The organism is Bradyrhizobium sp. USDA 4449 (genome assembly GCF_054056275.1).
Map to the genome: position 1 here is coordinate 7,195,777 of NZ_JBSRYD010000001.1, position 57,671 is coordinate 7,253,447.

The 57,671-nt window shown below is 62.2% G+C and carries 47 protein-coding genes (2 of these 47 only partly in view); 25 read left to right on the forward strand and 22 right to left on the reverse strand.

Annotated features, from left to right (window positions below):
- The 5 genes from ACVIIW_RS33945 to ACVIIW_RS33965 all read left to right on the forward strand — a co-directional run.
- Positions 1–1,496: the 3' portion of a hypothetical protein gene (locus tag ACVIIW_RS33945; protein ID WP_456704689.1), read on the forward strand. Its footprint begins 310 nt before the window's first position; 1,496 of the gene's 1,806 nt are visible here — the last part of the coding sequence; its start codon lies beyond the left edge, outside the window; the stop codon is at positions 1,494–1,496.
- 119 nt (positions 1,497–1,615) lie between these two features.
- Complete coding sequence (locus ACVIIW_RS33950) at positions 1,616–2,311, forward strand: WbqC family protein (protein ID WP_456704690.1); 696 nt, start codon at positions 1,616–1,618, stop codon at positions 2,309–2,311.
- Positions 2,312–3,670: 1,359 nt separating this feature from the next.
- Positions 3,671–4,603, forward strand: coding sequence for a glycosyltransferase family 2 protein (locus tag ACVIIW_RS33955; protein ID WP_456704691.1), 933 nt, complete (start codon positions 3,671–3,673; stop codon positions 4,601–4,603).
- A gap of 21 nt (positions 4,604–4,624) precedes the next feature.
- Positions 4,625–5,266: a class I SAM-dependent methyltransferase gene (locus tag ACVIIW_RS33960; RefSeq protein ID WP_456704692.1), complete on the forward strand. Its 642-nt coding sequence runs from the start codon at positions 4,625–4,627 to the stop codon at positions 5,264–5,266.
- A gap of 284 nt (positions 5,267–5,550) precedes the next feature.
- A complete protein-coding gene (locus tag ACVIIW_RS33965; RefSeq protein ID WP_456704693.1) occupies positions 5,551–6,615 on the forward strand; it encodes an acyltransferase family protein in 1,065 nt (354 codons plus the stop codon).
- 111 nt (positions 6,616–6,726) lie between these two features.
- On the opposite strand, the gene ACVIIW_RS33970 is transcribed toward ACVIIW_RS33965, so the two are convergent.
- From ACVIIW_RS33970 to ACVIIW_RS33980, 3 genes are all read right to left on the reverse strand, one after another.
- The gene (locus tag ACVIIW_RS33970; RefSeq protein ID WP_456704694.1) at positions 6,727–7,632 is read right to left on the reverse strand and encodes a hypothetical protein; all 906 of its coding nucleotides are present in this window, start codon (positions 7,630–7,632) and stop codon (positions 6,727–6,729) included.
- A gap of 29 nt (positions 7,633–7,661) precedes the next feature.
- A complete protein-coding gene (locus ACVIIW_RS33975) occupies positions 7,662–8,330 on the reverse strand; it encodes an acetyltransferase (protein WP_456704695.1) in 669 nt (222 codons plus the stop codon).
- A 239-nt stretch (positions 8,331–8,569) separates the two neighbouring features.
- Complete coding sequence (locus tag ACVIIW_RS33980) at positions 8,570–10,768, reverse strand: NF038122 family metalloprotease (protein ID WP_456704696.1); 2,199 nt, start codon at positions 10,766–10,768, stop codon at positions 8,570–8,572.
- 325 nt (positions 10,769–11,093) lie between these two features.
- Here ACVIIW_RS33980 and ACVIIW_RS33985 point away from each other — a divergent pair, with 325 nt between their 5' ends.
- The 3 genes from ACVIIW_RS33985 to ACVIIW_RS33995 all read left to right on the forward strand — a co-directional run bounded on the left by ACVIIW_RS33985 (position 11,094) and on the right by ACVIIW_RS33995 (position 14,193).
- Entirely contained in the window at positions 11,094–12,287 is a 1,194-nt protein-coding gene (locus ACVIIW_RS33985; RefSeq protein ID WP_456704697.1) for a CaiB/BaiF CoA transferase family protein, read from the forward strand.
- 214 nt (positions 12,288–12,501) lie between these two features.
- Positions 12,502–13,503: a glycosyltransferase family 2 protein gene (locus tag ACVIIW_RS33990; RefSeq protein ID WP_456704698.1), complete on the forward strand. Its 1,002-nt coding sequence runs from the start codon at positions 12,502–12,504 to the stop codon at positions 13,501–13,503.
- 6 nt (positions 13,504–13,509) lie between these two features.
- Positions 13,510–14,193, forward strand: a complete 684-nt coding sequence (locus ACVIIW_RS33995) for a class I SAM-dependent methyltransferase (RefSeq protein ID WP_456704699.1) — start codon at positions 13,510–13,512, stop codon at positions 14,191–14,193.
- Between the two features lie 476 nt (positions 14,194–14,669).
- Here the strand turns inward: ACVIIW_RS33995 and ACVIIW_RS34000 are convergent, their stop codons facing one another.
- On the reverse strand, positions 14,670–14,873 hold the full coding sequence (locus tag ACVIIW_RS34000; RefSeq protein ID WP_092228929.1) for a cold-shock protein: 204 nt from the start codon (positions 14,871–14,873) through the stop codon (positions 14,670–14,672).
- 221 nt (positions 14,874–15,094) lie between these two features.
- Between ACVIIW_RS34000 and ACVIIW_RS34005 the strand changes: the two genes are divergently transcribed.
- Both ACVIIW_RS34005 and ACVIIW_RS34010 read left to right on the forward strand, forming a co-directional pair.
- Positions 15,095–15,307 carry a hypothetical protein gene (locus ACVIIW_RS34005; protein ID WP_456704700.1) on the forward strand — a complete coding sequence of 71 codons (213 nt, stop codon included), beginning with the start codon at positions 15,095–15,097 and terminating at the stop codon, positions 15,305–15,307.
- 549 nt (positions 15,308–15,856) lie between these two features.
- Complete coding sequence (locus ACVIIW_RS34010) at positions 15,857–16,069, forward strand: hypothetical protein (protein WP_456704701.1); 213 nt, start codon at positions 15,857–15,859, stop codon at positions 16,067–16,069.
- 773 nt (positions 16,070–16,842) lie between these two features.
- Here ACVIIW_RS34010 and ACVIIW_RS34015 read toward each other — a convergent pair.
- The 5 genes from ACVIIW_RS34015 to ACVIIW_RS34035 form a co-directional block, all read right to left on the reverse strand.
- Complete coding sequence (locus ACVIIW_RS34015) at positions 16,843–18,369, reverse strand: tripartite tricarboxylate transporter permease (RefSeq protein WP_456704702.1); 1,527 nt, start codon at positions 18,367–18,369, stop codon at positions 16,843–16,845.
- Between the two features lie 11 nt (positions 18,370–18,380).
- Entirely contained in the window at positions 18,381–18,923 is a 543-nt protein-coding gene (locus ACVIIW_RS34020; protein WP_456704703.1) for a tripartite tricarboxylate transporter TctB family protein, read from the reverse strand.
- 76 nt (positions 18,924–18,999) lie between these two features.
- A complete protein-coding gene (locus ACVIIW_RS34025; protein WP_456704704.1) occupies positions 19,000–19,974 on the reverse strand; it encodes a Bug family tripartite tricarboxylate transporter substrate binding protein in 975 nt (324 codons plus the stop codon).
- A gap of 218 nt (positions 19,975–20,192) precedes the next feature.
- Positions 20,193–20,987: an enoyl-CoA hydratase/isomerase family protein gene (locus tag ACVIIW_RS34030; protein WP_456704705.1), complete on the reverse strand. Its 795-nt coding sequence runs from the start codon at positions 20,985–20,987 to the stop codon at positions 20,193–20,195.
- Between the two features lie 30 nt (positions 20,988–21,017).
- Positions 21,018–22,211 carry a pyridoxal-phosphate-dependent aminotransferase family protein gene (locus tag ACVIIW_RS34035; protein ID WP_456704706.1) on the reverse strand — a complete coding sequence of 398 codons (1,194 nt, stop codon included), beginning with the start codon at positions 22,209–22,211 and terminating at the stop codon, positions 21,018–21,020.
- A 203-nt stretch (positions 22,212–22,414) separates the two neighbouring features.
- Here ACVIIW_RS34035 and ACVIIW_RS34040 point away from each other — a divergent pair, with 203 nt between their 5' ends.
- A complete protein-coding gene (locus ACVIIW_RS34040; protein WP_456704707.1) occupies positions 22,415–25,423 on the forward strand; it encodes an FAD-binding and (Fe-S)-binding domain-containing protein in 3,009 nt (1,002 codons plus the stop codon).
- Positions 25,416–25,844 (forward strand): GlcG/HbpS family heme-binding protein, encoded by a 429-nt coding sequence (locus ACVIIW_RS34045; RefSeq protein WP_456704708.1) that lies wholly within the window; start codon positions 25,416–25,418, stop codon positions 25,842–25,844. Before ACVIIW_RS34040 ends, ACVIIW_RS34045 begins: the two co-directional genes overlap by 8 nt.
- Positions 25,845–26,681: 837 nt before the next feature.
- On the opposite strand, the gene ACVIIW_RS34050 is transcribed toward ACVIIW_RS34045, so the two are convergent.
- Both ACVIIW_RS34050 and ACVIIW_RS34055 read right to left on the reverse strand, forming a co-directional pair.
- Complete coding sequence (locus tag ACVIIW_RS34050) at positions 26,682–27,464, reverse strand: enoyl-CoA hydratase/isomerase family protein (protein WP_456704709.1); 783 nt, start codon at positions 27,462–27,464, stop codon at positions 26,682–26,684.
- A 111-nt stretch (positions 27,465–27,575) separates the two neighbouring features.
- A complete protein-coding gene (locus ACVIIW_RS34055) occupies positions 27,576–29,666 on the reverse strand; it encodes a molybdopterin-dependent oxidoreductase (protein ID WP_456704710.1) in 2,091 nt (696 codons plus the stop codon).
- Between the two features lie 234 nt (positions 29,667–29,900).
- On the opposite strand from ACVIIW_RS34055, the gene ACVIIW_RS34060 reads away from it, so the two are divergent.
- Genes ACVIIW_RS34060 through ACVIIW_RS34075 form a run of 4 tightly spaced genes read left to right on the forward strand, consistent with a single transcriptional unit; the run spans position 29,901 to position 34,179 of the window.
- Positions 29,901–30,875 (forward strand): tripartite tricarboxylate transporter substrate binding protein, encoded by a 975-nt coding sequence (locus ACVIIW_RS34060; RefSeq protein ID WP_456704711.1) that lies wholly within the window; start codon positions 29,901–29,903, stop codon positions 30,873–30,875.
- 12 nt (positions 30,876–30,887) lie between these two features.
- Entirely contained in the window at positions 30,888–31,358 is a 471-nt protein-coding gene (locus ACVIIW_RS34065) for a (2Fe-2S)-binding protein (protein WP_456705333.1), read from the forward strand.
- Entirely contained in the window at positions 31,355–33,484 is a 2,130-nt protein-coding gene (locus tag ACVIIW_RS34070) for a molybdopterin cofactor-binding domain-containing protein (protein ID WP_456704712.1), read from the forward strand. The genes ACVIIW_RS34065 and ACVIIW_RS34070 overlap by 4 nt, the downstream gene beginning before the upstream one ends.
- Complete coding sequence (locus tag ACVIIW_RS34075; protein ID WP_456704713.1) at positions 33,481–34,179, forward strand: molybdate ABC transporter substrate-binding protein; 699 nt, start codon at positions 33,481–33,483, stop codon at positions 34,177–34,179. The genes ACVIIW_RS34070 and ACVIIW_RS34075 overlap by 4 nt, the downstream gene beginning before the upstream one ends.
- Positions 34,180–34,188: 9 nt before the next feature.
- On the opposite strand, the gene ACVIIW_RS34080 is transcribed toward ACVIIW_RS34075, so the two are convergent.
- The gene (locus tag ACVIIW_RS34080; RefSeq protein WP_456704714.1) at positions 34,189–34,995 is read right to left on the reverse strand and encodes an SDR family NAD(P)-dependent oxidoreductase; all 807 of its coding nucleotides are present in this window, start codon (positions 34,993–34,995) and stop codon (positions 34,189–34,191) included.
- Positions 34,996–35,414: 419 nt separating this feature from the next.
- On the opposite strand from ACVIIW_RS34080, the gene ACVIIW_RS34085 reads away from it, so the two are divergent.
- The 4 genes from ACVIIW_RS34085 (at position 35,415) to ACVIIW_RS34100 (ending at position 39,064) form a co-directional block, all read left to right on the forward strand.
- Positions 35,415–36,110 (forward strand): GntR family transcriptional regulator, encoded by a 696-nt coding sequence (locus ACVIIW_RS34085; RefSeq protein ID WP_456704715.1) that lies wholly within the window; start codon positions 35,415–35,417, stop codon positions 36,108–36,110.
- Positions 36,111–36,161: 51 nt separating this feature from the next.
- Positions 36,162–37,154, forward strand: a complete 993-nt coding sequence (gene dctP, locus ACVIIW_RS34090; RefSeq protein WP_456704716.1) for a TRAP transporter substrate-binding protein DctP — start codon at positions 36,162–36,164, stop codon at positions 37,152–37,154.
- 88 nt (positions 37,155–37,242) lie between these two features.
- On the forward strand, positions 37,243–37,758 hold the full coding sequence (locus ACVIIW_RS34095; protein WP_456704717.1) for a TRAP transporter small permease: 516 nt from the start codon (positions 37,243–37,245) through the stop codon (positions 37,756–37,758).
- A gap of 16 nt (positions 37,759–37,774) precedes the next feature.
- On the forward strand, positions 37,775–39,064 hold the full coding sequence (locus tag ACVIIW_RS34100) for a TRAP transporter large permease (RefSeq protein WP_456704718.1): 1,290 nt from the start codon (positions 37,775–37,777) through the stop codon (positions 39,062–39,064).
- 109 nt (positions 39,065–39,173) lie between these two features.
- Here the strand turns inward: ACVIIW_RS34100 and ACVIIW_RS34105 are convergent, their stop codons facing one another.
- The 3 genes from ACVIIW_RS34105 to ACVIIW_RS34115 form a co-directional block, all read right to left on the reverse strand.
- Positions 39,174–39,902, reverse strand: coding sequence for a Crp/Fnr family transcriptional regulator (locus ACVIIW_RS34105; RefSeq protein ID WP_456704719.1), 729 nt, complete (start codon positions 39,900–39,902; stop codon positions 39,174–39,176).
- A gap of 319 nt (positions 39,903–40,221) precedes the next feature.
- Positions 40,222–42,912 carry a bifunctional acetate--CoA ligase family protein/GNAT family N-acetyltransferase gene (locus ACVIIW_RS34110; RefSeq protein ID WP_456704720.1) on the reverse strand — a complete coding sequence of 897 codons (2,691 nt, stop codon included), beginning with the start codon at positions 42,910–42,912 and terminating at the stop codon, positions 40,222–40,224.
- A 65-nt stretch (positions 42,913–42,977) separates the two neighbouring features.
- Entirely contained in the window at positions 42,978–43,817 is an 840-nt protein-coding gene (locus tag ACVIIW_RS34115) for a universal stress protein (protein WP_456704721.1), read from the reverse strand.
- 189 nt (positions 43,818–44,006) lie between these two features.
- Here ACVIIW_RS34115 and ACVIIW_RS34120 point away from each other — a divergent pair, with 189 nt between their 5' ends.
- From ACVIIW_RS34120 to ACVIIW_RS34130, 3 genes are all read left to right on the forward strand, one after another.
- On the forward strand, positions 44,007–45,530 hold the full coding sequence (locus ACVIIW_RS34120; RefSeq protein ID WP_456705334.1) for a bifunctional aminoglycoside phosphotransferase/ATP-binding protein: 1,524 nt from the start codon (positions 44,007–44,009) through the stop codon (positions 45,528–45,530).
- 25 nt (positions 45,531–45,555) lie between these two features.
- On the forward strand, positions 45,556–46,530 hold the full coding sequence (locus ACVIIW_RS34125) for a CHAD domain-containing protein (protein WP_456704722.1): 975 nt from the start codon (positions 45,556–45,558) through the stop codon (positions 46,528–46,530).
- Positions 46,531–46,627: 97 nt separating this feature from the next.
- Positions 46,628–47,356, forward strand: coding sequence for a CBS domain-containing protein (locus ACVIIW_RS34130; RefSeq protein ID WP_456704723.1), 729 nt, complete (start codon positions 46,628–46,630; stop codon positions 47,354–47,356).
- Between the two features lie 7 nt (positions 47,357–47,363).
- On the opposite strand, the gene ACVIIW_RS34135 is transcribed toward ACVIIW_RS34130, so the two are convergent.
- From ACVIIW_RS34135 to ACVIIW_RS34145, 3 genes are all read right to left on the reverse strand, one after another.
- Positions 47,364–47,822, reverse strand: a complete 459-nt coding sequence (locus ACVIIW_RS34135; protein WP_456704724.1) for a RidA family protein — start codon at positions 47,820–47,822, stop codon at positions 47,364–47,366.
- 21 nt (positions 47,823–47,843) lie between these two features.
- The gene (locus ACVIIW_RS34140) at positions 47,844–49,535 is read right to left on the reverse strand and encodes a benzoate-CoA ligase family protein (protein WP_456704725.1); all 1,692 of its coding nucleotides are present in this window, start codon (positions 49,533–49,535) and stop codon (positions 47,844–47,846) included.
- 147 nt (positions 49,536–49,682) lie between these two features.
- On the reverse strand, positions 49,683–50,201 hold the full coding sequence (locus ACVIIW_RS34145) for a MarR family winged helix-turn-helix transcriptional regulator (protein WP_456704726.1): 519 nt from the start codon (positions 50,199–50,201) through the stop codon (positions 49,683–49,685).
- 252 nt (positions 50,202–50,453) lie between these two features.
- Between ACVIIW_RS34145 and ACVIIW_RS34150 the strand changes: the two genes are divergently transcribed.
- Entirely contained in the window at positions 50,454–51,626 is a 1,173-nt protein-coding gene (locus ACVIIW_RS34150) for an ABC transporter substrate-binding protein (RefSeq protein ID WP_456704727.1), read from the forward strand.
- Positions 51,627–51,656: 30 nt separating this feature from the next.
- Positions 51,657–52,115 (forward strand): cupin domain-containing protein, encoded by a 459-nt coding sequence (locus tag ACVIIW_RS34155; RefSeq protein ID WP_194481488.1) that lies wholly within the window; start codon positions 51,657–51,659, stop codon positions 52,113–52,115.
- Here ACVIIW_RS34155 and ACVIIW_RS34160 read toward each other — a convergent pair.
- From ACVIIW_RS34160 to ACVIIW_RS34175, 4 genes are all read right to left on the reverse strand, one after another.
- Positions 52,112–53,065 (reverse strand): IS481 family transposase, encoded by a 954-nt coding sequence (locus ACVIIW_RS34160; RefSeq protein WP_456699844.1) that lies wholly within the window; start codon positions 53,063–53,065, stop codon positions 52,112–52,114. The two genes, ACVIIW_RS34155 and ACVIIW_RS34160, sit on opposite strands and share 4 nt — an antisense overlap.
- Before the next feature lie 96 nt (positions 53,066–53,161).
- The gene (locus ACVIIW_RS34165; protein ID WP_456704728.1) at positions 53,162–54,412 is read right to left on the reverse strand and encodes a flavin-dependent oxidoreductase; all 1,251 of its coding nucleotides are present in this window, start codon (positions 54,410–54,412) and stop codon (positions 53,162–53,164) included.
- 54 nt (positions 54,413–54,466) lie between these two features.
- Positions 54,467–56,818: a bifunctional salicylyl-CoA 5-hydroxylase/oxidoreductase gene (locus tag ACVIIW_RS34170; RefSeq protein ID WP_456704729.1), complete on the reverse strand. Its 2,352-nt coding sequence runs from the start codon at positions 56,816–56,818 to the stop codon at positions 54,467–54,469.
- Between the two features lie 97 nt (positions 56,819–56,915).
- Positions 56,916–57,671: the 3' portion of an enoyl-CoA hydratase family protein gene (locus ACVIIW_RS34175; RefSeq protein ID WP_456704730.1), read on the reverse strand. The gene runs 81 nt beyond the window's last position; 756 of the gene's 837 nt are visible here — the last part of the coding sequence; its start codon lies off the right edge, out of view; it ends in the stop codon at positions 56,916–56,918.

Consider the following 57,671-nt stretch of genomic DNA (forward strand, 5'->3'; position numbering starts at 1 on the left):
AGACCAATGACGACGTCGCGATGTCAATGGTTGCTCATGGGTACGGCATTGCCGACTACGGCTCGGATCACTTGTTCTTTTCCAACGTTTTGTGGGGCGCCATCGTCCGCAGCCTTCCCTCGGTCGACGGCATACTTGGCTACTCCATCGCGACATTGCTGTCACTGGCCTTAGCTGGTGCGGCGACCGTCTATTTTTTACTGCGCCTGGGTGTCAGGCCGATGGTCGCCACCTTGGTCCTGACCATCGTCTTCACGCGCCCTATCCTGTTTCCGCAGTTCACCGAGACGGCCGGATTGCTAGGTATTGCAGCCGCGCTCGGCCTGCAGGCGTTTTGTCGCCGCCGATCGGTTTACGATCTCGTCGCAGCTTGTTGCCTGGCATTCTTCGCATATCTGATCCGAGACCTTGAATTGGCTCTGGTCGTCGCTGTAGCTCTGCCCCTGCTGCCGTGGGGAAAATTGGCTGCCTCACGGTCCGCTCGCCTTGCAGCGGCCTTGCTCTTGATTTGCGTCGCTGGCGCAGCCATCGCTGACGCGCGCGCCTACTTGCCGCCCGAATGGCAGACCTTCCGGCAGCAGAACCTGGCGCGCGCCCCGCTGACGGATTTTGGCTCCGCCACATTCATCCTAGAACGTCCGGATCTCATGCAGCGTCATGGCTTGTCCAGGAACGACATTCGGCTCGTCAGTAACTGGTTCTTCATCGACCCGCAGCTCTCCAATCCGGAATTGTTGCGCTCGCTCATCCGCGAAATTCCAGCGCAGATGATTCTGGAGAGAAACCTCGCATCCAGTCTCGATGCCCTTCTTGCCATACCGCAGAGTCCCTCACTCCGAACGCTTACATATATCAGTATCGCGCTGCTGATGATCCTGCTGCGGCCGCGTCTGTTCGCCGTCTGGGCCCTCTTCTTCGCCGCCATTTTTGCTTTTGCGTCAGTCGGACGCCCTCCGCCAGCTCGCGTCTGCTTCCCTCTGCTCGGGTTGCTGATCTTTGCCGCCGTCTCCATGCAACCTCAGCTGCCGCGATGGAGGGACCTCGCGCTGACCGCCGCCCTGCTTGCCGGCGCCGTCTCGAACGCATGGCATCTCATCGGAGAGGCCACTGCAAGCGACCGAGCCATCGCGCTCGCCCGCCTTCAAAAATTCAGCTCACCGGAATCGACGTTCGTTTGGGGCGACGCGCTGCCCTTCGAAGCAGTGTTTCCTGTATTCACGCGCGTGGACGATGTCCGCTCGACTCGAATATACGCCCTCGGGGTGTTGACCCTTGCACCATTTTCTGTGCCCACTGCAGACGAGGCGGCGCACCGAGGCTTTCTCGTGCGATTGCGAACCGAGGCGGGCATTCCCCTGATTGCTGCACCCGAGCAGCAATCGTTGTTGAACACGTATTGCGTCGAACATCTTGGGACGCCGCTTCGGACGCAGATCAAGACAAAAGGAGAATTGTGGTCCGTGGTGAACGCTAGCTGCGCAAGTGCGGCCAAATAACCACGCCCCGCATCTTTCAAGCACAGGTCCGGAGCGGTAATGCCCTTTTACCCACGGCTGGAAAGAGTTAGATAGGCCTGCATCTGGGCTCCGGGCGAATTCTTGACAGGAACGGCAAGTTGTTAATTTCGATCATCCAGTCATGCTATATCCCATGGAAGGGATTTTTTGACCTCATCGGACAGTGCGACGAATACGTGATCTTCGATCGCATGCAATTCGTCAAGCGGCACTGGCATAATCGAAACCGGATCAAAACCGCTAACGGGCTGGAGTGGCTGACGATACCCGTCATCACGAAGGGGCGCTTTGACCAGGCGATCGACGAGGTCGAGATCGAGAAGCCTTGGGCCGAGAAGCACTGGCGCGCGCTGGAACTGGCCTACCGTCGCGCGCCGTTCTTCGAGACTCTGGCGCCGCTCGTGCAGGGCTGGTACGAGCGCGCCGACAAGGAGATGTTTCTCACTGACATCAACGAATTGTTTACAAGAGAAATCGCCGCGCTGCTTAGGATGCGAACCCGTATAGTGAGGGATACCGACTATCCCGCAGAGGGCGCCAAGACCGCAAGACTTATCGCAATTGCGGCTGCTGCGGGCGCAGACCGCTATCTTAGCGGCCCATCTGCGCGCGCTTATCTCGACGAGTCGCTGCTCGCTACCGCTGGCATCGCCACTGAATGGATGAGCTACGAAGGGTATCTAGAGTATCCGCAGCTGCATGGTCAGTTTGAGCATGCCCTCAGCGTGCTCGACCTGCTGTTTAACGCCGGTCCCGAAGCGCCACGTTTCGTCCGCCAAAAAAGTGCGGTCTAACGTCATCGGCCCCGGGATCTGTCCAATTCGCGCGAAGGAAGCTGCTCGTAAGCAAGCAGGACTTATTCACCCAGATTGCTGACAGCACCGCCCGCAGCCGCGGGCGAGGTTCCAAGCGCGGTGTTGCCGAGGGTCGGCTGTTGCCGTAGGTGATGGCCGCTCCGTTGAAGCCCGGTGTTGAATGTGACGTCGGATTTCGACAGACGGAGGTTGCTGGCCGACTGAACGCTGGTGCCGTTCCCTGAGATCCAACTGCTGTCGATACAGAGGGCCCGCCCGTGTCGGCCTCGACACCCGTGGTTTTGCTAGAAAATGCGAGCGTGTGACCATGGCGCTGTTACCCATGGCGGCCGCGATGCCGAACAGGTTCCGACGACATGAGCTCCTTCCCAATGGCCCTGTTTAGATCCGTGGTGACGAGAGCTATCCCGGTTCCAGTATTGTTGCCGATGATGGTGTTGCGGATACAGAGCTGTGTGTTGCCAGCCGTTCGCGCATCACCTATGCCGGCTTGGGAGAATTGGGTGATGACGCAATCTTCGAGCGCTACCAACGCTGCGGCTCAGAATGCGAACACCCTTGAGACCTGGCGAAGCCGAATCTGCGAGCCCCTGAAGCTGGATGTTGGGGAACGACCTTGTCGGTCGTCGCCGCGCTGATAGCGATACCATTCGTGCCCGCAACTAGAACGGACCCGATTTGTGCAATTTACCGTAATAGATTTGGTAATCGTCACCGCACCATAACCGGCTGGATCCAGACAGTCGATCTCGCCGAACCCCGCGGTCTTGGAGATTGCTCCGGCGAAGGTGTTGCAGGGAGCCGTCCGACTGCAGGGATAGGCATCATCGCCCAGGCCCGATCCCCTGTTCGCGATGCCTGAGCATGGGCCGGAGCTGATGCGAGGAATGGCAGGAATAGACCAATGACCAATGCTGAAACGAATGCAGTATTGCTTCGATGCCCATCGAATCGAACAGATACGAAAGCAAAGAAATTTCGGGAATAAATCAAGACGAGACTCAAGGCTGACCGATGGAAGGCGCCACTCTGACGTTATGTCCCTCGCTCCGCGACAATGGTTCAATAGCCGTGCACTTTTGTTGCGTGTACCGCCGACGTTGATTCATTCTGTCAATTGCGCATGGAAGCTGCCTGTCGTATGTCCTTGGTGGGTTTAGAAGAAGTGTGGATCGAGGAAAATCTGGTGTGGCGAAGCGGCTTCAAGTCTGCGGAACGACAAGTCCTTTTGCACAGCAACAATCTTCCCCTCGGACCACAACGTATCCTGCGCGCTAAGACCCCGACCGGTCGTTCCACGCACGGGGCAAGCAATCCGCCGAAGGCAAAGGCTGCCCGATGAAACTCTCGATTGTTACCACGCTGTACCGCTCCGCACCCTACGTCGAGGAATTCCATCGGCGTGCGACCGAGGCCGCGCGCAGGATCACCGACGATATCGAGTTGATCATGGTGAATGACGGTTCCCCCGACCGGAGCCTCGATGTTGCATTGAAACTGCGCAGCTCGAATCCGCGCATCATCGTCGTCGATCTGTCCCGCAATTTCGGACATCATAAAGCGATCATGACTGGCTTGGCCTACGCTTCCGGCGAACTCGTTTTCTTGATCGATAGCGACTTGGAGGAACAGCCGGAAGACCTCGCCCGCTTCTATGAGCGATTTCGCCAGGGCGATTGTGACGTCGTCTATGGCGTGCAACAAAAGCGAAAGGGCGGATTGCTCGAGCGGGTAAGCGGCGCCGTCTTTTTTGCCTTGGTCGATGCGCTTGGCGACCGCCCCTTGCCGCGTAATCTCGTGACTTCGCGGCTGATGACAGCCAATTACGTCAAGGCCCTGGTCCGACATCGCGATCGGGAATTCGTCATCTCCGATCTGTGGGAGGCCACCGGATTTCGCCAAATACCCATGATCGTCGGAAAGCTCGCGACATCACCGTCAACCTATTCGATCTGGAAACGGATCGATCTTGCCGTGAAACATTTGACGACGTCTTCAATGCGATTGCTGTACCTCGTGTTCTACACGGGGCTAGTGATCTTTACGACATCGATCGGCGTCGTCATCTACTTTCTGTTCCGTTACCTGACGCATGGGATCGGAGTGAGCGGCTTTACCTCTCAGATCATCTCGCTATGGTTTCTGGGCGGGCTCATCACTCTGATACTCGGCATTCTTGGAATTTACATTTCAAGCATTCTCGCTGAGACCAAGCGCAGACCCTATACCGTCGTACGCGCCGTTTATCGCTCCGGCGATGGGACGACCTAAGGACGGATTAAGGCTTGCCCCATGAAAACCGATAGCTTGCGCCAAGCAAAGATACTGAGCGACGTCGCTGCCTACTATGCTTCCAAGCTCGAGATCCACGGAGCGACCGCGCGTGGTGTCGACTGGAACGGGCCAGAATCGCACCAGCTCCGGCACCGGCAGTTCTTGCGATTAATCGAAAACGACCCTGACGGGTCGATCATCGATCTCGGCTGCGGCTTTGGCGACTTCCTGGGCTTCTTGAGAAGCTCGGGCCATCGCGGCACATTTACTGGCTACGATATTGCGCCCGATATGATCGAAGCGGCGCGGAGTCTGCATGGTGAGGGTGAGGATCGGCGCTGGCGCGTCGGCGCCGTGCCGGTTGAAGCGACCGACTTCGCGATCGCCAGCGGGGTCTTCAACGTGAAGGGGACCGTCTCGGCCGAGATTTGGCTGGACTATGTCCACCAAACCATGGATGTCCTTGCCGGCGCCGGCCGCAAGGGATTTGGCTTCAACGTCCTGAGCCTGTCGAGCGATGAGGACCGGCGAAGACCAAATCTGTATTATGCGGACCCTTCGCTGATGCTCAGTTATTGCCTGTCGCGCTACGGCAGATCTGTCGCACTGCTACAAGACTACGGACTGTACGAGTTCACGATTTTGGTGCGGCATCCTTAAATCCGCTTGATCGAGCAGGCGGTTTGAGCAGTCGACTTCGATGACGGTGGTCAAGTCCGTCCCCCATCGGGTTTTCGACCCCAGCCGCCCCTGCAGAACCTTCCTGAACTGCTGGGCGTCAATCCAGCTGACGACGCCCGAGGAACCGGCGCGAGCCGAGCAAACCCGGCTTCTCTGATCAGCTGCCTCTAGACCGGCATCCGGAATTCTGCGATTGCGACGGCCCTCCACCATGGACGTTCCTTCGATAAAGATGTTAGGAAAAGCCCGCAACGGGAGGCCTAGTGCGACTAAAGTTTCTCGACGGCATGCGCGGATGGGCCTCCGTATTCGTGGTTCTCTTCCACGTTTTTGTGGATGGGTTGCCGCCGGTACCATGGGCCACGCACCTCCGATATGTGTTGCCGTTCAACGGCGGCATGGCCGTGTTCTGTTTCTTCGTGATTTCAGCCATCTCGCTTTCAGTCGGCTATCTGACCTCTGGTGAGATCGGCGGCATTGCTCGCATTGCGGCGGCCCGTTACATTAGGCTTGCAATCCCGGTCTTCGCCATCTGTCTCTTGGTGCACCTTGTCTTGCTATCCGGCTGGCTCGACACGCCCGACCGGCTACCGCACTTTCGTTTCCTGTTCCAGTTTGAGCCGACGCTGAGACATCTTTTGACCTTCGGCCTTTTCGATGTGTTTTTCCGCTACAGCCCTCTTGAGACTTACGCAGGGCCCCTCTGGACCATGCAGCCGGAAATGTGGGGTTCAATGATTACGTTGGCTGCTGCGATCATCGTCAGGCGGATAAGGTTTCGATTGGCCGTCTTGGCCAGTCTCGCAGCCATCTTGTTCTATCTGGCAGAAAGCTCAACGAGTCAGATGCTGGCTATCTTTCCACTTGGTATTGCACTTGCCGATGCGATGCTGCGGGGCTGGCTCAACAGGATGTCCGCCTTTGTTGCGGCTTTGGCTGTGATTGCTGGCGGTGCTCTCATTCCAATGCTTTTCCCCTATAGCGTCCTGGCCTGGGGAATGATCGCCGCTCCTTTGCTGATCGCAGGATCAATAAGCCTTCCGTCGATTCGCAACCTCATGAGCAATCCAATATCCGAATGGCTTGGATGGCTGTCCTTCCCGCTCTATCTTGTTCATGGGCCCGTGATATCTATGCTTGGCGAGCCCATGATGCGAAACAACCCTCCAATTGCTAGGGGTCTTGCAGTCGACGGCCTCGTCATCGTCAGCTCAATCGCGGCCGCTATCCTGTTCGCACACCTCGTCAATGACCCAGCCGTGCGATTGGCGCGGTGGTTCGGAAGCGTGATCACGGCGCGCCTGCGGCTTCAGGCCTCCGCAGCCTGATCGACCTAACTTGCTGCTAAGATCTCGCAAATGACCTTGTGCAGGGACCTCTTGCGCAGCTTCCGCGTCCACTGCTTGCAATTTACCGCAGAACTCGCTGCGGAAGGTTACCTAGAGATCCAGAGCAAGCGGTCCGTCCCAGACGGCAAGGCCAAACCCAGTCGCCCCATAGCCATTGCCACTATAAGCCATCCAAAGTCGTTCGGCGTGCCAGAACAAGGCCGGGTAGCAGGCCATGTCGCCGTCCCAGCCACTACCGGATGCATCAAGTCCCATCGTCAAGTCTATCCGCGTCCACTTTGTCCCATCGTCGCGCGAGGCGGCAGCGCCAACGCGGTAGTGCGGCCCGCGGCACGCGAAACACATCAGGAGAGCGCTGCCGACCTTGATCACGCTCGGACGCGCGAGTGCATATTCGGTCTCGTCGGCGAACCCCACGACAGTTCTGCCGTCGCGTGTCCAACGAATTCCGTCGATCGACCGCGCCTGCTTGATCGCATGTTGCATGTCGGCGTTGCCGACTGCAGCAGCGAGATTTGAACCATACCACATGCGCCAATCTTGAGGACTGAGCCGCAAGACGCACGGATAAGAAAGCGTGTAAGGGTCCTCCACTGAACGATCTAGGATCGGACCAGGTGAAAATCGCGTGAACGGGCCGCCGGGGAGGCGAGATCGTGCAAGTCCAATGGCGTTCCGCCATGGCGAGCGCGTCCCGAGATTCCAGCCCATATAGTAGATCAAAAGCTCGCCATCCGTCGCGACGATGCTGCCGATGCCGATGCCGCTGTCATCAAAGGTGCCATCCGGGCCCGGCGCTAGCACAGGCCCACGCGCGACGTCCAGGACGCGAGGCGTTTCGCAGATCTCGACGTCCGCCCAACCAACGTGCGAACGCTTGTCGAAATCCCGTGAGCTGAAGAAGAAACGGAATGTGTCCCCGACAAGATGAAGCGGAGTGGCCAGAGCCGCATGGCTCCGCGCCCATGACAGCGTGCCATCCGGAACGTAGACCAAGCCGAGGCGCCTCCAAGACATCGCGTGCCTCAAAGATTTCGTAAGCGCGTGCTGGGCACCGCCGAGCGTTCCGAACCACGCGGGGCTACCACCGAGAAGTCCGGCTGATTCTCTAGCACGAGGGCGCCGGCGCCAAGCACGCACTTCTTGCCGATCGTCACATGATCCCGGATCGTGACGTTGACGCCCACGAAGCTTCCCTGCCCGAGCCGCACGCCGCCTGACACAACGACATGGGATGCGAGAAAAACGTCGTCCTCGATCACGGAGTGATGGCCGATATGGTTGCCGCTCCACAAGGTCACATTGGCGCCGACCGCCGCGAAAGGCTGGATGGTGTTGTCTTCCAATATGAAGCAGTTCTCCCCGAGATTGAACCCGGGAAATGTGGTCGCGCGACTGCTCAAATAGCTGACGAGGCGATAACCCTTGGCCTTGAAGGCCGCGACCTTTTCAGTCCGCACGGCGTTGATCTTAGCATAGCTCACGGCCACGAAGGCGCCGAAACGGTCTGGCGGAAATCTCTCGGTAACCTCCTCGAAAGCAACGACCCGGCGCCCGCGAAACTCGTGTTGCTTGAGATAAGCTGCATCGACCGTGAACGCGGCCGGTTCATAGCCGGAATCAGCAGTAAAGTAGAAATCGGCCAACTCGGCGATTTCACCAGTCCCGAAGACGACAATCGGCTGCTTTTGCACGATTTCTCCCGCTGTAAACTAAAAAGGCGATGGGATTAGGTCAAATCAGCATCGCGCTTTTGGCTGAGCATGATCTTTCGGAAAACCGTTTCGCACTCTTCCGGATCATGCTTTAGGGCCCGTATTCTAGCCTGAAGAGAATTGCGAGGTCCAACGTGTTTGTTGGTCCTTGAGCGCAGGCTCAACAACTTCGCTCGGCGGTCAACGTGGCGTAGCCGTGACGTCGGCACAACACGCCGTCAGTGAGGAAGGATAAAGCCGGCGAACGAGTCCTGGTGGTGGTCCAGCCAATCGACCAGGACATCGATCACCGGCTGGCCGGCGGCCGGAAGCCCGCTGGTATCCAAGTGAACGGCCGTATGGGCGCCAACAGCCAAGGGCGCGGCCGCGGAGTCCATTGCGCTCGAGGGAGTGCTCGCGCTGGGCGCGAACGTAAAGCCGTCTTTCGCGACCATCACATCCTGCGGACTCGTATGGCTGGGAATTCCGATGACGCCATCGCCATTGAGGTCCTGATGAAAGCTGGTCTCCAGCGACTCCAGTACAGTGCTGCTCCCAGGCACCGTGCCGGTATTGTTGACGGTGTCGTTGCCGTTGGCGTCCGTGTTCCAGACCGTGTATTGATCGGCTCCCGCAAGCTTCCAGGCGACCTCATAACCACTGCCAGTTGCTTCCGCGCCAATCGGCGCCCAGCCGCCCCATTGCCCGACCGTGATGCTGGCGCCGCCGTATTTCAGCGTCGGCCCGGTGCCGCCCGCAGATGGAGTGACGAAGTAATTGCCTCCCGACTGTTTCAGGCTGGTGGCGCCGTAGGACTCGATCATTGCGGTTGCTAACGCGGAAACACCGATGATACCGTCGCCATTGAGGTCCTGGTGAAAGCTGGTCTCCAACGACTGCAACGCGGCGCTGCTCCCCGACACCGTGCCGATATTGTTGACGGTGTCGTTCCCGTTGGAGTCGGTGTTCCAGACCGTATATTGATCCGCGCCGGCGAACTTCCAGGCGACCTCGTATCCACTGCCCGCGGCTTCGACGCCGATCGGGACCCAGCCGCCCCATTGCCCCACCGTGATGCTGGCGCCGCCATATTTCAGGGTCGGCCCGATCCCGCCCGCCGTCGAATTGGCGAAATAATAGTTGCCCGACTGCAGCAGGCTCGTTGAGCCATAGGACTCGATCGTCACGCCGGCCACGCCGAGAACACCGATCACGCCGTCGCCGTTGAGGTCTTGATGGAAGCTGGTCTCCAGCGACTGCAACGCTGTGCTGCTGCCCGACACTGTGCCGATATTGTTCACCGTATCGTTGCCGTTAGCGTCCGTGTTCCACACCGTGTATTGATCCGCGCCGATGAGCTTCCAGGCGACCTCGTAACCGCTGCCGGTAGCTTCCGCACCGATCGGCACCCAGCCGCCCCACTGCCCCGCCGTAATGCTGGTGCCGCCATACTTCAGCGACGGACCGCTGCCGCCAACCGTGGGATTCACGAAGTAGTTGCTGCCGGCCTGCACCAGGCTGGTTGCGCCATAGGACTCGATTATTGTCGGCGAGTTCGTCGCAAGGTGAAAGCCGAGCGCGTCAAGCTGCTTGAGGTCGATCGCCGTCAGCCCTTGATAGGTACTGCCAGTGTAGTATTCGTTAAAAGGATCATTGGGCCCTTGCACCCCGCTGTTGAGGAAGTCGCTCGGGTCGGAGTTCTGTCCGTAGTCGGCGAGCCTGGTGTTGCCCCCGTCCAGCGAGAAATAGGCAGGCGGCGCGGTCTGGGCACCCGAAAACAGGGGCGCGCCCGGGCTCGTGAAACGGAAGAAATCGAAGACATCAGGCGCCGAGCCATAGGGCACGCGGCCCATCGCGTGGGTCAGCTCATGCAGCGCGACACCGACTAATTGATTTGGATTGATGTCGGTTGAGAAATACGCGCTGGCGTCGTCAGTCGTTGTGTCGTTGGCACCAATGACACCCCAAAGCTTCAGCTGCGCATTCCAGGCGGCAACGTTCGACTGTCCCTGGATCGCCGTCCCGCTGGGAAGGCTATTAAACGTGGTGTCGCCTGAGCTGGCGTTGTTCACCAGCTGCGAGTGGACCCACGAATAATTCTCGTAGAGGCCGTTGTCGGGCCCAGCCGCTGCACCGCCGCCTGTGCCACTGTAGTCGATATTGATGTTGACGGTGATCTTGTCGGTGATATTGGCCGCAAGGATCGAGACCGCTTGTTGCAGACCGTTCTTGAAGCTGGCCGGCGCGGCCTGCGCCGCGGCATCGAGGATCAGGTTGATGGTGATGCCACCCGAATTGACCGACATGACGGAACCGGTCGTGGTGGTCGAACCGGGAGTGGCTCCCGCGGTGTCCGGGAAATAACTGCCCTCAATGCTATTACCGACAACGGTATAGAATGGATCGTCGGAGAGCAGTTCGTCAGTCGATGTTCTCATGGGATCATCTCGTATCAAGCTGCAGTCATGGGAAGTAGCAGTACAAAGCGACGGCCCTATCAGGCTCGGGCGTCAGGATTCGATCCCCACGTTAATTTGTGGTTTCGTGGAACCAACAATGCGAGCTTTAGCGGGGCCTTTTGTCCACAAAGCCTCTGTCGATTCAACCCGGTTAACTACCGTCAATAATAAGGTAACATCCCGTCAAAGCTACTGAATTCCGCATTAGGCCGGGGAACTCGCCACCGTGCTCCGGGCATTGAATTCTCGCTCGAATTGATCGATCAGAGCCACTGCCCCTCCCTGCATTCACCGGAGCCTTGAAATGCCCTTTCCATACGCTTCCGAAGCCCTGTCGCGCTTCACCGTGCTCGATCTGACCCGCGTCCGCTCGGGGCCCACCTGCGTGCGGCAACTCGCGGACTGGGGCGCCACGGTGATCAAGATTGACGCGTTGACCGAGGATTCCGGCGGCGAGCAACCGGGCGGACCGCGGCACGGGGCCGACTTCCAGAATTTGCACCGCAACAAGCGGGCGATGACGCTGAACCTGAAGGACGAGCGCGGGCTTGCCGTGTTCAAGCGCCTCGCCGCCAAGGCCGACGTCGTGGTCGAGAACTTCCGCCCCGACGTGAAGAGGAAGCTCGGCATCGACTATGAGAGCGTCGCCGCGATCAACCCACGCATCGTCTATGGCAGCATCTCGGGCTTCGGCCAGGACGGCCCCTATCATAAGCGCCCGGGCTTCGATCAGATCGCGCAAGGCATGGGCGGACTGATGTCGATCACCGGCGCGCCGGGTCAAGGCCCGATGCGGGTCGGCATTCCCGTCGCCGACCTCACCGCGGGGCTGTTCTGCGCCATCGGCATCCTCACCGCGCTGCTCGAGCGCGAGGTCTCCGGCAAGGGCCAGTGGGTGCAGACCTCGCTGCTGCAGGCCCAGATCTTCATGCTCGACTTCCAGGCCGCGCGCTGGCTGATGGAGAAGGAGGTCGCCAAGCAGGCCGGCAACAACCATCCGACCAGCATTCCGACCGGCGTGTTCAAGACCTCGGACGGCTACATCAACATCGCAACCACGGGCGGACGGATCTGGGAGCGCTGCGCGCAGGCGATCGGCGCGCCGGAACTCTACGATCATCCCGACTACGCGACGGCCCCTGCCCGCTCTAAGAACCGCGATGCGCTCAACGCCGAGATCGAGAAGCGCACGGCGACGAAGTCGACCGAGACCTGGGTGCGCGAGCTCAACGAGGCCGGCGTGCCCTGCGGCCCGATCTACGCCATCGACCAGATGTTCGAGGACGCGCAGGTCAAGCATCTCGGCATCGCGCAGGACGTGCCCAATGACGAGGACCGCCACATCCGCCTGGTGGGCCAGCCCGTGACACTGTCGCGCACGCCGAGCCGGATGGTGGCGCGCCCGCCGGAATTCGGCGAGCAGACCGACGAGGTGCTGAAGGAATTCGGCTTTGACGATGACGAGATCGAAAGTCTAAGGGGGGCGGGCGTCGTCTAAGGCGCTCACGAAAGGGGCAGTCTCCCAGTGGATATCATTTTGGATGCCTGTCAGTTCGGGGACCCCGGCCCGGCCGGATCAGCCTGATTGACGCCTCCCTCCCGGCTATCACGAAAAAAGAGCCTCGGTTCGGGCCGTTCCTAGTTGTTCGGGCAAGGCCGTTTTAACCACCGGCGCTCTAGATTCCCGCCCATTCAAAACGGAATGGACCCCAATGGCGATCGATTCCCGGCCGGTCAGCTACAGCATCATTGTCCCGGTCTACAACGAGGAGGCCGTTCTACCGGTTCTGATGCGCCGGCTCGACCTGCTGCTGACCCGACTCAGCGGGGCCGCGGAGGTCATCTTCGTGGACGATGGCAGCAGCGATTGCAGTCCCATCGTGCTGGAAGCACTCGTCAAGCGCGACCCGCGGTACCGTTTGATCGGCCTGTCGCGCAATTTCGGCCACCAGGTCGCCATCACCGCCGGCATGGACGCGGCGCAGGGCCAAGCGATCGTGGTTATGGATGCCGACCTGCAGGACCCGCCTGAGGTCGTGGAGCAACTCATCGCCAAATGGGAAGAAGGTTACGACGTCGTCTATGCGCGGCGCCTGTCGCGCGCTGGCGAAAGCCGGTTCAAGCGCACGACGGCCCACTTGTTCTACCGGATACTCGGGCACTTGACCTCGGTTCGGATTCCGGCGGACGTCGGTGACTTCCGGCTGATCGATCGCAAGGTGCTCGACGCTCTGCGTCAGATGCCGGAGCGGGACCGCTTCGTGCGCGGCATGATCGCCTGGCTCGGCTTCCGCCAGACTGAAGTGACTTTCAATCGCCTTGAGCGCGCGGCCGGCGAAACAAAATATCCGCTGCTCAAGATGACGCGTCTCGCGTTGACCGCCGCGCTCGGCTTTTCCGATGTGCCCTTGCGCCTGGCAATCTGGTGTGGGCTCGTGGTGTCGTGCCTGGCGCTGCTTTACGGCGGCTGGGTGCTGGCGCTGTGGATGAGCAAGGACAGCCACCTGGTCGCCGGCTGGTCCTCGACCATTGTCGTCATATCGCTGCTGTGCGGACTGAACATGCTCATGACGGGCATCGTCGGACTCTACATCGGCCGCATTCATGCCGAGGTGAAACACCGTCCCCTCTACGTCGTGCAGACACGGTTGGGCTTCGATCGCGCCCAGGCCGCGCCGGCAAGCGCCGCAGCTCACGCCCTACACCGACAGTGAGCCCAGATGAGCGAGCTTTTCGACCAGTACCGCAGCAACTACCGGGACGTCGTCCAGTCATCGATCGACTTCTCGGGCCTGCCCCACAGCTTCTTCATGCGCCCCAAAGCTGACCTGCTGGGCGAACTGATCGCGCGGCGACTCGGATCGGCGAGACCCGCAATGCTCGACGTCGGTTGCGGCGTCGGCAGCTTTCATCCGCTGCTGCGCGGCATCGCCGGCAGCCTGACCGGTATCGATGTTTCATCGGCCAGCATCGAGCAAGCGCGCACCGACAATCCCGGCGGCGACTACCGGAGCTTCGACGGCAGGAACTTTCCCTTCGATGACGGCAGTTTCGATCTCGTGACCGCGATTTGCGTGCTGCATCACGTCGCGCCCGCCCAATGGACGCATTTCGTCAATGAGATGCGGCGCGTGGTGCGCCCTGGGGGATTGGCCTGCATCATCGAGCACAACCCCCTCAATCCGCTTGCCCGCCTTGCCGTTGCCCGCTGCGAATTCGATCGCGACGCTGTCTTGCTCAGCGCTCGCAAGGCGCGGAGATTGATGGCGGCCAGCGATCTGCGGGAGATCGGCGCGCATCATTTCCTACTGTTGCCCTGGGAGGCAGAGCCGGCACGCCGCGTCGAGGGCGCCTTGCGGGGCCTTCCGCTCGGCGCCCAATACATAGCCTTTGGCACCGCCTGAGTTATTTCTTCGGCATGACCAGCCGATTGTGCGGACGCGCATCCCGATTAAACATTCAGCGATAGAGCTGCTTCCAAGCGATGTCGCTCTGGTCCGTTGCGTCCATCCGATCCGGGCGAGCAGCCCGCCGATCGCCGGCCAGAATAACAGGACGATCGCCAGCATCGTATCGAGCCGACGAGACCGTTTGATTCAGACCCCCTTGAGATCACCGCCGATCGAAAAAATGGGCCGCCAGCGTGAACCGGCGGGCCTACGAAGCCTTTTTCATGACCCAAGAAGCACTCCGGAAACAAACCGGGTTTAGCTTGTCTGCATCGACAACGGGGAGTTCAGTCATGTGGGCACTTATTGAAGAGCTGTATGGGATTATTGCCTGACACGCCTCAACGAGATTCGCCGGTACGAACTGAACCATTGAGCCAAACAAACGTCCGCCGACTGGTATTTTGAGCCGGCGGAGTGCATTCGCCCTATCAACCAATCCGAAGATTTTCCGCTGACTCTTTGCCGCGATGGTTCACGACGTCGAAGCTGACCTTGGCACCTTCGGCAAGTGAGGTGAAACCCGCTTTCTCAACTGCTGAAATGTGGACGAATACGTCCTTGCCACCGTTGTCAGGTTGAATGAACCCGTAGCCCTTTGTCGGATTGAACCACTTAACCGTACCCATAGCCACTTAAACTTCTCCATTTTCTAAAAAGCAAAACTAGTGCCTGAATTTGGACGAAAGAAAGGCTGTGCAGATCAGAAACGGTAGCGTCCGCGCAAAGTGCAGCTCCTGCGTCGGCGTCATCGGCCTCCTCTGAACCGGAGTCATGGCTCAGCTAATCCTTACTTAAGCTGTCGAGGCTCATAGTGCCCCCCTTTTTAGCCGATACTTTTTAAGGAGCATCCGTTGTGGATTTGAATCTGCGGGGCGAGCTCGAAGCCTTGATGACAGAGATAAAGATGCGGCAGCGGCACATTGAAGACCAAGCGTTTCTGATCAGTGTTCTGGAGCGCGACGGTCACAACACGCTGGAGCAGCAGGCCGCGCTCAAGCTCGAACGTAAGCAGCTCACACTGCAGATGGAACGACAGACAAACCTTCTACAAAAAGCGCGTGTTTGATTTCAGCGCCATTCGTTCTCAGGCACTGTGCCCGGTCGGGGCCGAACTTTCTCCAGTCCCTCCTTGATCGCCCGAAGGTCCTCAAGTACAGCATCTCGCGCCTGAGCCGGGTCGATGTTCGATGTGGCTTGTACTGTTTCCAGCAGCTTGCGCCGAAGGTCTCGCATATTCTCCAGGGCTCGCCGGTTTCCTAATCGTACATAAGCAGAAACGATCGATTCAATCGATATCGGCAATGGGTGGCTCCTAATAGACAGTTCTCAAACAGGTTGCAAAATAATCCGTTTGAGCTAACCCGCAAGCTCTGCTGATGCGGAGCTCGCAGACTACCTTCGTATAGACACTGGTAAGGAATTGGCTCCAGGATTCCGTCTGGGACGGGGCCGCTAGCAGCAGGTGGCCTTGTACTGGGGGAAGGCTCGCTCGCCAGCCTCGGCGGGCCTTCCCTCAACCAATGGATCCTGCAACCATAGTGATCTATTTCATTTGCGCTTCGGCAAAGCACCGGCAGAGTTGTTCCGTCCCAATTGACATTGGAGGGCGGGCATAATGCCAACGGAAAATTGCTTAATTGTTTTCGCCGCGGGAAGACGATTGGATCTCCTACGCGGGGAAGCTTCTCGCATCGCCAAAGAAAATAAAGGGGTTTGGTATACCGACCGCGCCGACATGGGCACGCGCTTTTGCTTCGAGGACGCTAAGGCGAAAGAAGCCTTCGCGCTTACCTGCGACAACCTCGGCATTGGCTGCAGAGACGGCTAGCCGAAAAGGAACCTGCCGACCTTTCGATACCAGCGGGAGTTTGACTGAGATTATTGGCAATCGGCGGCCACCGATCGCAGACGCTGGCTTAGCATGTCGGCACGCCAGGGTGATCGGCAGCCCTTCCGCTTTTCAACACTGACGAGACGCAGTAGCTCGCGCGCGCGGCTCCATTTTGGACGAGGCCGTCTTCGCAATCAGTGCGACGGCCCTCGTGGCTGCCGGCGCCTTCTTTGTCATTCACTTCATTTTGGGATAAATCTGATTTGACGGCTCGCCTTGAAGGAGACTTGAATCTGCTCACAACCCGTAGACTCGAGCTATCGCTCCCGTTTGGTCGCACTGTGAAGCGAGAGCGCCACGGAGACCGTGCAGACCGTTGCTGCTTTACGAATAGTCCAACTGATTGTTGGCGTCATTGCCGGATTCGCTGCTTTTATTTGGGCTATCGACTTTTTCTTTCAGGCGACCGGACGAGGACGTGACCGGCCCGATCAATCTCGGCAACAATTCCGAGTTCACATCCGAGAGCTCGCCGAGAAAGTCATCAAGCTCACGGACTCGCTCCAAGCTGGTGTTCAAGCCGCTGCCGCAGGACGACCCGCGTCAGCGCCAGCCCGACCTAGCCAAGACGAAGGGGGTGCCGGACTGGCAGCCGAAAGTTGCGCTCGAGAATGACCTGAAGGAGACGATGCCATGCCGCTTGATCAACACCCGTGCTAGCGATCCTGCTGTTGCACAGCGCCGTCACCAAGCTGTCGCTACCATTGATATTAAGAGATTTTTTTTCGCCACGCGGATTTCGTCGATTTCAACCCGATCCGGGCGACCAGCCCACCGATCGCCGGCCAGAATAACAGGACGATCGCCAGCGTCGTAATCGAGCCGACGAGAGCGTTTGACCAGAACACCTTGAGATCACCGCCGGAGCCGATCATCGACAGGCGGAACGCATCCTCGGCGCGGTTGCCAAGCACGAGTGCAAGCGTGAACGGCGCCAAGGGAATGCCGATCTTCTTGAAGACGTAGCCGACGATACCGAAGCCGAGCATCAGCCAGATGTCGAACATCGCGTTCTGGATCGCATAGGCCCCGATCGCGCAGGACACCACGATCATCGGCGCCACTGCGGCGAACGGCACACGCAGGATCGAGGCGAAGATCGGCACCGTCGTCAGCACCAGCACGAGACCGACGACATTGCCGAGATACATCGAGGCGATCAGGCCCCAGACGAAATCCTTGTGCTCGACGAACAGCAATGGCCCCGGATTGAGGCCCCACACCATCAACCCGCCGAGCAGGATCGCAGCGGTGCCGGAGCCCGGAATGCCGAGCGCCAGCATCGGCAACAGCGCCGAAGTGCCGGAAGCGTGCGCCGCGGTTTCGGGTGCGAACACGCCCTCGATACGGCCCTTGCCAAAGCTCTCGGGATCCTTGGCGAAGCGTTTCGCCAGATTGTAGCCCATGAAGGACGCCGCGATCGCGCCGCCGGGGGTGATGCCGAGCCAGCAGCCGATGAAGGAGGAACGCAGCAACGTCACCCAGTATTTCGGCAAGTCCTTCCACACACCAAGCACGACCCGGAGCGAAATGCTGGCGGCGTGGCCGCGCAGCGCCAGCCGCTCCTCCATGGTCAGCAGGATCTCACTGATGCCGAACAGGCCGATCACGGCGACGAGGAAGTTGATGCCGCGCAAGAGCTCCGACGAGCCGAAGGTCATACGCAGCTGGCCCGAGACCGTATCCATGCCGATGCCGGCGAGCAGAAGCCCGAGCGACATCGAGATGACGGTCTTGTGCTTGGCCTCGCGCCCGAGGCCGACAAAGGAGCAGAAGGTCAAAAGATACACCGCGAAGAACTCGGGCGGGCCGAACTTCAGCGCAAACGACGAGATCATCGGCGCGAGGAAGGTGATGAGAAGCACCGCAACCAGCGAGCCGATGAAGGAGGAGGTGAACGCCGCCGTCAGCGCCTCCGCCGCCTTGCCCTGCTGCGCCATCGGATAGCCGTCGAAGGTGGTGGCGACCGACCACGCCTCGCCCGGGATGTTGAACAGGATCGAGGTGATGGCACCGCCGAACAGCGCGCCCCAATAGATGCAGGACAACATCACGATCGCCGAGGTCGGATCCATCGTGAAGGTGAGCGGCAGCAGAATGGCGACGCCGTTGGGGCCGCCGAGCCCGGGCAGCACGCCGACGAAGATGCCGAGCACCAGCCCGACCATCATCAGCACGAGCGTTTTCCACGCCAGCAGGACGGCAAAGCCATGAAGCAGGAGACCGAAAGCTTCCATCGCGGGTCCGCCTAGTAGCCGAACGCCGCTTCGAGCGGCCCTTTCGGCATGATGACGTCGAAGGCGATGTCGAAGGTGACGAACATGATCGCCGTGAACAGGAAAGCCGTGAGCAGCGATTTCCACATCGCGATCTTGCCGACGAGGCGCATGAAGCCCGCAATCAGCAGGAAGCTCGCGACATAAAGGCCCAGGAACTGCGTCACGACGCAGAACAGCAGCGTCGGCACGAATACCGCCATCACGCGGCGCGCCTGCGCGCGCGTGACGAAGGTCTCGCTTGCCCCGCGGCGCGCGAGGAACGCGGCGATCAGGCCGTAGAGGCTGCCACCGCCGAGAATGAGGGAGAGATAGAACGGGAAATAGCCGGGCTCGGGCCCGGTCGAATCCCAGGACGCACCGGTGCGCCAATTGTCGTAGCCGAGGATGGCGGCGAGCGCGAGCAGCAGGATACAGGTGATGATTTCGACCGTGCCCGAGCTCGCGACGGACGGAGAATTTTCTTCGGGCGCGGCCGGATCGTCGACGACGATTTCGAGATCGGTTTGGGACATGCTTTGTCAGGGACGGAGTGCGGCCAATTCTCCCTCTCCCCGTAAGAACGGGGAGAGGGAGAAGAAAGAAGAGCAGTTACTTCGCGACGAAACCGGCTTCCGTCATCAGCGACTTGTTGGTAGCGTCGTCCTCCTCGAGGAATTGCACCATGTCCTTGCCGGTGAGGAAGATCGGCTTCAGCGCCTGCTTTTCCATGTAGTCCTTGTACTCGGCCGTCTGCGTCACCTTGTGGAACAGCTCGACATAGAAGGCCTGCTGCTCCGGCGTGACCTTGCCGGGCAGGAACATCGCGCGCAGCATCAGATACTGGACGTCGACGCCCTCTTCCTTGCAGGTGGGGATGTCCGCCCAGGACTGCGTGTCCGTGACCTTAGCTGTGTAGGAGATGCGCTCCTTGTCGAACACGCACAGCGGACGCACCTGGCCGGCGCGCCAGACTTCCAGATTTTCGCTCGGGTTGTTGACGTTGGACTCGATGTGGTTGCCGACCAGCTGGGTCGCGGCCTCGCCGCCGGACTTGTAGGGCAGATAGGAGAACTTTGCGCCGGTCTTCTGCTCGAGGAAAACGGTCAACACGTGGTCCTCGCGCTTGGAGCCGGTGCCGCCCATCTTGAACGGCGAGCTCGCCGCCTTCGCGGCCTCGACGAATTCCTTCACCGTCTTCGGGCCGGCACTGTTGTCCCACAGCACGAACTGGTCGAGCGCGATCACCGAGACCGGGGTCAGCTCGCGCCAGTTGAACGGAATCTTGGCCGAGAGCGGCAGCATGTAGATCAACGAATAGGCGATCAGCACCTTGTTCGGATCGCCCTCGCTCGACTTCATGTACATCAGCGCTTCAGCGCCGGACGCACCGCCCTTGAGCGAGACCACCATGGGCTGCTTCATCAGATTGTTCTTCTGAATCGCGGCCTGCATCATCCGCGCCATCTGGTCGGAAGCGCCGCCCGCACCCGCCGCCACCACGATCTCGACGGGTTTGGTCGGTTCCCAGCCGGCAAGTGCCGGCGCAACCCAAAGCGCGACCGCCACGGTCATTGCGGCCTTCATTCCATGTCCCACGCGTGTCTTCTCCAGATTATTCTCTATGTTCTTGTTCGGATTGGCAATTCGCGGAAGCGAAAGTCGAACTGCATTGTGCTGGCGAACGCCGGCCGGTTCAAGCCGCCCGGCGACGCACCGCTTATGACTTTGGAATGAGATTGGTTGCAACCGCGGCGGCCCCGCAGAAAAACGGGAGCCCTTGCGTAGAAGCCGCGATGCCGGAGCTACCGACCCTTCCAGTTCGGCGTGCGCTTGTTGAGGAAGGCGTCCATGCCCTCGCGGAAGTCTTCGCTCATATAGGCCTTGAGGATCAGGTCCTCGCCCTGTTCGCGCGACAGCGTCGGACGGATGCGGCGCACCGCTTCCTTGGTCGTCTCCAGTGTCAGCGGCGCGTGACTCGCAACGAGCTTCGCAGTCTCGTCGGCGCGGCGCTGCAGCGTCTCGACATCAGGCACGATTTCGGTAAGCAGGCCAAGCGACAGCGCTTCCTGCGCTTCAACGAGACGCGCCCTGAAGATCAGATCCTTGGTGCGGGCAGGTCCGACCAGCGCGACGACGCGGCTGATGTTCGACATCGACAGACAGTTGCCGAGCGTCCGCGCGATCGGGAATCCCATGCGCGTGGTCGCGGTGCCGATGCGCAGGTCGCAGCACGCAGCGATGCCGGCGCCGCCGCCGGTGCAGGCACCGGCGATGGCCGCGATCACGGGTACGCGGCACTGCTCGAGCGTGCCAAGCACGCGATCGATGCGTGCCTCGTAGTCAAGCGCATCCTGCGCCGTCTTGAAGGCGCGAAACTGCGAAATGTCGGTCCCGGAGGCAAACGCCTTGTCGCCGGCGCCGGTGAGGATCAGCGCCTTGATCGCGCGGTCGGCGTTGATCTCCTGGCATATCTCCGCCATGCGGTCATACATGGCGAAGGTCATGGCGTTGCGGGCCTGCGGGCGGTTGAAGGTGATCCGCGCGATGCCGTCCGTGACGGAGTAGAGCAGGTCTTCGTTGGCAGTCGGTGCGTTCATCGCGCGCTCATTCCTCTTCAGTCAGATAGATCAGGCCACCTGCGTCATCGGCGTTGCGTCGCGCCCCTTCAGGACGTCCATAGCTGCCAGCACGCCGCCGCTCCGGTGCGGAATCTTTGCGAGATCCAGGCCCATCTCGACACCGGCGAGTGTGCCCATCAGCATCAGATCGTTGAAATGGCCGATATGGCCGATGCGGAACACCTTGCCCTTGACCTTGTTCAGGCCGGTGCCGAGCGACATGTCGAAGTTCTCGAGCACCACCTTGCGGAAGGCGTCGGCGTCGTGTCCGTCAGGCACGCGCACGCCGGTCAACGCCGGCGAGTGCGCGGCAGGATCGGCGCACTGCGTCTCCAGGCCCCAGACCTTCACCGCTGCACGGGTCGCGGCGCTGTGGCGCTTGTGGCGTGACCAGACGTTCTCGAGCCCTTCCTCCTCGAGCATCCTGACCGCTTCACGCAGGCCCATCAGCAGATTGGTGGCGGGCGTATAGGGAAAAGTCCCGAGCTTGTTGAAGTTGATGACCTCCTGCCAGTCCCAATAGGAGCGCATGCCCTCGTTGGCTTTGGCAACGCTGAGCGCCTTCTCCGAGACGGCGTTGAAGCCGAGGCCCGGCGGCAACATCAGGCCCTTCTGGGAGCCCGCGACCGAGACGTCGATACCCCAGGCGTCGTGCTCGTACTCCATCGAGCCGAGGCCGGAGATGGTATCGACCATCAAGAGCGCCGGATGCTTGACGCGGTCGAGCAGCTTGCGCACCTCAAGCGGCGGTGTCACGCAGCCGGTCGAGGTCTCGTTATGGACGACGCAGACCGCCTTGATCGCGTGCTGCTTGTCGGCGGCGAGGCGCTTCTCGATCTCGGCGAGGTCGGCGCCATGGCGCCAGTCGCTCGGGATGAAGTCGACGGCGAGCTTGAACTTATCGGCGATGCCGCGCCACAGCACGGCGAACTGGCCGGTCTCGCACATCAACACCTTGTCGCCGGGCTTGAGCACGTTGACCATCGCCGCTTCCCAGGCGCCGGTCCCGGACGACGGGAAGATGATCACGGGCTGCTTGGTGCGGAACACCCGCTGCATCGCGGCCATCGCGGCAAAACCGAGCTCGGCGAATTCCGCGCCGCGATGGTCCAGCGTCGGCATGTCCATCGCCCGCAGCACGCGGTCGGGCACGTTGGTCGGCCCTGGAATCTGGAGAAAATGCCTTCCAGTGTGCACGGTCATAGGCGTCCTTCCCGGTCTTGAAGTCTGTCTTGGCTTTGCGTCTGGCGGCCCGATCCACGGGTCCGGCGCGCCGCTCGCATATCACTATTCGCCGGGCTTGTCCCTCGCCCGCGCGAGGCCGTCAATGCACAAGAAGCAGGGCTCGCCTTGCCAAGGGCGGCCACCGTAGGCAAGACGGGCTGGCAAACAGACGAGAGCGGATCATGGCGGCGGAAGTGGCCGGAAAATCACTGAAATTGGCCCCAAAGGACGGCCTGGCGGCGCGTCTGGCCCGCGAAACCAGCGGCGACGTCCTGTTCGACGGCTTCAGCCGCGGCCGCTATGCCACGGACGCCTCGTTCTACCAGATCATGCCCACGGGCGTGGTCGTCCCCAAAACCATGGACGAGGCGCTGCGGGCGCTGGCAATTGCCCGCGATGAGGGCGTGAGGGTCACCCCGCGCGGCGGTGGCACCTCGCAATGCGGCCAGACCGTCAATGACGGCCTCGTGGTCGACCTCTCGAAGCACCTCAACAAGATCCTGTCGCTCGACGTCGCCGGCCGCACCTGCGTAGTCGAGCCCGGCATCGTGCTCGACGACCTCAACCGCCAGCTCAAAAAGCACGGCCTGTGGTTTCCGGTCGATGTCTCGACCGCCTCCCGTGCCACCATCGGCGGCATGGCCGGCAACAATTCCTGCGGCGGCCGCTCGCTTCGCTACGGCACCATGCGCGACAACACGCTGTCTCTGGAGGCCGCACTCGCTGACGGCACGTTGAGCCGTTTCGGCGAGGTCTCGCGCGATCTCTCGGATGTCGACGCCGGCGAGAGCACGCGCGCGCTGTTCCGCGACATGCTCGATCTCGGCGCGCGCGAGGCCGACGAGATCGCGGCGCGCTTTCCAAAAGTCCAGCGCCGCGTCGGCGGCTACAATCTCGACGCGCTCACCCCGCGCAACGCGCGCAACAACATGGCGCATCTGCTGGTCGGCTCCGAAGGCACCCTCGCCTTCACCACCAAGGTCGAGTTGAAGCTGTGGCCCGTGATCCGCAACAAGGCGCTGGGCGTCTGCCATTTCGGCAGCTTTTACGAGGCGATGGATGCGGCCCAGCATCTGGTCAAGCTGAAGCCGATCGCGGTCGAGCTGGTCGACCGCACCATGATCGCGCTCGGCCGCGACATCGCGATGTTCAAGCCGATCATCTCCGCCGCGATCAAGGGCGATCCCGACGCCGTGCTGGTGGTCGAGTTCGCCGAGGAGGATCAGGCCGACAATCTGCTACGCCTGAAGCAGCTCGGCGAGCTCATGGGCGACCTCGGGTTCGGCTGGACCAACGATACCCGCAAATGGGGCGGCGTGGTCGAGATATCGGAACCCGCCCTGCAGAGCGGCATCGCCGATTTTCGCGCCGCCGGCCTCAACGTGATGATGTCGATGAAGCAGGAGGGCAAGCCGGTCTCCTTCGTCGAGGACTGCGCGGTGCCGCTGCCGCATCTCGCCGACTACACGGCGCGCCTGAACGAGGTGTTTGCGAAACACGGCACCAGCGGCACGATGTATGCGCACGCCTCCGAAGGCTGCCTGCATGTGCGCCCGGTACTTAATCTCAAGCTGGAAAAAGACGTCAAGGCGATGCGCGCGATCGCCGAGGAGGCGTTTGCATTGGTGCGCGAATACAAGGGATCGCATTCCGGCGAGCATGGCGACGGCCTGGTGCGCTCGGAATTCCACGAGAGCATGTTCGGTGAGCGGCTTGTCGCTGACTTCCGGGAGGTAAAGAGGCGCTTCGATCCCGATGGCGTGCTCAACCCCGGCAAGATCGTCGATGCGCCCAGGATGGACGACCGCTCGCTGTTCCGCTTCAAGCCAGACTATCGCGTTGGCGAGCTGAAGACGAAGCTCGACTGGTCTGCCTGGCCCGGCGCCGGCGGCGGCTTCCAGGGCGCGGTCGAGATGTGCAACAACAACGGCGCCTGCCGCAAGCTCGAGGGGGGCGTGATGTGCCCGTCCTACCGCGCCACGCGCAACGAGAAGGATGTCACCCGAGGGCGCGCCAACACCTTGCGGCTCGCGATCTCCGGCCAGCTCGGCCCTGACGCGCTGTCCTCCGATGGAATGATGGAGACGCTGAAACTCTGCGTCTCCTGCAAGGCCTGCCGCCACGAATGCCCTGTTGGCGTCGACATGGCCAAGATGAAGATCGAGGTGCTGGCGGCGCGGGTCGCGTCTCACGGCTTGACGCTGCGCGACCGGCTGGTCGGCTATCTGCCGCGCTATGCGGGTATCGCCTCGCGCTTCGCGCCGCTGGCGAATTTGCGCAACCGCAGCGTCCTGCTGCGAAAGCTGTTCGAGCGTTGTGCGGGCATCAGCGCGCGCCGCGCCTTGCCTGCCTTCCGCAGCAATCCGTTCGCGCCGCCTGCGGAAGCGGTCGGACCCGTGGATGGGCGCGAGCTCGTGCTGTTCGCCGATACGTTCAATCGAATCTATGAGCGGGAAAACCTCGATGCCGCTCTGCGGGTGCTCGTCGCAGGCGGCTATCGCGTGCACATGCCAAAAGCTGCGCGTGGAAACCGCGCGCTCTGCTGCGGCCGCACGTTCCTGTCCGCTGGTCTCGTCGATGAAGCCAGCTCCGAGCTCGACCGTCTCGTCGCCACCTTCGCGCCCTTCGCCGCACGCGGCGTGCCGATCGTCGGCCTGGAGCCGAGCTGCCTCCTGACGCTGCGCGACGAGCTGGCGGCGCTGCGCCAGGACAACGACGCCAGGGCGGTCGTTGCGCACGCACTCACTTTCGAGGAGTTTCTGGTGCGCGAGGCCGAAGCCGGCCAGCTGCAGTTGCCGCTCGGCGCGATCGCCGACAACGCCGTCGTGCACGGCCATTGCCATCAAAAATCCTTCGGGGCCCTCAGGCCGGTCGAGCAGGTGCTGCGGCTCGTCCCCGGCCTTGCGGTCGAGACCATCGAATCGAGCTGCTGCGGCATGGCCGGCGCGTTCGGTTATGGCGCCGACACATATGACGCCTCGATCGCGATGGCCGAGCTGTCGCTGCTGCCTGCCGTGCGCCGCGCCGACCAGACCACGTTGGTCGTTGCCGACGGCACGTCCTGCCGGCACCAGATCAAGGATGGTGCTCAACGCGAGGCGCTGCACGTTGCGCGCGTGCTGGCGATGAGCCTCGATCGCGCAGACACCAATTCAACTTCTCCAGCTGCAAAGGACCCCAGCCATGGCTGACCTCACCCTCGACACCGCCCGAAAAATCCTCGACGCCGCTTTCGCAAAGTCCACCGAGCTGAAGCTGAAGCCGCTGGTCGTCTCGATCCTGGACGCGCGCGGCGTGCTCAAGATCGCCGCCGCGCAGGACGGCACCAGCCTGATGCGCGCCGAGATCGCCCACGGCAAGGCCTATGGCGCCCTCGCGATGGGCATGGGCTCGCGCGCGCTGTACCAGCGGGCGCAGGAGCAGGCCTATTTCATCGACGCCGTGAACACCATCGTCAAGGGCGCGCTGGTGCCGGTCCCGGGCGGCGTGCTGATCATGGACGGCGCGACGCTGATTGGCGCGGTGGGCGTATCCGGTGACACCTCGGACAATGACGAGGCTTGCGCGGTCGCCGGCATCCAGGCCGCGGGCCTGAAAGCCAACGCGGGGTAACCCACCCTACGCACCATCCCTTGCGCTACCCGACGGGCAAAACGCCCGATCCCTCGGTCAACCACCTCTCCGCAAAATATTCCACTTTACCGAAATTCGGTTTTGTCGTACACATTTCCCATCCTGATCCGGCGAAAAGGGCGGTCGTACGTCGTCACGAACCGCGGATCGGGCTGCGGTGGACGCGAGCAGCGCCGTCGCGGATGCGAGTTGCAGGGCGGGGCGATGGATTGAGCCGAACCCCGTGAGCACCTCGCAAGCCGCGTTGTACGAACGGCGCTCGATGCTGGTGAGGCCCTTGGGCGAAGACGCCCTGGGCTGAGCGGGAAGCTCGCGTACGGCAAAACCGTGTGGTCCTGGCCGTCGTCGCTACGGTCAAGTCTTGCGGATGCGGCATAGCGCCAACCGGCGCGGTGCCGGTAACTTCCGTCGGGCGAGGGAGGCCAGAAGGAATTCGGCTCCCGGGAGAGCACGGCATAAGCCGTCCAACCACTGCGCAGGGAAGGCCGTGTGTTCGGCTACACCTGTATGCTGCTGTGCGGCTCCTTCTGCGCTACACCTCGCGCAGCGGACCGCGGGTGCGAGGTCAGCACCCGGCCTTCCCTGCGCCCTTCGTTTTCAGAGGGCGTGAAGCGAAGCGCAAACCTCGGGCGGATCGGGCCGCGAGGCGGCGAAAGTGTGTCTGCAAGTCAAGGTGCGAACTGGAAGGGCGAGGCTGCTGCCTCATACTCCGTCATTGCAAGCGCAGCGAAGCAATCCAGACTGTCACCTCGGAGGGATTCTGGATTGCTTCGCTGCGCTCGCAATGACGAGGAGACAGCAGCGAGCGCCGCCCCCTCACCTCCCCGTCCAGACCGGCTTGCGCTTCTCGCTGAACGCCTTCAGGCCCTCCTTGGCATCCTCGGTCATCGCGAGCAATGCGATCTGGCTTTCGGTATAGGCAATGCTCTCGTCGAACGACATCGAGGCGATGGCGCGCATGGCGTATTTGCCGCGGCGGATCGCGGTCGGGGATTTGTCGACGATGCGCCCGATCAGCCAGTCGACCTTGGCGTCGAGCTCGGCCGTGGGCACGACGTAATTCAACAGGCCCGCATCCTTTGCGGCCCCCGCGTCGAACGGCTCGCCGGTCAGCGCCCATTCATTGATCAGGCGCCGCGGTGCGATCTCCTGCAACAGGCTCAACACCTGCATCGGAAACACGCCGACTTTCACTTCCGGCAGGCCGAAGATCACATGATCGGCTGCAACCGCCATGTCGGTCATGCAAAGAAGCCCCATGCCGCCGGCCATGCAGACGCCGCCCACACGCGCGATCGCGGGCTTGGTCGCGTTCTGCGCCAGGCGCAACAGATCGGCATAGTCGACATTTGGCCTGGAATGATCCATCGCGAAAGCCGCACCGGAATTCTGCAAGTCGGCGCCGGCGCAAAACGCCTTGTCGCCCGCGCCCGTCAGCACGATGACACGGACGTCCTTGTTCTCATGCGCGTCGCGATAGCCGCGTGCGATGCCGGCGATGACGTCGCCGTTGAGCGCGTTGCGCTTCTCCGGCCGGTTGATGGTGATCCAGAACGCCTGCCCGCGCTTCTCGGTGATGACGGCTGTGATGTCGGTCATGACGCTTGATCCTCGCTCCAGGTCTGCAGCCATTTGCGGCAGCTCCGGAGCGAGGTGCAAGGGCAATCTGAAGGGCAGCGGCGTTTTAGCGCCTCGACGCAAATCTGCGGCTCAGGTCGCAGCCGCTTTCCTGATCCAGACCTTGTTGTCGTGGAACGCAGCGCCACCGATCGGGGCAATGGTGTCCGCACCGGTCAGCATGTTGATGCCGAGGCCGCCGATATGATTCTTGTTGGGATGCACGGACTCCGCGATCAGCACGCCGCGGCGCACGCCGTCGAACAGCACGGCAATCAGCGTGGTCTCCCCTCTGTTATTGCCGAGCGTCACGGCATCGCCACCGGCGATGTCGAGTGCGGCGGCATCGAGCGGATGGATCATCACGCTCGCTCTGCCTTCGCGCGCCTGCGAGGACGGGGTCTCGTTGAAGGTGGTGTTGAGGAAGCTGCGCGACGGGCTGGTCGCAAGGCGGAATGGATGAGCCAGATCGGTGTGCTCGATCACGGCCCAATGATCCGGCAGGCCAGGCATCTTGTCGAAATCACCCATGGCCTGGCCGAACGGCGGATGCGCCCAATCTGCCCTAAAGTGGAATTTCTTGTCGGGATGAGCGAAGCCATCGAGATAATGCGAAGTGCGGAAGTCCGGCTGCAGATCGCGCCAGATGTCGGCTTCGAGACCGGCGATGTCGCCGTGATCGCTGAGCTTCAGCGTCGTGTCGATCAACTCGCGCGCCGTGAGCTTGAAGCCGGGATGCTTGGCGCCAAGCCGCGGCGCCAGCGCCTGCAACAGCTGATGATTGGAGCGGCATTCGCCGGGCGGATCGATCAGCTTGGGACCGACCGAGATATGCTGGTGGCCGCCGCCGTAATAGAGATCGTCATGCTCCATGAACATGGTCGCCGGCAGCACGATGTCGGCCATCTCAGCCGTCTCGGTCATGAACTGCTCGTGCACGGCCACGAACAGATCCTCGCGCGCAAAGCCCTGGCGCACCAGCGCCTGCTCCGGCGCCACCGTCATCGGGTTGGTGTTCTGGATCAGCATCGCCTTGACCGGGCCCTTGCCGAGCAGGGCCTCGGCATCGCCGGTGAGGATCCGGCCGACCTGCGATTGGTCGAGGGCGCGGACCGACCTGTCGAGCGCGTCGTGGCCTTCGATGACGGATTCGTTGAAGTGCCACAACGCGTAATTGTTGAAGAACGCGCCGCCGCCTTCGTACTGCCAGGCGCCGGTCACGGCGGGAATGCAGTTCGCGGCGTGCATCTGCATCGCGCCATTGCGCGAACGCGTGAAGCCATAGCCGAGGCGGAAAAAGGTCCGCTTGGTCTCGCCGACCGCCTTGGCAAAGGCCTCGATCTCCGCCACCGGCACGCCGCAGATTCCCGACGCCCATACGGGATTGCGTGTCTTCAGATGCGCCTCGAGTTCGGCGGGACAGTCGGTGTACTTGTCCATGTAGGCACGATCGGCATAGCCGTCGCGGAACAGAACATGCATGACGCCGCAGGCGAACGCGCCGTCGGTGCCGGGCCGCAGCAGGATCTTGATGTCGGCCTGCTTCATGGTTTCGTTGTCGTAGATGTCGACCGCTGCGATTTTCGCGCCGCGCTCCTTGCGGGCCCGCGCGGCATGCGTCATCACGTTGACCTGGGTGTTGACGGGATTGGTGCCCCAGATCACGACGAGATCGGACAGCGCCATCTCGCGCGGATCGACGCCGGCGATCTTGCCGGTGCCGACGGCAAAGCCGATGCGGCCGACATTGGCGCAGATGGTCTGGTAGAAGCGCGAGTATTTTTTCACATGCGTGAGACGGTTGAGACCGTCACGCATCACCAGCCCCATCGTGCCGGCGTAATAGTACGGCCAGATCGATTCCGCGCCGAAATCGCGCTCGGCCTGGTTGAAGCGATCGGCGATCTCGTCGAGCGCCTCGTCCCAGCTGATGCGCGCAAACTGGCCGGAGCCCTTCGGCCCGGTGCGGCGCATCGGATACATCACCCGTTCGGGATGATGGATGCGCTCGGCGTAGCGTGCGACCTTGGCGCAGACCACGCCGGCCGTATAGGTCTGCTTTTTCGAACCGCGGACACGGCCGATGCTACGGCCTTCGACCACCTCGACATCGAGCGCGCAGGCCGATGGGCAATCGTGCGGACAGGTGGAGTGGCGAATCTCGATCTTGGCGTGCTGGTTCATGTCCGATTTCGTAACATCAAAATACCTGCGAGCCGAGGGCATTTATCCGGCAACGCCCATGCAAAATGCTCAAACCGCACGCGCCTCATGTGCTTGCCGCGTCCGCAAAATGCCCTGCTGCCACACCGAAATTGGTCCGATGTCGCCGATACAATCGACTTTGTGAGACGTCGACAGTTCGCGCCCGCAGCCGTTACAGTGGCAGCCAACAAGAGCGAGGTCAGGGAGGTGGGCATGACTGCTCGACATCTAATTTCGGTGCTCGTCGCCGGCCTGCTCGCTGCCTTCTCCGCAAGCCGGTGCTTGGCACAGGATTATCCTGCGCACCCTGTCCGCATTGTCGTGCCCTTCGGCGCCGGCGGACCGGCCGACGTTTCTGCGCGGCTGATCGGCCAGGGGCTCCAGCAGCGCTTTGGCCAGCCGTTCGTGATCGAGAACCGCACCGGCGCGGGCGGCGTCATCGGCACCGTCGAGGCGGCGAAATCGCCGGCCGACGGCTACACGTTGCTGATGATGTCCAACACGCAGACGGCGAATGAATCGCTACTGACGCCGGAGCAGCGCAAATACGACCTGATGCGCGACCTCGCGCCGATCGCGCCGGTGAGCTATTCCGATCTCGTCATCGTGGTGAATCCGCAAGTCCCGGCGAAGACGCTCCAGGAATTCATCGCGCTCGCCAAGTCGCAGCCGGGTAAATTGAACTACGCGTCCTCCGGTCAGGGCACCCCGTACCACATGGCCGGCGAGCTGTTCAAAGCTATGGCCGGCATCGATATCGTTCATGTGCCCTACCGCAACAGCGGCGAGGCGCGCAGCGGCGTGATAGGAGGCCAAGTGCAGATGATGATCGACGCGCTGCCGGCGATGGCGCCCAATATCGGCGAGAACCAGGTCCGTGCGCTCGCGACCACCGGCCAGCAGCGCTCGGCGGTGCTCCCGAACGTGCCGATCGCTGGCGAAGCAGGCGTTCCCGGTTACGAGGCGACAATCTGGCTCGGCCTGATGGCGCCGGCGGGTACGCCAAAGCCTGTCATCGACAAGCTCAATTCAGCCGTCAACGCGCTGGTGAAGCGACCAGACATCATCAAGCTCTGGACCGAGCAGGGTGCCGTGCCCATGTCGATGACACCAGAGGAATTCGAGAAGTTCCTGCGAGGCGACATCGCGAAATGGGCCGATGTCGTCAAGAAGTTCGAGAAGTCATGAGCCATGCCGATCATGCCCGATATTCAGTTCAAGCTTAACGGAGCTGCAGTCTCCGTTGATGTCGATCCGGATCAGACGCTGCTCGACGTGCTGCGCAGCCGGCTCGGAATCACCAGTCCGCATTTCGGCTGCGGCGCCGGTGAATGCGGGGCATGTCACGTCCTGGTCGGCGGCCATGCGATGGCCTCCTGCGATATGCCGATGTGGTCGGCGGCGGACAAGGACATCGTCACGGTGGAAGGCCTCGGGACGATGGAGCGACCGCACCCGTTGCAACGCGCCTTCATCGCCGAACAGGCGATGCAATGCGGCTATTGCGTCTCGGGCATCCTGATCAGCGCTGCGGCGCTGCTCGAACGTAATCCGTCGCCGGCGGAGGCCGAGGTCAGGGCTGCACTCGATCGCAATCTGTGCCGCTGCGGGTCGCATAACCGCATGGTCCGCGCGGTGCTGCGGGCGGCATCGGAGATGGCGGCATCATGACCGCGCCGCCCCCTGCTCCGAAACTGCCGGTCAGCCTGGCGGCCAATCCAAGGCTGTCGTCATGGGTGCGGTTCGCCAGCGAAGGCCGCGTGGCGATTTCGCCTGGCAAGGTCGAGATCGGCCAGGGCATCGTCACGGCACTAGCGCAGATTGCCGCTGATGAGCTCGACGTCGGCGTCAGCCGCATCGAGATGATCCGCACCTCGACGGCTGCGAGCCCAAATGAGGGAGTCACCTCCGGCAGCCTGTCGATCCAGCAATCCGGCCGCGCGCTACGCCACGTTTGCGCCGAGGTGCGCCGGCGCTTCCTCGCAGCAGCAGCGGAGCGTCTCGGCGTCGACGCGGCGCTGCTTGGTGTCGACGACGGCACGATCTCGGGCCCCGGCAACATCAGGACCAGCTATTGGGAGCTGTCGGGAGAGGTGTCGCTCGACCACGATGCCGTTGCGGGCACTGTGGCAAAGACCATTGCCAAACGCGCCGTCGCCGGACATTCGGTCCAGCGCGTCGACATTCCCGACAAGGTGTTCGCGCGGCCGCGCTTCATCCACGATCATGCGCGGCCGGGGATGTTGCACGGACGCGTGCTGCGGCCGGACGTCGCCGGCGCGAGGCTGGTCGCGCTCGACGAAGCGGCCGCGCGCGCCGTGTCCGCACCGGTCACGATCCTCCACGACGGCAGCTTTGCGGGCGTCGCCGCCGACAGCGAGGCCGCCGCGGAAGCTGCGCTGAAAGCCTTACGCAAGGGCGCGACGTGGTCGGCCGGCGAGGCACTGCCCGATGAGAATGATCTGGCTGGTTTCCTACGAAGTCAGCCGGTCGAGACCACGGTCATCGACACCAGGGCAGCGGCTGCGGGAATGGCGACCCGCACGCTCCGCCGGCAGTACACCCGCCCCTATATCGCGCACGCCTCGCTCGCGCCGTCATGTGCCATGGCGCAATGGGACGGTGACCGGGTGCATGTCTGGACGCACAGCCAGGGCGTCTATCCGCTCCGCGCCGACCTCGCCATCGTGCTCAAGCTGCCGACCGAAAACATCGCCGTCGAGCACATGGAGGGCGCGGGCTGCTACGGGCATAATGCGGCCGATGATGTCGCGCTCGACGCCGTGCTGCTGGCGAAAGCCGCTGGTGGCCACCCGGTCCGGGTGCAATGGTCGCGTCGCGACGAGATGTCCCACGCACCGTTTGGTGCGGCGATGGCGATCGAGATCGAGGCCGATCTGGATGCCGACGACGAAATCGTCGGCTGGCGCCATGCGATCTGGAGCAATGGACATACCGCACGGCCTGGGCGTGCCGCGCAGCCCGCACTGCTGGCTGCAAGCGAGATCACACATCCCTATCCGCGCATGACCTCGACAAATCCACCCGTTGCCAACGGTGGCGGCAGTGACCGCAACGCCGTTCCGCTCTACGATCTCCCGGCCTGGACCATCACGAGCCATCGCCTGCTGACCATGCCGGTGCGCACCTCGTCGCTGCGGACCCTCGGCGCGCAGGGCAACGTGTTCGCGATCGAATCCTTACTCGACGAGATCGCCGCCTTGCGCGGCGAAGATCCGATCTCGTTCCGCCTGCGGCACCTCAGGGATGAGCGCGCACGCGACGTCGTCCGCGCGGCGGCGCGACGCGCCGGCTGGAAGCCTGAGAGACGATCCGGCATCGGACATGGCGTGGGCTTTGCCCGGTACAAGAACAGCGGCGCCTATTGCGCTGCAATCGCTGAGATCGAAAGCGCCGAGGATATCCGCGTCAGACGGCTGACCCTTGCGGTCGATGTCGGCGAAGCCATCAACCCGGACGGCGTCATCAACCAGATCGAGGGCGGCGCCATCCAGGCAACGAGCTGGGTGCTGAAAGAGCGCGTTCGCTTCGACCGCACGCACATCACCTCGACATCCTGGACGGACTATCCGATCCTGACCTTCAGCGAGGTCCCGGCAGTGGATGTGGAAATCATCCAGCGATCGGAGATCGAGCCGGTCGGTGCCGGCGAAGCCGCGCATGGCCCGGTGACGGCGGCCATCGCCAATGCGGTCCAGGATTGCCTCGGAATACGCATCCGCGACCTGCCGATCACGCGGGACAAAATCATCGCAGCCATGGAGCGTGCACCGTGACCACAGTGAACATTTTGAGCGGCGGCGCGGCGCAGGGCCTGGTGCGTGGCCTCGGCAACGCCTTCAAGGCGCAGACCGGCTTTGACATCGACGGCGCGTTCGGCGCGGTCGGCGTGATGGCGGACAAGCTGCGTGCGAGCACCCCGGCAGATCTCGTGATCCTGACGCAGGCCCTGCTTGCAAAACTCGCTGCGGAGAAGCTTGTTGTCCCCTCCTCGATCGCCGATCTCGGGCGCGTGGAGACTGCCCTCGCCGTCCGCAGCCGCGATGCCAAGGCGATCGTCAGGACCGAAGCCGACCTGCGCGAGGTCCTGCGCTCCGCGGACGCCATCTACGTCCCTGATACCCAGGCCTCGACCGCGGGCCAGCACGTCGCAAAGCTGCTGGATCAGCTCGGCATCTCCGATGAGGTCACATCGCGCGTGAAGATCTTTCCGAACGGCGCAACGGCCATGCGCGAACTGGCGGCATGCGCCGCGACGCGGCCGATCGGATGCACCCAGGCGACCGAGATCATCGCGACCGCAGGCGTTGTGCTGTCGGGCTCACTACCACCGCGGTGCGAGCTGGTGACGATGTATACGGCTGGCATCGCCATGCAGGCCGCGCATCCGAAGCAAGCGGCGGCGCTGATCGCACTGCTGACCGGGGCCGACCAGAGGGAGCTGCGCCAGCGCGTCGGCTTTGCAGGCTAGATGCGAACCTCATTTGTGCAGCTGCGTGAGACCGGTCGGCGGGCCGTCGACCCCGGTCCAGCCGCCGTCGACGAACAGCGTGCTGCCGCTGACATAGCTCGCAGCATCCGAAGCGAGATAGGCGACGGCTGTCGCGACCTCGTCGGCACTGCTCCAACGATTGAACACCGTGTGGCCCGCATACAGATTGTAGATGTCGGGCCGCTGCTTGAACGGGCTGGTCAGCGCAGTCTCCACGATGCTCGGCGCGATCGCGTTGACGCGCACGCCGGCATGCCCGACCTCGGAGGCAAAGCCCTTCACCAGAAGGCCGATCGCAGCCTTGGTCGAGCCGTAGACACCGAGGCCCGGCTCGATGGTCACCGCGCGCACCGAGGAGCACGCGATGATGCTGCCGCCCTTCTGCTCGACCATGATGCGGCCGAAGGCCTGGAAGAACCAGACGGTGCCCTTGACGTTGAGGTTCAGGACGCGATCGAGGTCCTCGTCGGTGTAGTCGAGAATGGTCTTGCGGATGTTGAGCCCGGGCGTCGTCACAGCGATGTCAAGCCGCGGAAATTTATGCATCACGGTTTTCGCGAGCGCGTTGACATCGGCGGCGCCAGCAGCGTCGCACCCTGCGGCCTCGGCCCAGCCGCCCTTCTCCCGAATGCCCGCAGCTGTCGCCTCCGCGGCGTCAAGCGCGTGATCGGCGCAAACGACCTGCGCACCAAGTCCGGCCAGCGCCTCGGCGGACGATTTGCCGATGCCCGATGCGGCCCCGAGCACCACGGCCGTCTTGCCGGTGAGATCGAAGAGCTTGCGATAATCAGTCACGGTTACATCCTTTTCTTGTTGCGGTCAGGTCGCTTGTTGCGAACCAAGCGGCCGGGATACGAGAGGTTCAAATACAACGTTCGCGTCCCCGGCGATCGCGCCATCAATCTAAAAACGGCATCGATCGATACTCGCTTCAACTTGGACTCCTTGCTCGGCGCGCCCTTAGGAAGGCGAACGGGGAAATGGATCTAGGGAGGGGCGCTTGAGCGCGGAATTATCCGTCATCGTCGCCAGAGAAATCTCGCGCTGGGCTTTCGGCGCGAGAACCGCTGCCGCTTGCTGCAGCGCAACAGGGACACCCCCTCCTAATCTCCTAGTTGATCTTCTCGCAAACCGCTTCATATACTAATATATCAATTTACAGAGCACGCATGCCCGTCCGCTCGACGAAGACAACGGAAGCCGCGGCTTCAGCCATGACCAGTCCTCGCCGCGGTAAGCCACCCCAGCGAGCGACGGCTTCGGCGCGTATCTACAGCGAGCTGCGCGGCGAGCTGGTCTCGATGCGTCGCAGGCCGGGCGAGGTGATCTCGGAATCCGAGATCGCGCTCAGCTTCGGCGTCAGCCGCACGCCGGTGCGCGAAGCGATTCTCAAGCTTTCCGACGAAGGCCTGCTGGACGTTTTTCCGCAGTCCGGCATCTTCGTGTCCCGCATCCCGCTCGCCGCCCTGCCCGAGGCCATCATCATCCGCAAGGCGCTGGAAGAGACCACCGCGCGCTTCGCGGCCGAACGCGCCACGACGAGTCAGATCCTGCAATTGCGGTCGATCGTGGAACGCCAGCGGGAGGCCGATGAAGCTGGAGACCGCACCGCGTTTCATCAGGCCGATGAGCTGTTCCACGCCACCATCGCCGATGTCGCCAGACATCCCGGGATCTGGACGCTGATCCTGCATGTAAAGATGCATGTCGATCGTTATCGCCAACTGACGCTGCCGGTCGCCGGACGCATGACGCAGGTCATCGCAGAGCACGAACCGATCCTCGCGGCGATCGAGGCGCACGATCCGCAACGTGCAGGGATTGCGATGGAGCGCCATCTCGACCGGCTGCTTCGCGACATCTCGGAGACGCAACATACCAATCCGGAGTTTTTCGCCAGCACAGAGTGACCGGCTTTCCGGTCAACAAGACGACACAAAGAACTAATGAGGGAGACGACCATGCTACGCCGTGACTTCATCAAATTGAGCGCCGGACTGGGAGCTGCCACGCTGGCTCCGATCTCGTCGGGCCACGCCCAGACCAAGGCCGTCTTCAAGGCCGCTGACGTGCAGCCGGTCGGCTATCCGACAGTCGCCGCCGTCGAGAACATGGGCAAGAAGCTCGCCGAGGCAACCCAGGGCCGCCTCTCGATCCAGACCTATCCCTCCGCGCAACTTGGCGCCGAGAAGGAAACGATCGAGCAAACCCAGATCGGCGCGATTCAGATGCTGCGCGTCAGCGCCGGCGCCGTCGGTCCGATCGTCGACGACGTCAACGTCGTCAACATGCCGTTCCTGTTCAAGAACGTGGCGCAATCCTGGAAGATGATGGACGGCGAGGTCGGCCAGGAGCTGCTCGACAAGATTACCGCGAGCCCCAACGCCAATCTGGTCGGCCTGTGCTGGATGGATTCCGGTGCACGCAGCTTCTACAACACCAAGCACCCCATCAAATCGGTCGCCGACGTTCACGGCCTGAAGCTTCGCGTGATCGGCAACCCGATCTTCATCGACATGGTCAATGCGCTTGGCGGCAACGGCATCGCGATGGGCTATGACCAGGTATTCTCCTCGCTGCAGACCGGCGTGATCGACGGTGCCGAGAACAACCCGCCGAGCTACGTTTTCAGCAACCACTACACCGTGGCGAAATACTACTCGCTGACGGAGCATCTGATCATCCCCGAGATTCTCTGCTTCTCCAAGCGGTCCTGGACCGCGCTGTCCGCCGACGACCAGGCGCTGATCAAGAAGTTCGCCCGCGAGGCGCAGCTCGAGGAGCGCGAGCTCTGGAAGAAGTACGAAACGACCGCGATGGAGAAGGCCAAGGCCGCTGGCTGCGAGATCGTGGAGATTGCCGACAAGAAGCCATTCCAGGATGCGGTCAAGCCGGTGTGGGACAAGTATGGTCCGAAATACCAGGCCATGATCCAGCGCATCCAGACGCTCTGAACGTTCTCGAACCAAAGCCGAAGCGCGACAATCACTCATCGCGCTTCGGCCTCGACAATCTGAACCACTGACAGAGCAGGAAACGCGGATGGCCGCACTGTTTCGCCGAGCGATGGACTATCTCTACCTGTTATGCGTGATCGTCGGCTGCACCGCGCTGGTCGCGATCTCCGCGGTGATTCCGTGGGCGGTGTTCACGCGCTACGTGCTCAACAGTGCGGCTTCATGGCCAGAGCCGACGGCGGTTCTGCTGACGATCGTGCTGACTTTCATCGGCGCAGCCGCCGGCTACCGGCTCAACCTCCATATGAGCGTTGGCTATTTTGCCAAGAAACTGCCGCCGCCGCTGCAAAAGGCAACCGCCATCCTGGTGCAGCTGCTGATGGCGCTGATCGCCTTGTTCATGGTGATCTGGGGCGAACGTCTGGTCCAGGTCACCTGGTACAACACGATCCCTGATTTCCCCTCGCTGTCGGTCGGCGTCACCTATCTGCCGATTCCGATCGGCGGACTCTGCCTTCTGCTCTTCGTGATCGAGCGAATTTTCCTCGGCGTGCCGCCCGACCCGATCGGCAGGCACTCCGAAACCGCCCCCTTCGAGTGAGCCGGGAGTTCTCGCAATGGACATCTTTATCCTCCTCGGCACGATGATCGTCTGCTTCCTGATCGGCATGCCGATCGCCTATTCGCTGGCAATGGCGGCGATCGCCGGCGCATTGTCGGTCGGCATTCCGCTCGAAGCCTTGATGCTGAAGATCTCGGACGGCGTCAGCAAAGTTGCGATGCTGACGATTCCGTTCTTCGTGCTCGCCGGCGCCATCATGGCCGAAGGCGGCATGGCGCGGCGGCTTGTCGCCTTTGCCGACGTTCTGGTCGGCTTGACGCGACTGCGCGGCGGCCTCTCGATCGTCAACGTGCTGGCGACGACCTTCCTCAGCGGCATCTCCGGCTCTGCCGTTGCCGACACGTCGGCGATCGGCTCGGTGATGATCCCCCAGATGGAGAAGAACGGCTATCCGCGGGTGTTTGCGACCAACCTCACCATCTCCTCGTCGGTTCAGGCGCTGCTGGTGCCGCCGAGCCACAACGCCGTGCTCTATTCGCTCGCCACCGGCGGTACCATCTCGATCAGCGCGCTGTTCATGGCTGGCGTTTTCCCAGGGCTGCTGATCGGATTCTCACTGATCATGCTGTGCCTGGTGATTGCCTATCGCGAAGGTCACCCGCAGGGCCGTACCGTGCCGGCCAAGGAAGCCGTCAAGATCACGATCGACGCGGCCTGGGGCCTGATCACGCTCGTCATCATCCTCGGCGGCATTCTGGGCGGCATTTTCACCGCGATCGAAGCCGGCGCGGTCGCCTGCATCTGGGCATTCTTCGTCACCATGTTCGTCTACCGCGACTACAGATGGCGCGACCTGCCGGTGCTGCTGCACCGGACCTTGCGCACCGTTGCGATGGTGATGACGCTGATCGCCTGCGCCTCCGCCGTCGGCTACATCATGGCGCTGACGCAGATGCCGGCGAAAATGACGGCGTTCTTCCTGTCGATCTCCAGCAACAAATACATCATCCTGTTGCTGCTCAACGTCCTGCTGCTGCTGCTCGGCACGCTGCTCGACATGGCGCCGTCGATCCTGATCGCAACGCCAATCCTCCTTCCCGTGATGCAGAATTTCGGCGTCGATCCGGTGCACTTCGGCATGATCATGCTGCTCAACCTCGGCATCGGCTTGTGCCATCCGCCGGTCGGTGCGATCCTGTTCGTCGGCTGCGCCGTCGGCAAGGTCTCGCTCGAAGACGTCATGCGCAAGATCTGGCCGTTCTACGGCGTCATGCTGTTCGTGCTGACGCTCGTCACCTTCCTGCCGGAGATTTCGCTCTGGCTGCCGCGTCACATCCTGCACTGAATCAGGTCGCGCCGGTTTGACGTCGCCAGCGGCTCGAGGGTCACAAGGCGGGGCGGCACGTCGGCTCCTGCCATATCGAGAAGCTGCACAAACCTCGACGGCTAGGCTCTCACTCGCCGTCGAGGCCGCTTTCGGCAAGCTCACGCAGCGCATCGATGTCGAGCACGACGATGGCGCCATGCTCGAGGCGCACCCAGCTTCGTGCGGCCCAGGCGCGCAATTGCTTGTTGATGCTCTCGCGCGTCATCCCAACCATCTCGCTGATCTCCTGTTGGGTGATCGCGAGCGTGCCGCTGCCGGAATCGAGCTTGCGTTCCTCGGTGAGACCAAGCAGCGCGCTTGCAAGCCGGCCCGGCAGATTCTGCAAGATCACCTGTTCGACCTGCTGGCTGGTCCAGCGCAGCCGCGCGCAGAGCAGCTCGATGAATTTCATCGCGAGCGCCGGCTGGCTCTTCACGAACGGCAGGAAGTCGCGGCGGTCGATGATGTAGAGTTCGCAGTTGGTGTTTGCGGTCGCATCCGCCGACCGCGGCGCACCATCGAGTACGGCGATCTCGCCGAAGATTTCGCCCGGGCCGATCAGATTGAGAATAGCGTTCCGCCCGTCGGGCGACGAACTAGAGATCTTCACCGTTCCCGTGATCACCGCGAACAGATTATTGCCGGGATCGCCCTTGGCGGCGATGGTCGAACCACGCTTGACGGTGGTGTGCTTGGCGTAGCGGCACAGCTGATCCAGCGCTTCCGGATCCAGATCTGCGAAGATCGGATGCTTGCGCAGGACCGACAGTTTGTTACCCGACAACTGCCGGGGGTCGCCGGTCTTGTCCTGAGGCACGCCGGGACTCCTAAGACTGCGAGGCACTGGAGTTCCTCCGTAGTCAACGTTAGCGGGCTTTTCAACCGGAAAGCACGGACAGACCTCGAGAGAAAGGCTGCCAAAATGCCGCGATTGCGCCCCGGAGCCGCACCTGCAGGGTGCGCTGATGCGCTTCAGCCCATGCACAGTTGCAGGGATGCAAGCCAAAAGAGGCCCCTGCGCGCGCCGGAAGGGCAAGAATGCGCTGGGGAATGCCTGTCGAGCCGGATCAATCTTGGCCACACACCCGCCCTGCTCCGCGGCAAACACGCCCGAATCGTCCCCACAACTGGGCGGATCAGAGCTTCAGGCAGACGTCGCAGATATCAGGCTCGGCCGGATCCGGCTTGATCTCGAAACCGAACTGCCGGCACATCTCCAGCATCACGACGTTCTCCTTGAGCACGTCGCCCGAGATCGTCTTGAGCCCTTCCGACTTCGCGTAGTCGATCATCAGCTGCATCAGGGCCCAGCCGAGCCCCCTGCCCTTGAGGTCGGACCGCAGCAGGATCGCGTACTCGCCGCTCTCGTAGACCGAATCCGAGTGGAGTCGCACCACGCCGACCATCTCGTTCTTCTCATCGAAGGCGATGAAAGCCATGGCGCGCGCATAATCGAGCTGCGTCAAGCGCGCGATAAACTCATGCGTGAACTCCTTCATCGGCGCGAAGAAGCGCAGGCGGAGATCCTCAGGCGTGACGTGACGCAGGAATTCGTGGATGGTCGGTTCGTCTTCGGGGCGAAGCGGCCGCGCGAAAATGCGCCAGCCGTCCTTGAGTGCGAGCCGGCGCTCCCATTGCGAGGGATAGGCGCGGACAGCGAAATTGGCCGGGCCTGAGCCCGCAAATTTGCGCTGCGGCGGCCGCACCGCGACGCGGGCATCGACGGCGGTCACGCCGGTTTCGTCGGCCAGCAGCGGATTGATGTCGAGCTCGCGGATCTCAGGGATGTCGGTTGCCATCTGCGCCAGCTTGACGAGCACCAGTGCGACCGCGTCATGCTTGACTGCCGGCACATCCCGGTACGCAGGCAACAACCGGGACACACGTGTACGCTCGATCAGGTCACGGGCGAGCTGCAAATCGAGCGGCGGCAGCGCCAGAGCCTTGTCGTTGATGATGTCCACCGCCGTGCCGCCGCGGCCGAACACCACGACGGTGCCGAAGGTCGGATCGTCGGCGAGGCCCAGGATCAACTCGCGCGCCTTCGCTTTGACGACCATCGCTTGAACGATGATACCGTCAATACGGGCTTCGGGCCTTAACTTTCTCATTCGCGCAAGTATATCGACCGCGGCTGCGCGCACCGCGGCCGGCGTGGTCAGATTGAGCACGACACCGCCGACATCGGATTTGTGCGCGATATCGCGCGACAGGATCTTGAGCACGACGGTGGCACCTTGGGCGAATATCCCGTCCGCGTAGGCGACCGCCTGATCGACATCATCAGCCGCAAAGGTCGGCACCATCGTGATGTCATAGCACCCGAGCAGATGCTTGATCTCCACGGGCTCAAGCCATTTACGTCCGTCGGCCATGGCCGTCGCAACGACCTGTCTTGCAGCCGCCACATCAGGCACGAACCTATCCGGTATCGCCGGCGGCACCTGGCTCAGCTCGTCGACCACCTCGCGATGCCGGACCATATGCATGAAGCCGCGCACCGCGTCGTCTTCAGTCGGATAGTTCGGGATGCCAGCGGCGGACAGCGTCGCGATGATGTCCTGATCCGCGCCGACCCAGGCCGCAAGCACCGGCTTGGCCCAACTGCGATGTTTCTCACGATATTTGACGACGAGCTCGGTTACGGTCGCCGCGATCGCGTTGGCCGATGCAATCGCGGTCTGCACGTTGAGCACGAGGATCGCATCATTGCCAGGATCGTCGAGCAGGACCTCCAGTGCCGCAGCATAGCGCGAGGCATCTGCGTCGCCGACGATGTCGACTGGATTGGTGCCGGACCAGGTCGGCGGCAGCACCGCAGCGAGCTTCTCGCGCGTCTCCGGCATCATCGGCGCGGGAATTCCGCCGAGCTCGGCCAGCCGGTCGACCGCCAGGACGCCGATGCCACCGCCATTTGTCAGAATCGCGAGTCGTTTTCCCGCCGGCGCCCCGATCCTGCCGAGCGTCTCGGCACAATCAAACAGCTCGCGCAGATCGGACACCCGAAGAACACCGGCGCGGCGGAAGGCCGCGTCATAGACCGCATCCGCACCGGCGAGCGCGCCCGTATGCGTGGCAGCCACCGTCGCACCCTGCGTCATGCGCCCCGACTTCACCACGACAACGGGCTTCACACGCGCCGCGGCACGCGCTGCCGACATGAACTTCCGTGCGTCCTTGATGGCCTCGATATAGAGCAGAATCGCACGCGTTTTTTGGTCCATCGCGAAATAGTCGAGCAAATCAGCGATATCGACGTCGATCTGATCGCCGACCGTGACAATGCCGGAGAAGCCGACGCCACGCTGCGCAGCCCAATCCACCATGCCGGCCGCGATCGCGCCCGATTGCGAGATCAGAGCGAGGTTTCCGGCCCTCGGCATGTGCGCGGCGAAACTCGCGTTGAGGCTTGCGCCGGGCATCATGATGCCGAGGCAATTCGGGCCGATCAGCCGCATGCCGTATTTGCGGGCGGTCGCAACGGCGGTCTCCTGGAGCGATCCCGATCCATGGCCGAGTCCCGACGAAACGATCAGGGCCCCGGCCGAGCCAACGCGACCAGCCTGGTCGATGATCGCAGGGACCTCACGCGCCGGCGCAGTAATGACGATCAGCTCGGGCACGAACGGCAGGTTGTCCAGGCTGCTCACTGCCGCGATACCGCCGATCTCGGCATGGCGCGGGTTGACCAAACCGAACGGCCCCTTGAACTCCGCCTTACGAATGTTCTCCAGGACCGCCCGTCCGACGGACACCGGGCGACCGCTTGCGCCGACGAGTGCGACCGACCGGGGCGACAGCAGGGTTTTCAGGCGGTAGGTCGACATGATCACACCAGTCCGATCGGGCAACGGGGCGACAAAAGCTAACCCAGACCGGGATTGAAACGCACCTAGTGCGACATCATCACCCAGCATGGTGGCTGACCGATGACGGTCTTGGTCACGCCGCCCCAGACGGTCTCGTTCAGGCGCGAATGTCGGTAAGCGCCCATGACGATGGCGTCGACGGCGTGGGCCTCTGCCCAACTCCCCAGTACCTTGCCGATCGAGCTCCCGCTGTCCTTCACGGTTTCGAAGGACGCATAGACCCCGTGTTCCCTCAAGTGATGGACGAGGCTGTCGCCCGATTGCGTGATTGCGTCGCCCTCGTCACCGGCCACCGTGATCACCCGCACCACGGCGGCGGCCTGCAGGATCGGCAGCGCGTCCCCGACCGCGCGTGCGGCGCGCGCCGAATGGTCCCAGGCAATCACGACATTCTCGAACTCCGGCCGCAGCGTCTCCACATGCTGCTCTGGACATAGCAACAGCGGCCGGCCGGACTGGAACAGGAACGTTTCAACGATGTTTTCGGTTCTGCTGTCGTGTGGCCTCACGGGGATCAAACTGAGATCGCTGACGCGTGCCTGCTCCGCCAGGGTCGACGCGATCTGATCCGCCGGCACCTTGCCCGATCGGCCTTGGGCACGAATGCCGGCACGGGAGGTCGCGTTGGTGAATGCATTCAGGAGCTGCTGCATATCTTCCGCTTCGCCCATATTGCTGAGTTCGGCAGGCTTGGGGTCATCGGGAAACACGACCGTCGGCCGCACGAAGGCATCGTCTTCGAGCGCGAGCCCCGTGATCCGGGCGCCGAGGTCGGCGGCGACTGCGACGCACTTCTCAATTGCGGCTAGCGTGGGCGCACGCGGCTCGCCAACGAGCGGCAGAAAGACGTCCTTGATGGGCATCGGATTCTCCTCGCACGCCAGAATAGGCCACCTCCGGTCCGGATGCTTGATCCTCCTCAAGCCGGGAAAACTCCGCCTCGCCAGCCCACGACAGCATTTGATGGAAGTCAAGCGGCGGTCACGACTTAGAGGTTACCCTGGCTTGCGGCCGGACCGCTTGGTGCTACCATCTGCAACATGCCGGCAGGGATGACGGACAGTTCTGCGACCCAGGAACGGATCTTCGCGGCTCTGACCGCGCACGCCGGCGTGAAGCGGATCGACACGCACGCGGCTTCGGTCTTCCTCGACGGAAGGCGCGCGCTGAAGATCAAGCGCGCGGTGAAGTATCCATTTCTTGACTATTCGACCCCCGATAAACGCAAGGCGGCCTGCGAGGAGGAAGTCAGGATCAACAGGCCACACGCGCCGGAGATCTATCGTGGCGTCGTCGCCGTCACGGAAGAACCCGACGGGTCCGTGACGATCGACGGCAACGGCCGGCCTATCGAATATGCAGTGGATATGTCGCGTTTCGATGAGAACCGGACGCTCGATCATCTGGCCAAGGCGGGACGGTTCGACGCGGACCTTGCATCGGCGGTCGCCGACGCGATCGTGGCTTCACACGCGGCAGCGTTTCCCATCGACGGCAAAAGATGGGTTGCTTCGATCCCCGCCCTGATCGACGGCAACAGCAATGGCCTGAGAAAGGGCAATCATCTCCCGACTGCGGCGATCGAGCAGCTTGGGCAGGCCTCGCATGCACCGTTCCTGCGTGTTCGACCTTTGCTTGAAGAGCGCGCCCGCCGGGGTTTCGTGCGCCGTTGCCATGGCGATTTGCATCTTGCGAATATCGTGTTGATCGAGCAGCAGCCCGTGCTGTTCGATGCCATCGAGTTCGACGCAGAGATGGCGACGGTCGACGTGCTGTACGACTTCGCTTTCACGCTGATGGATCTGTTGCGCCACGATCAGCCGCTGGCCGCAAACAGCATGTTCAACCGATACCTTGCCACGACGTCAGTCGACAATCTCGATGCGCTCCGCGCGCTGCCACTTTTCATGTCCATTCGCGCGGCCGTTCGCGCCCAGGTGGCCTTGGCACGGCTGAAGCCAACGCATTCCCAAGATGTCGGCGTTCTTGACCAAGCGCGTCGCTATTTCGACCTTGCCCGGGCGCTGATCCAACCTCCCCGGCCCCATCTTGTCGCGGTGGGCGGCCTGTCGGGTAGCGGCAAGACCGTCTTGGCACGGGCGCTCGCGCCGACCGTAGCACCAGAGCCAGGCGCCGTCGTGTTGCGCAGCGACGTCATTCGCAAGCAGTTGTTCGGGGTCCCCGACACAGAGCGGTTGCCGCCGACTGCATACACGCCCGAGCTTGCCGAGCGGGTCTACGCGACTTTGGCCGAACGCGCCCGGCGCGTGCTGGCCCAGGGCCATTCGGCTGTTGCTGAGGGTGTGTTCGCTCGTGATTTTGAGCGGGATGCCTTCGCCGCCCTCGCCCGCGACTGCAACGTGCCTCTCACCGGACTCTTCCTGGTCGCCGATCTGGCAACCCGGCAGGCTCGCATCGGCGGCCGCCGCGGCGACGCTTCGGATGCCACGCAAGAGGTTGCCGCGTTGCAAGAGCGCTATGATGTCGGCCATATCGGCTGGGCGACCATCGATGCATCCGGGACACAAGCGCAGACGCTCCAGAGCTGCCGGGACGCAATCGCCAAGGGCAGGTAAGGCAATCTGATTGGCGCGGACAAGGATGGCGCGACCCACCAGGAGTTCGACGGCGACCGCCCGCACCAAGACGGCGGCGAGCCGCAATATGCTGCCCGGCCGCCTCAGCTCGGGCATGGCTTGCGACACCGCCTTTCGAATCATCGCCCGCCGTCACCTCGCCGCCGTCCTCGCCCAGCATGCGGGCACCTGCCGAGGCGATCCCGAAGCGCTGCATCAGATCCGCATCGCACTAACCCATCTGCGGACCGCGATCCGCTTCTTTTTCCCAATGCTCGACGATGCGCTGCGCCCCAAAGTCTGGGCCGAGCTGAAATGGCTGAACAGCCAGCTCGGCATGGTGCGGGATCTCGACGTCGCGATTGAACGCGTGGTGGCCGAAACAGGTGACGAGCTCGCCGTGGTTGCCGAACTGCAGCACTGGGACGACAAACGCGCCGAAAGCCATCGCCTGTTGGCTCGCGCTCTGCAATCGGCGCGCTATCGCCGCCTGGTCGAACAGACCTCGAGCTGGATCGAGAGCGGCCCCTGGTCGACAAGGCGTAGCAAGGAGGCCATCAGACTGCGCCGCTGTCCCCTCGCCGAGCACGCGACGGCGCAGTTGACCGATTGGGAAAAGACGCTGCTCAGAAAGGCCCGGAAACTGCGCAAGCTCGACGTCGGGAAACGGCACAAGTTGCGGATTCTCAACAAGCGGCTGACCTATTCGATCGAGTCGCTGGAGGATTTATTCGCCGACAAGTCGCTGACGAAACAAAAATCGATCCTCAAGCAATTGCGCAGGGCACAAAAATCCCTTGGACAGCTGAACGACGATGCGCGCGGTCAGACGCTGGCCGCTTCACTGAACGAGGCAGTTCCCGGAGCCGGGATTCGCTTCCTCGACCGCAAGCGGGAAAAGAAGCTATTGCGAACGGCTTCGACGGCCTATCGCAAGGTCGAGAAGAGCAAGCCGTTCCGCGTCTCCGACCTGACACCGGATGCGCGAGCAGAGGATTAGGCATTCGCAAGCGCGGCTTGACCTGGGTCAACTTCCACCTTCGCCGCTGATCTAGACCTCGGACATCGATATTCATGCGAACCTGCGGAGTTCTCCCATGCGCGCTCACCAGATCATGACGCGATCGGTCATCTCGGTCACGCCGGACACCAGCATCGTCGAGGCTGCGAACATCATGCTGAAGCGCCACGTCAGCGGCCTCACCGTTGTCGACAACAGCGGCAAGCTGATCGGAGTGGTCTCGGAAGGTGATTTCATCCGGCGCAGCGAAATCGGTACCGGTCGCAAGCATGGCCGCTGGCTGCGCTTCATTCTCGGGTCCGGAAAATCAGCCAGCGATTTCGTCCACGAGCATGGCCGCAAAGTCGCGGAAGTCATGACTGTCTCACCTGTGACCATCACCGAGGATACCGCGCTTCCCGAGATCGTCGATCTCATGGAGCGGAACAACGTGAAACGCCTTCCGGTGGTTCGCGGCGAGAAGATCGTCGGTCTCGTGTCGCGCACCAACCTTCTACAGGCGGTAGCGGGTCTCGCCCGCGACGTGCCGGATCCGACGGCCGACGACGATCACATCCGCAGCCGCATCATCAATGCCATGGAGACATACGACTGGTGTCCGTTCGGGCTGAACGTGATCGTGCGCGACGGCATCGTTCATTTGAACGGTGTCATCACCGAGGAACGGGCGCGGCAGGCCGCGATTGTTGCCGCTGAGAACGTCGAAGGTGTCAAGAAGGTGCACGACCATCTCTGCTGGGTCGACACGATGTCGGGCGTTTATCTGAACTCACCCGAGGACGAGAATCTCTCCAAGGCGAGCTGAGCGCGGCCTAGCGGGGAATGACAGCGGTGGCTTCGATCTCGACGCGCGCCGCTTTCTCGACGAGACGAACGACCTGGACCAGCGCCATCGCGGGATAGTGCGCGCCGAAGACGACGCGGTAGATCCTGCCGAGCTCCTTCAGGTTCGTCAGATACTCCTCCATGTCGACGACATACCAGGTCAGCCGCACGAGATGCTCGGGCCGCGCACCGGCCTCGCCAAGAATCTCGGCGATATTGCTCAAGGCCTGATGCACCTGCGCAACAAAACCGTCCGCAAGACGTTCCTGGGCATCCCAGCCGATCACGCCGCCGGTGACGACAATGCGTCCCTCGGCAGCCATTCCATTGGCATAGCCCTTCGGCATCGGCCAACCGGATGGCTGGAGCACTTGCGCCCTGGGACGGGCGTCATCCTCGGCAGCGGTCTGCAGCACAGCGAGCTGGGGGCCTTTCGGCGTCGTCACGGACAATTCTCGATCCTCATCTCATTCCGCCGCGACGCCTGAGGACGTCACCGCCGCCTGCGCCAATTGCCGCAAGGCGAAGCGCTTCAATTTTCCGGTCTCGGTCTTCGGCAGCTGCGTCACGAACTCGATCGCGCGCGGATATTTATACGGCGCAATCTCACGTTTGACGTGCTCTTGCAACTCGGCTGCGAGCTTTGCGTCCGGCATCACGCCGGCCGCGACGATGACGTAAGCCTTCACGATCATCCCGCGCGCCTCGTCCGGCGCACCGACGACGCCGCACTCGGCGACCGACGGATGCGTGAGCAGGGCTGCTTCCACATCCGTGCCCGCGATATTGTACCCGGATGATACAATCATGTCGTCAGAGCGCGACTGGTACCAGAAATAGCCATCGCCATCCACCAGATAGGTGTCGCCGGTGATATTCCAGCCGTTCTGAACATATTTCCGCTGGCGTTCGTCGGCAAGATAGCGGCAGCCGGTCGGCCCGCGCACCGCGAGCTTCCCCATCGTCCCCGGCGGCAAATCATTGCCGTCATCATCGACGATCTTCGCCTCATAGCCGGGCACCGGCTTGCCGGTCGCGCCCGGACGTATTTCGTCTTCAGTCGCGCTGATGAAGATGTGCAACAACTCTGTCGAGCCGATCCCGTCCATCAACTTGATGCCGGTTGCCTTCAGCCAGGCATCGAATGTCGGCTTAGGCAACGTCTCGCCCGCGGATACGCATTTGCGAAGCGAGGAGATGTCGCGGCCCGCGAGTTTGCTTATCAACGCGCGATATGCAGTCGGTGCCGTGAAGCAGACTGTGGTCCTGTATCGCTCGATAGCGGACAGCATATCGTCCGGGGTCGTCTTCTCCAGCACCACGAAGGAAGCGCCGATGTGCAACGGAAACAGCACGCCGCCAAAGCCGAAGGTGAAGGCCAGGGGCGCGGAGCCAATGAATCGATCCTTCTGCTCGGCTCGCAGAATATTGCGCGCATAACCGTCGCACACCGCCAGCATGTCCCGGTGGAAATGCATGGTGCCCTTTGGATCGCCCGTCGTGCCCGACGTGAACGCGATAAGGCAGACATCGTCCGCGGCGGTATCGACCGCGGTAAACTCAGGACTTGCATCCGCGATCAGCGCCTCGAGCGAATCGGAAGCGCCATTGCCCCAATACACCACGTGCTTGAGACCGGGCGCCGCCAGCTTCGCTCTTTCCATCTCATCGGAGAGTTTTCCGTCGCAGAGCGCGAGCGTGATCTCCGCCTTCTGAATTGGATAGGACAGCTCCTTGGCGCGCAGCAGCGGCATCGTCGCCACGCAGATACCACCGGCCTTGATCACCGCTAAATACGTCGCAACCATCATGGCGCTATTGGCGGAGCGCAGCATCACGCGTCCACCCGTGACGAGACCGAGCTTGCCAACGAGCACATTGGCAATGCGATTCACGAGCTCTTGTAGTTCGCGATAGGTGTAGCTCACGGCGGGACTGATGACGCAAGGCGCGTCGCCGTGGCCCTGCTCGATCCAACGGTCGAGGAAATAGGTCACACAGTTCAGTCGCGGCGGATAGCGGAGTTCCGGCCGCGTGAAGATGAACTCCGGCCAGAGCTCGGGCGGCGGCAGATGTTGCCGCGCAAATGTATCGACATGGGCCGTCGCGGCGTCGCCGTCATGCGAGCCTGAGACTTGCACCTTGGCAGCGTTGGCCATCGCACGCTCCTTTCAGCATGGAAAGCACCCGGCAGCACTCAACGGAAAACATTTTAGGCTTAAAACAATTCGGCGCAATAGCGGATTTGGGCATCCTATGCATTTTCGTCCGGCAAGGTGGAATTGGCGGCCGGGGAACCCGCAACGTCAGGGGCGGCGCCGTGCGGCCGATTTCTGCGCAGACCCCTTGGTCTTGGCCAGGAGCCGCATCAGCTCGCGCACGTCCTTCGGGGTCAAATCGGCGAAGAGATCGGCGATCCAGGTCTCGTGCTCTGCGGCCATTCGGCGGAACTCCGCGCGGCCGACCTTTGTGAGGCGGATCACCTGGACCCGACGGTCGGTCTCCGAGGTACGGCGGTCGAGATGGCCGGATTCCACTAGGCGCTCGACGAGGCCGGTGACGTTGCCGTTGGACACCATCATGCGCTTGGAGACATCCGATAGCGTCATGCCGTCGGGCGCCTTGTCGAGCTGCGCCATCAGGTCGAAACGAGGGAGCGTGACATCAAAGCGCTGCCGCAGGCGACCGCGGACCTCACCCTCGATCAGGGTCGTGCAGGTGAGCAGGCGCAACCACAGCCGAAGTTCTTCGGCGTGGTCCTCAGGCGTTTCGACGGCCTTGGTCTCGGAATCGAGCATCTTGGTGCAATCACTCACGGCCGGCATTGGCGCCGCCCCGGATTCCCTAATGTTTTGAGCTTCAAGTAAATCCGCGCCGGCCGCAAGCCTAAAGCTGTAACAATCGATCGCACAGCGATCTCTTTAAGGTTGAAGCAATTGGCGCGCCGCTTGCATGCTCCGCTGCCCGCATCAAGGTGACGCCGTGAGCTTGGCTTGCCGCGTGCGCCGTCATCGGCATAATCTTCGATCGGAGTACGCGGCTTGCCACGCAGGCTCTGATGTCACGGTGGAGAAATCATGAAAATGCAACGGACCTTGGCTGCGGCCGCCTTGCTGCTCGGTGCCGCGATGGGCCCTGCCCTGGCGCAGGAAAAGATCAAGCTGGGCGTGATCGTGACCCTGTCGGGGCCGGCCGCCGCGCTGGGCCAGCAGGTTCGCGACGGCTTTGCGCTCGCGATGAAGGATCTCGGCAATAAGATGGATGGTCGCGATGTCGAGGTTGTCGTGGTCGATGACGAGCTGAAGCCTGACGCGGCGGTAACCAAGGTCAAGGGTCTGCTCGAACGCGACAAGGTCGACTTCGTGGTCGGACCAGTGTTCTCCAACGTCCTTCAGGCCATCCACCGGCCCGTGACCGAGGCGAAGACCTTTCTGATCAGCCCGAATGCCGGCCCGTCGACCTATGCCGGCAAGGACTGCAACCCGTTCTTCTATGTGACATCGTACCAGAACGATCAGGTGCACGAGATCCTTGGCAAAGTGGCGCAGGATCGCGGCTACAAGCGAATGTACCTGATGGTGCCGAACTATCAGGCCGGCAAGGATTCGGTTGCCGGCTTCAAGCTCGACTATAAGGGTGAGATCGTCGAAGAATCCTATATGCCGCTGAACACGCTGGATTTCCAACCGGAGCTGTCGAAGATCTCCGCGCAGAAGCCCGATGCGCTGTTCACGTTCATGCCGGGCGGTCTCGGCGTCAACCTCGTCAAGCAATACAAGCAGGCTGGCCTTGCCGACAGCATTCCGGTGCTTTCGGCTTTCACCGTGGATGAATCGACTCTGCCCGCGCAGCAGGATGCCGCCGTTGGGATGTTCGGCGGCGCGAACTGGGCGCCCAACCTCGACAATCTCCAGAACAAGAAGTTCGTCGCCGCCTACGAGGCCGCCTACAACACTGTGCCCGGCACCTACGCGTTCCAGGCCTATGACGCCGCGATGCTGATCGACAGCGCGGTCAGGGCTGTGAAGGGCGACTTTTCCAACAAGGACGCCGTTGCGGCTGCCCTGAAGAAGGCGGACTTCACATCGCTGCGCGGGTCGTTCAAGTTCAACACCAACGGCTATCCGATCCAGGATTTCTATCTGACCAAGGTCGCCAAGCGTCCGGATGGCAAATTCCAGACCGAGATCGTGCAAAAAGTTTTCGAGAACTACGGCGACCGCTATGCCAAGGACTGTAAGGCAAACTAAAGCTGCGCGTCGCGTGAAGGGAGGACGGCAATGAAGAGCGAGATCACCGGCATCACCCGGGCCAATGAGGGGATCCAGGGCATTTCCTGGAACATTCTCGGCCAGACTTATGTTCCAAAGAGCAACACCGAGAACAGCTTCTCCTGGCACGCGACATTGCCGCCGGGCACGTTCGTGCCGCCGCACATCCATCCCGACCAGGACGAATATCTCTACATGCTGGAGGGGAAGCTCGACTTCGTGCTCGGCAATTCGGAGGCGCAGGCCACGCCTGGCGATTTGATCCGGCTCGGCATGGGCGTGCCGCACGGCATCTTCAACAAATCAGACCAGACCGCGAAAGTGCTGTTCTGGGTATCGCCGACCAAAAAACTGTTCGACCTGTTCTGGGGCCTTCATAACATGAAGGAGCAGAAGCCGGAGGACGTGGTGGCGATGGCCGCCGAGTTCAACATCCACTTCCTGCCGCCGCCTCCCGGCGCCGGCTAGCTGTGGAATCTCAACAGGTCGTCCTCCGGGATGGCGAGGCGGCTGATCGGTGGTTTGGCGTGCAGGCTGCCGTGCGAGCGGTGCCAGTTATAGTGATGAAGCCAGATTGGCAGATCGTTGGCTCGCTGGTCTGAGGTTTCGTAGGCGCGAGCATAGGCCCACTCGCGTAGCGCCGTTTGGATGAACCGCTCGGCCTTGCCGTTTGTTTGCGGCCTGTAGGGCCGGGTGAAGATGTGTTTGAGGCCGAGCCTTTTACAGGCCTTGGCAAACGCTTTGGCACGATAGCAAGAGCCGTTGTCGGTCATGATGCCCGTGACCTTTATGCCGAGTCCCTGGAAGTACGAGACGACGTTGTTGAGGAAGGCGATGGCGCTCTCCTTCTTCTCGTCGGGTCGGATCTGAGAGAAGGCCACGCGCGATGCATCGTCGATCGCGACGTGGACGAACTCGTGACCCGCGCCGCGGCTTTCACCCTTCTGGCGATCGTGCGTGATGCGGTGGCCAGGCCTGACGAACCTCCCGAGCTTCTTGATATCGATATGGATGAGCTCGCCGGGATGCTCGCGCTCATAGCGCCGCACCGGCTCGGCCGGCTCCAGATCGCGCATCCGGCTCAATCCCAAGCGACGAAGGATGCGGCTGACAGTGGCCCGTGACACCTTGACCTCGGCTGCAATCTGCTTGCCGGTGTGACGCTCCCGGCGCAACCTCTCGACGACGGCACGCGTGGCAGGCGGGATTTGGCTTGGCGATGAAAGGGGTCTGGAGGAGCGATCGCGCATCCCCTCCGCACCTTCTGCGCGGAACCGCTTGACCCATTTGGCGACGGTCTTCGGCGTCGTGTTGAACTGATAGGCCGCGTCGGCCTGGTTCAGCCCACCTTCCACCACGCTTCGGGCCATCGCCTCTCGACCTTTGGGCGTCAAAGGCGCATTCTTGTGGACGTTCATCTGGTCTCTCCCTGGAACACTGAAGCTTCGCAACCTCAGCTTCCTCGGTTCAGACCAGATGGACAACCTCCTGAGACACCAAAGCTAGCGGATGCTTTAGGCCCGCACCGCGGCTAGGCCCGGCACCGCAGCGAACCCAGCCTTCGTGGCATAGCCACGCACGATCGCCTCGCGCTGGGAATAGCTCAAGACGTTGTCGATGTTGTCAAAGCCGTCGGGCGCAAGTTGCTCGACGGCGTCAATGACGCCTTCGGGGCCGCCACGGCGGTTGGAGCGGACGATATCCGCAGTCATCGGCAGGCGCTTCTTCTCATACTCGACCAAGGCCTGCCGCGGATGCTCGGCACGCACCAGCGTATCCGCAAGACAGCGCGCATCGAGGATCGCCTGCGAGGCGCCGTTGGAGCCAACCGGATACATGGGATGTGCGGCATCGCCAAGCAGCGTAACGCGGCCGGACGACCAATAGGGCAAGGGATCGCGGTCGCAGGTCGGATATTCATAAAATTCGGGCGTTGCCGAGATCAGGCTTCTTACATCGATGTAGGGCACCGAGAAGCGTGCGACATGCGGCATCAACTCCTCGCGCCGGCCCGGCCGCGACCAGTCTTCCTTCCGTGGCGGCGGGGCATTGCCCTCTCCCACTTTCACCAGCACCGCCCAGTTGGTCAGACGGCTCGCCGTGCTCGAACCCTCGGCGATCGGATAGATCACCACCTTGGCATTGAGACCACCGGCGACGATCATCGATTTGCCGGTCAGGAACAGCGGCCAGTCGCGCGCGCCGCGCCATAGCATCAGGCCGTTCCAGCACGGCGGCCCCTCGTTCGGGAACAGAGTGTCGCGGACACGTGAGTGGATGCCGTCGGCGCCAATCAGGATATCGCCGCGCGCGGTGTGGATGTGCGAGCCGACCCGATCGAAGAAATAGGCCGTGACACCGGCTTCGTCCTGCGTGAACGCGCCGAGCCGGCAGCCCGTGTGGATGGCATCTGCGCCGAGCCGCTCCTCGACGGCGCGATGAATCACACCCTGAAGACGGCCGCGGTGAATCGAGAATTGCGGCACGTCGTGCCCCGCGTCCACGCCGCGGGCTTCGCGCCAGACCTCCTGGCCGAGGCGATTGAGATAGTAGAGCTGATCGGTGCGGATTGCGACGTCGTCGAGCTTTTGCAGCAGACCAAGACTGGCAAGCTCACGCATGGCGTGCGGCAGGGTGTTGATACCGACGCCAAGCTCGCGGATCGTATCCGACTGCTCGAAAATCTCGCAGCCGATGCCGCGGGCCCGCAGCATCAACGCCGTGGTGAGACCACCGATACCGCCACCGACGATAATCGCCTTCATCGCCCTCAACTCCACTCAATACACAGGCAACGGGGGTTAACGTGGCACGGGCGCTCACTCCGCCGCAAGCGGCTTTGTCGCCTCCGCTTTGAGCTCGGCCCGGGTCTTGGGCTTAGCCTTAATTCGAAGCTCCTCGAGATCCTGCCGATCGCGTACGCTATTGCGGAAAATCTGGTCCTTCCCGGGCAGATATTGCGGCGGGCAGAACGCGTCGGTTGCGCCATACCAGGCCGCCGCCTTCATGGTAAAGAAGGGGTCGACCAGATGCGGCCGCCCGAGCGCGACAAGGTCCGCCCGGCCGGCGGCCAAAATGGTGTTGGCCTGGTCCGCCGTCGTGATGTTGCCGACGCACATGGTGGCCACGCGCGCTTCGTTGCGGACCTGGTCAGAGAATGGCGTCTGGAACATGCGGCCGTAGACCGGCTGGGCGTCGCGAACCGTCTGACCCGTCGAGACGTCGATCAGGTCGACACCGGCCTCGGCGAAGGCCCGTGCGATGGCCACGGCATCGTCGCCGGTAATGCCGCCATCTGCCCAGTCAGTCGCGGAAATACGCACGGACATCGGCTTGTGCTTCGGCCAGGCGGCCCGCAATGCTTCAAAGATCTCGAGCGGGAAGCGCAGGCGATTTTGAAGCGAGCCGCCATATTCGTCGGTACGGGTGTTTGTCAGCGGCGAGATAAAGCTCGCGAGCAGATACCCATGGGCGCAGTGCAGCTCGAGCATGTCAAAGCCGCAACGCTCGCCGCGCGCGGCAGCAGAGACGAACGACTCTCTTACTGCATTCATACCCGCGCGATCGAGCTCTCGGGGGACCTGGCTGTCGGGGAAATAGGGCAGCGGCGATGCTGAAACCACGTCCCAGCCACCTTCGTCCAGTGGGCGGTCGATACCGTCCCACATCAGCTTGGTCGCGCCCTTGCGGCCGGCGTGACCGAGCTGCAAGCAAATTCTTGCGGCCGAGTTGCCATGAACGAAATCAACGATACGCCGCCACGCGGTCTCCTGCTCATCATTCCAGAGGCCCGCGCAGCCGGGCGTGATACGGGCCTCGCGGTTGACGCAGGTCATCTCCGTGAAGATCAGGCCGGCGCCGCCGATCGCGCGCGAACCGTAGTGCACGAGGTGAAAATCACCCGGGACGCCCTCCTTCGCCGAATACATGCACATCGGCGACATCACAGCGCGGTTGGCGATCTCCATATCGCGCAAGCGAAAGGGCTGGAACAGCGGCACCATGGGCTTGTCGATGCTGACATCGAAGCCATTGCTGCGCACCTGCTTGGCGAAGGATTTCTCGACTTCGGCCACGAAATCGGGCGCGCGGAGTTTTAGATTGTCATAGGTGATCGCCTTCGAGCGCGTCATCACGCCGAACGCGAATTGCACGGGATCGAAATCCCAGAAGCGATCGACATGCTCGAACCAGACCAACGAGACGTCGGCGGCGTGCTGCGTCTTCTCGACTTCCTCGCGGCGGCCGTGCTCATAAACATCCAGCGCGGCCTTGATGTTGGGCGCCTTCGCCATGGCCTCAGCCAGTGCAATCGCATCTTCCATTGCCAGCTTGGTACCCGAACCGATCGAGAAATGCGCGCTCGCCTTGGCGTCACCGAGCAGCACCATATTGTCCTTGACCCAGCGTTTGCTGCGGATCATGGGGAAGTTGCGCCACATCGAGCGGTTGGTGAGCAGCTTATGCCCATCGAGGAACCAGCCGAAGATCTCGGCCATCCGTGCCGCGGACTGGGTTTCGTTGAGGCCCGTCAGGCCCGCGCGCTCGAACGTCTCCGGATCGGTCTCGAAGATCCAGGTCGAGTGACCGGCTTCATACTGATAGGCGTGGGCGATGAATGGCCCCCACTTCGTCTCCTGGAAGATGAAGGTGAAGGCATCGAGTGGCCTGGTCGAGCCCATCCATGCGAACTTGTTGGTCCGAAGGTCGACCTCCGGCTGAAACTGATCAGCATGCTTCTCGCGGAATCGGCTGTTGACGCCATCGGCCAGCAGTATGAGATCGGCATCGGCAAAGCGCGATTCGTCGTCGATATCCACTTCGAAATGGAGGCTGACGCCGAGTTCGCGGGCTCGCTCCTGCAGGATCAGCAGCAGTTTTTGCCGCGAGCAACCGCAAAAACCGTTGCCGCCGACCCGATGCACCGTGCCGCGAAAATGCACGGCGATATCATCCCAATAGGCGAACTCCTGGGTGATCCGGCGATAGCTCGGAAGATCGTGCTTTTCAAAGTTGTCCAACGTGGCATCCGAGAACACCACGCCGAAGCCGAAAGTGTCGTCGGCGCGATTGCGCTCATATACTGTGATGTCGGCGCTCGGGCGCTGCTTCTTCAGCAGGATCGCAGAATAGAGACCCGCAGGTCCGCCACCGATGATCGCGACTTTCATGGGAGCCTCGCCAATTCAACCGGCCACGAAACTATTTTAAGCCTAAAATAATTCCTGGCAAGCCCCCGTTCGAGGCCTTTCGGCGGGAAAAGGCTGCTCAGTCGCCCCTGAAGACCGGCTTGACCTTGTTGGCGAAAGCCTCAAAAGCGCGCTCGAAATCGGCCGTCGTCATGCACAGGGCCTGGGCAACCGCCTCTGCTTCGATCGCCTCTTCCACCGACATCGCCCATTCCATCGCCAGCATCCGCTTGGTCATGGTATTGCCGAAGGTCGGCCCCTCCGCCACTTGCTTGGCCAGTAGCTGCGCCTGGAGCAGCACCTGCTCCGGTGTGACGATCCGGCTGAAGAAGCCCCAGCGCTCGCCCTCGTCCGTGGTCATGAACCGGCCGGTGTAAAGAAGCTCCGAGGCACGGGACTGACCGATGATCCGCGGCAGGATCGCGCAGGCGCCCATGTCACAGCCGCCAAGACCCACCTTGTTGAACAGAAACGCCACCTTAGCGCCGGACGCCGCAAGCCGCATGTCGGATGCCATGGCGATGATCGCGCCGGCGCCGGCGCAAATGCCCTCGACCGCAGCCACGATCGGCTGTGGGCAGGCCCGCATCGCTTTGACGAGGTCACCTGTCATCCGCGTGAACGCGGTCAACCCCTTGGTGTCCATCTTCACCAGCGGGCCGATGATCTCAAAAACGTCACCGCCGGACGAGAAATTGCCGCCGGCCCCGGTGATGACGATCGATTTGACCGCGTCGTCAAACGCACAAGCGCGGAAGAAATCCGTCAGTTCGCGATAGCTCTCGAACGTCAGCGGATTCTTTCGTTCCGGACGGTTGAGCGTCACGGTGGCAAC

Coding starts and splice junctions, on each gene's coding strand:
- ACVIIW_RS34170 (WP_456704729.1), bottom strand. CDS start 56,818: ATGAAAGTCGCGATCATCGGTGGCGGACCTGCGGGTCTCTATTCTGCG.
- ACVIIW_RS34025 (WP_456704704.1), bottom strand. CDS start 19,974: ATGAAGGCCGCAATGACCGTGGCGGTCGCGCTTTGGGTTGCGCCGGCA.
- ACVIIW_RS34010 (WP_456704701.1), top strand. CDS start 15,857: ATGCCAACGGAAAATTGCTTAATTGTTTTCGCCGCGGGAAGACGATTG.
- ACVIIW_RS34045 (WP_456704708.1), top strand. CDS start 25,416: ATGGCTGACCTCACCCTCGACACCGCCCGAAAAATCCTCGACGCCGCT.
- ACVIIW_RS34060 (WP_456704711.1), top strand. CDS start 29,901: ATGACTGCTCGACATCTAATTTCGGTGCTCGTCGCCGGCCTGCTCGCT.
- ACVIIW_RS33985 (WP_456704697.1), top strand. CDS start 11,094: ATGCCCTTTCCATACGCTTCCGAAGCCCTGTCGCGCTTCACCGTGCTC.
- ACVIIW_RS34020 (WP_456704703.1), bottom strand. CDS start 18,923: ATGTCCCAAACCGATCTCGAAATCGTCGTCGACGATCCGGCCGCGCCC.
- ACVIIW_RS34145 (WP_456704726.1), bottom strand. CDS start 50,201: ATGCCGGCCGTGAGTGATTGCACCAAGATGCTCGATTCCGAGACCAAG.
- ACVIIW_RS34115 (WP_456704721.1), bottom strand. CDS start 43,817: ATGCCCATCAAGGACGTCTTTCTGCCGCTCGTTGGCGAGCCGCGTGCG.
- ACVIIW_RS34100 (WP_456704718.1), top strand. CDS start 37,775: ATGGACATCTTTATCCTCCTCGGCACGATGATCGTCTGCTTCCTGATC.
- ACVIIW_RS34040 (WP_456704707.1), top strand. CDS start 22,415: ATGGCGGCGGAAGTGGCCGGAAAATCACTGAAATTGGCCCCAAAGGAC.
- ACVIIW_RS34030 (WP_456704705.1), bottom strand. CDS start 20,987: ATGAACGCACCGACTGCCAACGAAGACCTGCTCTACTCCGTCACGGAC.
- ACVIIW_RS34085 (WP_456704715.1), top strand. CDS start 35,415: ATGACCAGTCCTCGCCGCGGTAAGCCACCCCAGCGAGCGACGGCTTCG.
- ACVIIW_RS33980 (WP_456704696.1), bottom strand. CDS start 10,768: ATGAGAACATCGACTGACGAACTGCTCTCCGACGATCCATTCTATACC.
- ACVIIW_RS33955 (WP_456704691.1), top strand. CDS start 3,671: ATGAAACTCTCGATTGTTACCACGCTGTACCGCTCCGCACCCTACGTC.
- ACVIIW_RS34095 (WP_456704717.1), top strand. CDS start 37,243: ATGGCCGCACTGTTTCGCCGAGCGATGGACTATCTCTACCTGTTATGC.
- ACVIIW_RS34150 (WP_456704727.1), top strand. CDS start 50,454: ATGAAAATGCAACGGACCTTGGCTGCGGCCGCCTTGCTGCTCGGTGCC.
- ACVIIW_RS34050 (WP_456704709.1), bottom strand. CDS start 27,464: ATGACCGACATCACAGCCGTCATCACCGAGAAGCGCGGGCAGGCGTTC.
- ACVIIW_RS34140 (WP_456704725.1), bottom strand. CDS start 49,535: ATGGCCAACGCTGCCAAGGTGCAAGTCTCAGGCTCGCATGACGGCGAC.
- ACVIIW_RS33990 (WP_456704698.1), top strand. CDS start 12,502: ATGGCGATCGATTCCCGGCCGGTCAGCTACAGCATCATTGTCCCGGTC.
- ACVIIW_RS33995 (WP_456704699.1), top strand. CDS start 13,510: ATGAGCGAGCTTTTCGACCAGTACCGCAGCAACTACCGGGACGTCGTC.
- ACVIIW_RS34015 (WP_456704702.1), bottom strand. CDS start 18,369: ATGGAAGCTTTCGGTCTCCTGCTTCATGGCTTTGCCGTCCTGCTGGCG.
- ACVIIW_RS34155 (WP_194481488.1), top strand. CDS start 51,657: ATGAAGAGCGAGATCACCGGCATCACCCGGGCCAATGAGGGGATCCAG.
- ACVIIW_RS34110 (WP_456704720.1), bottom strand. CDS start 42,912: ATGTCGACCTACCGCCTGAAAACCCTGCTGTCGCCCCGGTCGGTCGCA.
- ACVIIW_RS34165 (WP_456704728.1), bottom strand. CDS start 54,412: ATGAAGGCGATTATCGTCGGTGGCGGTATCGGTGGTCTCACCACGGCG.
- ACVIIW_RS34130 (WP_456704723.1), top strand. CDS start 46,628: ATGCGCGCTCACCAGATCATGACGCGATCGGTCATCTCGGTCACGCCG.
- dctP (WP_456704716.1), top strand. CDS start 36,162: ATGCTACGCCGTGACTTCATCAAATTGAGCGCCGGACTGGGAGCTGCC.
- ACVIIW_RS34070 (WP_456704712.1), top strand. CDS start 31,355: ATGACCGCGCCGCCCCCTGCTCCGAAACTGCCGGTCAGCCTGGCGGCC.
- ACVIIW_RS34035 (WP_456704706.1), bottom strand. CDS start 22,211: ATGACCGTGCACACTGGAAGGCATTTTCTCCAGATTCCAGGGCCGACC.
- ACVIIW_RS34065 (WP_456705333.1), top strand. CDS start 30,888: ATGCCCGATATTCAGTTCAAGCTTAACGGAGCTGCAGTCTCCGTTGAT.
- ACVIIW_RS34160 (WP_456699844.1), bottom strand. CDS start 53,065: ATGAACGTCCACAAGAATGCGCCTTTGACGCCCAAAGGTCGAGAGGCG.
- ACVIIW_RS34055 (WP_456704710.1), bottom strand. CDS start 29,666: ATGAACCAGCACGCCAAGATCGAGATTCGCCACTCCACCTGTCCGCAC.
- ACVIIW_RS34120 (WP_456705334.1), top strand. CDS start 44,007: ATGACGGACAGTTCTGCGACCCAGGAACGGATCTTCGCGGCTCTGACC.
- ACVIIW_RS34125 (WP_456704722.1), top strand. CDS start 45,556: ATGGCGCGACCCACCAGGAGTTCGACGGCGACCGCCCGCACCAAGACG.
- ACVIIW_RS33960 (WP_456704692.1), top strand. CDS start 4,625: ATGAAAACCGATAGCTTGCGCCAAGCAAAGATACTGAGCGACGTCGCT.